The organism is Streptomyces sp. NPDC050704, assembly GCF_040654355.1.
GTDB lineage: Bacteria > Actinomycetota > Actinomycetes > Streptomycetales > Streptomycetaceae > Streptomyces.
The window spans coordinates 56,797-105,028 of the sequence record NZ_JBFAHW010000030.1; the positions used below are offsets into that span (position 1 = coordinate 56,797).

Below are 48,232 nucleotides of genomic sequence, written 5' to 3' on the forward strand. Positions count from 1 at the left end.
TTGAGCTGGTCGCGGCGGGCGTACTCGGTGAGTTCGCCGATGCTGTTGAGGATCGCCACGTCCGGCGGGGCGTCCGCCTCCAGTTGTGAGACGAGTGTCTCGCGCAGCGAGCGGGTGCCTTCGTACGTGTACGTCCTGCCGGTTCCGTCGTCGAGTTGTCCGAGGGCGGCTTCGAAGGCCTCACCCTCCTTGCCGGTCCACGGGCCCAGGACGACGAGGGGGTCCGGGGTGTCCGACGTACAGCCGGGGACGAGGGCGAGCAGACAGGCCACGAGCAGGGCGCGCAGGGCGTGGCCCGCACGACGGCTCACGCGACGGTTCATGTGGCGGCTCCCGGGCGGGCGACCACGAGGTACTCGCGGCGGTAGGCGTGCAGGGCGCCGCCGACGAGACCGGCGGCGACCAGTCCCGCGGGGAACACGAAGGGGGCGATCCCGTCCAGGAAGGCGAGCCGCCCGTCGGCCAGACCGTCGTCGATCCGGTCGTCCAGCACCTCGATGGCCAGCGGGTCCGGGCCGTCGAAGGGGCGCTCCTCGGCGACCGTCTCCGTCTGGGGCGAGGTCCTCCTGCCGAGCGTGTCCGCCACGGGGACGGTCCCCGCCTGCGCGTGCTGCGCCAGCAGCGCGTCGGCCGTCAGGAGCGGTACGGCGAGCAGCGGCAGGGCGGCGGCCGCCAGCGGGATGCTGAGCCGGATGCGGAAGCGGCGGCGCAGGAAGGACACCGTCCGCCAGAGCCCGGCGGCGAGCAGCACGAGGGCGAGCCCGGAGACGACGGCCGCGGCGAGCACACCCCCGCCCCAGGCGGCCCGGTCCGCCAGCCGTTCGCGCAACTGCCGCTCAAGACCCGACACCCGGTCCACGATCGAGGTCGCGCCCGAGCCGGTCGTGGGCCGGCACGGCGGATAACGGTTCCCGCTGTCCGCGGCGGCGACCGGGGTCGAGCAGAGCATGCTGCGCGCGTACGTCAGCTCGGCGTCCCGCAGGACCGGGTCGGTGGCGTCTCCCTGGGCCCGGCCGATCCAGCCCGTGTAGTCCACGACCAGCGCGGACACCACGCGCAGTTCCTGCTCCTCGGCCACGGTCAGGGCCCCGCTGCGGGTGACCTGGTTGAGGCTCTGCGTCGCCCGCGCCACGCGGGTGCGGTAGCGCTCGCTGAGCCCGCTGAGTTCCGATGCCCGACCCTGCTCCAGGTTCTCCTCGGCCTCGCCCTGCGCGATGAACAGCGAGGCCCTGGCGTTCGCGAGACCGACCAGCGCGGGCGCCAGCCGGTCCCGCACATACGCCGAGTCGCCCCGCACGTCCGCGTAGGCCCAGCCGAACGCCCCGAAGGCCACGACGGCGAGCAACGGCAGCGCGACGAGCCGGTCCCGCAGATACCCGCGGTTTCGACGGCCGGTCGTCGACGGCCACGCGTAGCGCCAGACGCGGCGGGCGAGTTCGACGGTGACGGTGCGGGCGGCCCGGGCCGCCCGGGCGGCACGCGGCAGACGCGCGGGTGGCCGGGCACCCGTACTCCCGTTGGCGCCCGTGCTCCCGTTAGCACCTGTACCCACACCGGTATCCACATCCCCGTCGGCGCCCGCGTCCGCACCGCGGGCCGCCCGCCGTGGCCACCCGGCTCGCGTCACTCGCGGGCCGTCCGGGACGTCCTGGCTGTCCGGTCGGGGTTGCCCGGCGACACGTCCTGCGATGCGTTCTTCGGGGCATGCTTCCCGGGCGACGGTGTACGGGCGATCGTCCGGAGCCAGTTCGTGACTCTCTTTCCGAGCCATGGGCTGTCCCTGTGGTGTCGGAAGGCGAGCGGGCGGACCTCGTAGGCGCGGTCCAGCAGGGTCTCGGCGACGGCCGCGTCCTCGGGGGCGGCGGAACGGGCGGCCTGGTGGGCGAGGGCGAGGTAGAGGCGGGAGAGGTCCTTGCGGAGGCCGATCTCGTCGGACGGGAGGCCGAGCCGTGCGTCGGCGCCCGCGGCCAGCGCGGCCAGGCCCGCCGCGTCCAGCGGGCCCCGCGCGAGCGCGCCCCGCACGGCCTCCCACACCTCCGCCGTCATACGGACCCGGGCCTGCTCGTCCGTCAGCCCGTGCGCGTGGAACAGCCGGGACAGCCGCTCCAGCACCTCGCGGAGCCGCTCGGTCACCTCGTCAGGGCGCTCGGCGGTGCGCACATGCTCGACTCCGACCCGAACGGCCGCCGTACGCGCGGCAGTCCGGTGCCGCGAGTGCTGCGGCACCGCGTCCAGCGCCCGCACGGCGTCGTCCCGGGCCCGCTCGCCGCCCAGCGCGAGGCGCGCCCGCACCGCGCCGAACGCCGCGCTGCCCAGTGACGGGTTGCGCAGCCGCACCGCCTCGTAGAACGTCAGCGCCTCGTGCCACCGGTCCAGGCGCTCGGCGCAGTAGCCGAGCGCCAGCTTCGGTGCGTACTCGCCCGGAAGCGCCGCGAACACCCGGTCGAAGTGCCCCCGGGCGGCGGCCACTTGGTCCCCGGCCACTTGGTCCCGGCCGAGCGCGAGCAGCCCGCGGTGCCAGTCGAGCCGCCAGTCGTACGGGCCGTGCTCGGGCCCGATCAGCGCCTCGGCGGACCGCAACTCACGCTCGGCGGCCTCGGTTCCGCGCCCAGCCATCCTCAACCGCAGTCGGCAGCGCAGCAGATGGACCTCTACCGAGTCCCGCCAGTCCCCGGTGTGCTGCAGCAGTGCCTCCGGGGCGGCGTCGGCCAGCCGGCTCAGCTGCCCGTGGTGCTCGTCGTGCGGATCGGGCCGCGGGACGGGCAGCCGCTGCGCGACCTCGCGGGACGTGGGCGGCGCGTACGCCGTGGGGGCGTCCGGCGCGGCCCACCGGGCGAGGGGCGGCGCGGACCCGAGCGCCCCGTCGAGCGCGTAGGACGACTGGAGGAAGCGCGGCGACGGTTCGAAGGTCTCCGTGCCGGTCCGCAACGACCTCAACTCCCGGAACACACCCCGCAGTTGCTCCTCCATCTCCCGCGCGGTGGCGAATCGCCCGGCCCGCTCGGCCCGGGTCGCGCGGTGCAGCACACGGGCGAGCGACACGAGGCCGACTCCGCGGGGCGGGGGCGCCGTCATCAGGCGGGTCTCCGGGGAGGTGGGAGCGGCCGGGTCGTCCGGTGTGCCGAGCCGGGCGAGCATGTCCAGGGAGCCCAACTCCGCCAGGTCCGCCGGCGATTCGCCTAGACCGCTCAGCCGCCGCAGTGTCTCGCCCAGGCTGAACAGGTCGTCCTGGCCGGTGGATTCGCCGTTCGGGCCCACCGTCGGGGCGCGGAAACCCTCCGTGGTGTGGCCGGGGAGGCCGGCCGTACGGACGCTTCCCACGTCGATGATCTTCGTCGTGGTGCCGTCGTGCATGACGTTGTCCGGTTTGAGGTCGCCGTAGACCTTGCCCGGCCGGTCGGCGTGCAGATACCCGAGCGCGGACAGGACGCGTATCCCGTAGGCGAGGACGAACTCGTGGAAGCGGCCGCCGCCGAACTCGGCCGGGTTCACCCGGGCCCGCGCCCGCACCTCCTCCAGGGTGAGCCCGTCCACGTACTGCAGGACGAGGAAGTCCCCGACCTCGGGATGGTGTCCGTAGTTGAAGACGCGGATGATGTCGTCGTGGCTGAGGTCGACCAGGGCCCGCCGCTCCTGGGCCAGTGCGCCCGCCCCGGCCGCCGCCTGTTCCGGGTGCAGGATCTTGATGGCGACCTCGCGGTTGTCGACCTTGGTGTCGCGGGCGAGGTGGACCTCGCCCATTCCTCCGTAACCGAGTTGCCGGATCAGCCGGTACTGCCCCGAGAGGAGCTGGCCCTGCGGCAGCGGGAGCCCGGCCGGGTCGCCGCCGTGCGGCACCGCGCTCTCCGGCAGCGTGATCGTGGGCAGCAGGGTCGGGTCGGGATTCTCCTCGGGGAGCTCGACGTACGCGACCCGCAGGATCGGCGGCGGCGCGACGACGAGCGGCCCGAACGACCCGTCCGAGTCCGGCGGTTCACCGGACGCACCCCTCCTGCCCGAAGCCCCCTCCATGCCTCCCGAGGATAGAGGCGGCGGCCGGAATTGACCCCGCGCAGGTGGGGAGGTGATGTGTGCGAGTGCGAGTGGCCCGGGGGCATTCACCTCGCCGGAGACGGGACGGGCGTCGGCCGTCACTCATGTCAGCCGTGGTCCCGAGGGTGAGACCCGGGCCCGCCGTTCCCGTTGCGGTGGGCCGAGGAGGCGATCAACTGGTCGATCAGCGCGATCAGTACGTCCCGGCACGACTCGCGGTCCCGGGCGTCGCAGAGGAGGACGGGGGTGTGTTCCGGCAGCGCCAGTGCGTCACGGATCGCCTCGGGGGCGTACGGATGCTTCCCGTGGAAGCCGTTGACCCCGACGACGAACGGGATGTCCCGCCGCTCGAAGAAGTCGATCGCGGCGAAGCTGGACTCGGGCCTGCGGACGTCGATGAGGACCACCGCGCCCAGGGCGCCGATGGCGAGGTCGTTCCACATGAACCAGAACCGCTGCTGCCCGGGCGTGCCGAAGAGGTACAGCACCAGTTCCTGGCTGAGCGTGATCCGGCCGAAGTCCAGGGCCACGGTGGTGGCGTGCTTCTCCGGGATGCCGTTGAGGTCGTCGACGCCCAGGCCGGCCGAGGTCAGCGACTCCTCGGTGCGCAGCGGAACGATCTCGCTGACCGCCCCGACCATGGTCGTCTTGCCGACGCCGAATCCTCCGGCGATCAGGATCTTGACCGTGTCCGGTGCTTCGGGTGCCGAAATCCCCTGGATGACGGGGTCAGAGCCGGCCAAGGCCGTCCCTCACTTTCTGCAGCAGGTCCATGTCGGAGGTTCGGGAGATCTGGCGTGGTGCGTGGGCGGTGATCCGGCCCGCCTCCAGCAGGTCGCACAGCATGATGCAGACCACGCTCACCGGCAGGTCGAGCTGGGCCGCCAGCTCCGCCACCACGACCGGCTTCGCGCACAGCCGCAGAATCCGCGCGTGCTCGGGCTGCGACCGGGCGATCAGGGCGGGCTGCGGATCCACCGCGGTGACCGACGTGATGAGGGTGAAGTCGGCGCGGCTGGGCCGGGTCCGGCCGCCGGTCAGCGTGAACGGTCTTACCAGCCGTCCCGCCGCGTCGCCTCCGTTCACCTCACTCGCCGTTGTCGGTGGCGATGACGCCGGCGCGCGGGGCCGCACTGAGGTGCTCGCCGATCTTCTTCACCAGCATGTTCATCTGGTACGCGACCACGCCGACGTCCGCCCCCTGGCTGGTGAGTACGGCGAGATGGGCGCCGGGTCCTGCCGTGCTGAGGATCAGATAGCTGTTGGCCATCTCGATGAGCGCCTGGCGCACGGGGCCGCCGCGGAAGTCCATGCTGACGCCCTTGCTGAGGCTCATCAGACCGGACGCGGTCGCCGCCAGCCGCTCCGCGTCGTCGCGCAGGAACCCCGTGGACCTGCTGACGACCAGTCCGTCCTCGGAGAGCACGACGGCGTGGTTCACCTCGGCGACCCGTTCCACCAGTCCGGTGAGCAGCTGGTCGAGCTGGCTGTGCGTGGCGGGGATGGGGCGTGTCATTTCTCTGTCCTTCATGAGCGTTCTGCGGGCGGAGTCGAGGTGATGGATGCGCCTTCCGGTGCGGCTTCTTCCCCTTGGTCGTACGTCGTATCCGTGTCGTTGTCACGCGCCTGGAGCGTTCCGCGCTGGAAGCCGGAGAGCGAGGAGGCCGCGCGTTCCGCGGTGAAGTCCGCCGAGGAGTCGTCCGCCTCGGCGGGCCCGGAGTCCTCCCGCAGCTCGGCCGCCAGGCTGGTCTGCGGCACCCGTCGCGGCAGCGGAGTCAGCCCTCCACCGCTCTCGGCCTCGGTCGAACGGGCGGCCGCCCGGCGCCCGGCGGCACCCGAGTCGGGATGCGGCATGCCGACGGCGGAGGAGGAGGAGGCGGACCGGGGCGTGGCGGTGGCCGGGGACGCGTCGGCCGTCCGGGCCCGGGCCACCGGCTGCGCCTCGTGCGAACGCTCGTGGGTCTGCCGGTCCGGGGCCGAGGCGCCGCCGGCCGGGCTCTTCGCCGCCGCGGCCCCGACCGGCTCCGGCCGGGCCGACGCGTGCGCCGGGTCCGTGATCTCCGTGTCCGGGGACGGGGGTTCAAGCGGCTCCCGCACCACGATGTCGTGCGGGATCAGCACGATCGCCGTGGTCCCGCCGTACGGCGAGGAGCGCAGCGTGACGGCGATGCCGTGCCGGGTGGCGAGCCGGGCGATCACGAACATGCCGAGCCGCAGGTCGTCGGCGAGCGCCACCACGTCGAACTGCGGGGGCACCGCCAACTGGGCGTTGAACGACGTGTAGTCGTCCTCGGACATGCCGAGGCCGCGGTCCTCGATCTCGACCGCGAGACCCTTGGCCACCATCGCGGCCCGCACCCCGACCGGGCTGGGCGCGGGGGAGTACGCGGTCGCGTTGTCGATGAGCTCGGCCAGCAGGTGGATGACGTCCGCCACCGCGGGCGGGGTCAGGAACACCTCCTCGTCGGTGTGCACCTCCACCCGCTGGTACTCGGCGACCTCACCGACGGCACTGCGCAGGATGTCGATCAGCGCGACCGGTTCGGTCCAGCTGCGCCGCGGCTGCTCGCCGCTGATGATGACGAGGTTCTCCTCGTAGCGGCGCAACTGGCTGGCGGTGGAGTCGAGTTCGTACAGGCCCTTGAGGATGTCCGGGTCCTGGTGCGCGCGTTCCAGCGCGTCCAGCTTGGTGAGCTGGAGGTTGACCAGGTTCTGGCTCTGCCGGGCGATGCCCAGGATCACCTTCTGGAAGCCGCGTCTGGTGTCGGCGAGCTCCACCGCGGTGTGCACCGCCGTGCGCTGCGCGGCGTTGAACGCCTGTGCCACCTGGCCGAGTTCGTCCCGACCGTAGTCCAGCGGGGGCGTGGCCGACTCCACGTCGATCTTCTCGCCGCGGTCCAGACGCGCGACCACGTCGGGCAGCCGCTCCTCCGCCAGGCTGAGGGTGGCGATCCGCAGCCCGCGCAGCCGCCGGGAGAGGGAGCGGGTGATGCGCCAGGACATGACGACGCAGACCAGCAGGGCGACGAGGCCCGCGGCGCTCAGCGAGGCCGCCTTGACCAACAGGTCCTGCGCCTTGTCGTCGCTGCGTTCGAGCAGGGCGGTGGTCTGCTGGCGGATCAGTGTCGTGTACTGGTCCGACAGGCTGTCCATCGCGGTGACCCACTGCTTGCGCGCGTCCGGCAGGTCGATCCTCCGGTCGCTGGCGCCGCCCTTCCCCCGGGCCGCGAGCACCTGGTCCTCGACGGTCTCCAGGGCCTTCCACTCCGGCCCTTGGAGGATCCGCTCGGTCTGTGTCTTCACCGTGCCGTTCAGCGAGGGGACGAGCTGGTCCTGGACGAACCAGCGCCGCGCGTTCACCAACTGCGTGAAACGGCCCCACGACTCCTCGTCGACCCGCCCGGACGGCCAGGCGAGTTCGAGCTGGGCGTCCTCCTGGGAGACCAGCTCGGCCGCGTGCTCCAGCGCGACGAGCGGACCGGCCTGCGAGGTGAGATCCCCGTCGTCGACCTGGGAGAGCTCCTGGAAGGCGTGGACCTGATCGTCGATGATCGACGTGTACTGGTCTAGCACCTGCACTGCGGTGATGTCGGTGGGGTTGTCCACCTGCCCCCGGTAGTACTCCAGGCTGCCCACCGCGGCGATCACCGAGTACATCCGGTCGCTGATCCGCTCGGGGGCCTTCGCCACCGCGCCGGACTGGCCGACCAGCTTCGCGACCTCCACGTCAGTACGCTGCCGCTGCTCGTCCAGGGCCGCCCGGGAACTTCCCGGCGAGGCCAGCAGCATGGCCGACAGCCCGCGCTCCCGCTGGAGCGCGAGCGTCGCGTCGGTGCCCATGGCCCCGGTCGACTTGCTCAGCCCGGTCTGGTCCCGCAGCCGCAGGCCCTCGGAGAACATCTGCGTCGTCGTCAGACCCCACATGGCGGCGAGGGTGACGCTGGGAACCAGCGCCAGAAGGATCAGCGAGAGACGTATGGAGCCTAGACGGCGCCGGGGACCTGTCCGTGGAGACATCGTCGTCCTAGGGCGTTCAGCGAGCGGAAGGGGGCTGCGGGGAGGCGGGGGAGGGAGGTAACAGGGACGGTCGGTGGAGGTGGGGGCGCGGGACGGGCGCGGTGGGTGGCCGCGTGTCCGGTCCAGCACAGGGGGTGGCCAGGATGCTATCCGTACAAGTGACCGTACGCACCGTGAGTACCCGAAACCTTGGCGACGCCGTTACATGACGATGGCGTGCGCGTGGGGTTCGGGCCGTCGGAATCAGGGTGCTCAACGGGTTCCGTTCGCCGCGAACTCCGCGACAGCGGCGGCGTTCGTCTTCGTCACGAACGCCGGACCGGTGAGTACCGGGGCCTCTCCGCCGCCGCTGACGTTGCCGTTGGTCTTGTAGAGCCAGAGCGAGTCCACGGCGAGATAACCCTGCAGATAGGGCTGTTGGTCGACCGCGAACTGCACGTCTCCGCCCTGTACGGCCTTGACCAGGTCCTTGTTGAGGTCGAAGGTGGCGACCTCGGCCCCGCTGCCCGCCTCCTGCACGGACTTCACCGCCGCGAGCGCGAGCTGCGCCCCGTTCGTGACGACCTCGTCGATGGTCGGGTCCTGCCGGACCCGGGCCGTGATGGACTCGGTCGCCGCGTCGAGGTCGGAGCCGTTCACGTAGAGCATCTCGGTGTCGCCGCCGAACGCCTTCTTCACTCCGGCGCAGCGCGCCTCCAGGGCGACGTTGCCCCGCTCGTGGATGACACACAGGGCGTTCTCGGCGCCGAGGGTGTCCAGTCTGTCGCCGACGGCCCGGCCCGCCACGCTGTCGTCCTGGCCGAAGTACTCCAGCAGGCCGGCCGACTTCCAGGCGTCGATACCGGAGTTGAGCCCGACGACCGGGATGCCCGCCGCCTCGGCCTCGGCGACCGCGCCCTTCACCGCGTCCGGCTTGGCCAGGGTCACCGCGATGCCGTCGACCCGGTCGGCGACCGCATCCCGCACCAGGTCGGCCTGGTCCGTGGCATCGGGGTCGTTCGCGTACGTCAGCTCGATGCCGTCCTTGGCGGCCGCCGCCTGCGCGCCCCTCTGAACCAGCTCCCAGAACGCGTCGCCCGGGGCGCTGTGCGTGATCAGGGCGACCTTGAGCCGGGCGGTGCCCGCCCGGCCCGCCGGGCCGGCGTCGCCGTCCGGCTCCGGTCCGCCGGAATCGGAGCAGCCTGCCGTCAGCAGACAGGCGGCCGCGGTCGCGGAGGCCAGCGCCGTGCCGCGTCTGGATCCGGTGGAGACGTGCCGTATGGGGGTGGTGTTCATGGGGGTGCGGGCACCTCGCTGTGCGGCCGGCAAGCGGATGGAGAGCGTCAAGGAGCCATGACCGTCGGCGCGTTGTGGGCCGACTGTCTGGCTTCCGCTGGCCGGAGCCAATCGTGTGTGACGCCTGGTAGTCAAGTGAGCGCCGGAATGGCCGTCCGGATGGCCGGAGTTGTCGTATTCGATCTTGAGATGTGGTCGTGGGCGGTCAATGACTCCTGGTCGTGGCCGTGTTGCCGCCGTCCGGATGCGGACGGCGGGGCGTGAAGGGGTCCCGAGCGTCCTGCGAGTCCCGCGAGGCTCGTGTCTCCCTCGGCTCCCGCAACTCCGTTCGGGCGCGGGACGCGGCACCGATCGCGACCGCGGAGCCGCCGAGTCCGGCCCGTACGACCCGGATCGGGTGGCCGCTGACGGGAGGTTCGGCGGCGAGCACGGCCAGGATCGGCGGTTCGAGGAGGTCCCACGCTTCGCTGACACCGCCGCCGATCACGAAGGTGGTGATGTCCAGCAGGCCCGCCGTGACCAGGATCGCGCGGGCCACCGCCGCACCCGCGGCCTCGTACACGGCGAGTGCGTCCGGGTCGCCGAGGCGCGCCGCCTCGGCGACGGCGAGCGCGGTACGGGCCGTACGCGCGGTGTGGCTCCCCCCGGTCCGGTCGCCGTACCGCGCGCCGATCGAGCGGCCGGAGGCCAGTGTCTCCAGATGGCCGCGCCCGCCGCAGGTGCACGGGAGGTCGCCGAAGCCCGGCACATGGCCGATCTCGCCCGCCGCGCCGTGCGGGCCGTCGTACAGCGCGCCGTCCAGCCACAGGGCGCCGCCGACGCCGGTGCCGAGCGTCATGCCGAGCACGTGCGGTTCGCCCGCGACGGCTCCCTCGGCCACCTCGCCGCGGAGGAACGCGTTGACGTCGTTGTCGAGGAAGACCGGTACGCCGAGCTCTCCCGCCATCGTCGCCGTCACCTCGAAACCGGCCCAGTCGGTGAAGGAGTCGCTCGCCACGAGGATGCGCCCGGCGCGCGTGTCGACCAGGCCCGCCGCGCCGACTCCGGCCGCGAGCAGCCGGGCGGGTCCGCGCGCCAGCAGCAGCTCCAGCGCGTCGAGCGCGGCGCGGACCATGGCCGCGCCGCCCGCCGCCGCCGGGGTGGGCACCTCCAGGCCGTCCACGACGGCGAGTTCGGGCGTGCAGAGCACGACCTGCGTGGTCGTGCCGCCGATGTCGACACCGGCGAACACCTCGGGGACGGGTGGGCGCGGCGGGGGTGCGGTCACGCCCGGCCCTCCGTTCCGGCGGGTACGTCGGGTACGGCGACGGTGGCGGCCACGGCGTCGAGCGCGGCCCGGCGTTCCGCGCGCCGCAGGCGCTGGAGGACCGGGTCCGGCACGGGTACGGCGGCGATGAGGCGGCGGGTGTAGTCCGTCCCGGGGTGCAGGAGGGTCGTCGCGGTGGCGCCCTCCTCCTCGATGCGCCCGGCCCGCATGACCACCACGCGTTCCGCGAACCGCTGGACGACCGCGAGGTCGTGGGAGACGAACAGGCAGGCGAAGCCGAGTTCGTCCTGGAGCTCGGCGATCACCTCCAGGACCGTCCGCTGCACGCTCACGTCGAGCGCGCTCGTCGGCTCGTCGGCGACCAGCAGCCGCGGTTCGAGCACCAGCGCCCGGGCGAGACTCACCCGCTGACGCTGCCCGCCGGACAGCTCGCGCGGCCCGCGGCCCGCCAACTCCCTTGACAGTCGGACGAGTTCGAGCACCTCCGCGACCCGCTCCCGGCGTTCGGCCGCCGGCATTCCCCGGCGGTGGACGCGCAGCGGTTCGGCGACGCACTCCGCCACGCTCATCCGCGCGTCCAGCGAGGCCACCGGGTCCTGCAGGACCACACCGACGCCGGCCAGCAGCGCACGGCGCGCCCGCCCCCGGGCCTTCCCGAGGTCGGTGCCGAACAGCGCGACCGAGCCGGCGGTGGGCGCCACGAGCCCGAGCGCGACCCGGGCCGCGGTCGACTTTCCGGAGCCCGACTCGCCGACCAGGCCCAGGGTTTCGCCGGGCCGGACGGTGAGTGAGACGTCCTGGAGGGCCCGTACGGCACGACGCCGACTGCCGAAGTGCACGGAGACGCCGCGCAGTTCGACGACCGGGGCATCGGTGGGCGCGCCGCGGGTGGTGCTGGCTGCCAGGGCGTTGCGGCGAGGCTCGGCGGCTACGCGCTCAGGGGCGGTTTCGGCTGAGGTCACCGTGTCGGTGTCGGTGTCGGTGACGCCGGGCGGCGGCTCGGTTTCGCTCCCGGGCCGGGCAGTCGTCAGCCGCGGTTTCGCGTCGTTCGCGGGTCCCGCGATGGTCGGCCGAAGTCTGTCCTCGCCACCGGATTCGGCGTCGGATTCGGTGCCGGCAGGCTCCGGCTCGGCCCCGCTTCCCGCCTCGGCGACCGCCAGCCGCGGTACCGCCGCCAGCAGCCGCCGGGTGTACTCGTGCGTGGGCCGGAGCAGGACTTCCTCCACCGTGCCGGTCTCCACGATCTCCCCCTCCAGCATCACCGCGACGCGGTCGGCGAAGTCCGCCACCACCCCCATGTTGTGCGTGACCAGCAGAACGCCCGTACCGGAATCGGCCGCGAGCCCCCGCAGCAGGTCGAGGATCTCGGCCTGCACGGTGACGTCGAGGGCGGTGGTCGGCTCGTCCGCGATGAGCAGGCTCGGGGCGTTCGCGATGGCCATGGCGATGACGACCCGCTGCCGCTGCCCGCCGGACAGCTGGAAGGGGTACGCGGACGCCCGCCTGTCCGGCTCCGGAATGCCGACCCGGCGCAGCAGTTCGACGGCTTCCCGCGCGGCGTCGCGGGCCGGGACCGGCCGGTGGTTCCGTACGACCTCCGCGATCTGCGCCCCGATCCGGGTGAGCGGATCGAGAGCCGTGGCGGGCTCCTGGAACACCATCGACACCGTGCGCCCCCGCAAACCCGCCAGCTCGGACTCGGCGGCGCCGACGACGTCCGTACCGTCGACCGAGGCGCGGCCCGACGCACGCGCGTTCCCCGGCAGCAGCCCCATCGCGGCAAGCGCCACCGTCGATTTGCCGGAGCCTGACTCGCCGACCAGCGCCAGCGTCTCACCGGGGGAGACGTGGAGCGACACCCCGCGCACGGCGGGCACGTCACCCGTCTCGGTCGCAAACGTGACGTCCAGGTCAGCGATCTCCAGGATGCTCGTGCTCCTGTTCGTGCTCATGCCCTTCCCCTCACGTCGAAGGCGTCCCGCAGCCCGTCCCCGATCGCGTTGAACGCGCACACGACGAGGATGATCGCGAGACCCGGCGGAACGATCAGCCACCAGCGCCCGGAGTACGCGGCCGTGAGCCCGGCCGACAGCATCCCGCCCCAGTCGGTCGACGGCGGCTGCACACCGAGGCCGAGATAGGACACGTACGCGATGAGCAGGATCGCGTCGGCGACCTGGAACGTTGCCGCGACCACGATGGTCGAGACCGAGTTCGGCAGGATGTGCCGGAAGACCGCCCGGCCGTGCGTACCGCCGATCGCCCGCAGTGTCAGCACGTAGTCGCGGCTCTTCAGACTGAGCGTCTCCGCCCGGACGAGACGCGACGGCACCAGCCACGACACCAGGCCCAGGATGACGATCAGTCCGAGCGCGTCCGGGGTCGTGATCGCCGAGACGACGAGCAGGATGAACAGCGCCGGGATGGCGATCCCGGCGTCCACGACGCGCATCATGACCGCGTCGAGCCAGCCGCCCGCGTACCCGGCGACCGCGCCCCACAGCGTCCCGATGACGGTCGCGAGGAGGCCGGCCGCGAGACCGACGAGCAGCGACACCTTCCCGCCGTACATCAGCCGCCCCAGCTCGTCGTGCCCCACCGCGTCGGTGCCGAGCCAGTGCGCCCCGCTCGGCGCGAGGTTCACCTGGGTGAGGTCCGTATGGGTCTGGTCGGTCGAGTACAGCAGCGGTCCCACGAAGCAGAAGAGCAGGAAGAGCACGACGACCGCGAGGCCGGTCACCGCCAGCCTGTTCCGCGCGAACCGCCGCACGGAGAGGCGGTAGCCGGAGACCAACTCCCCTGTCACCGCCTGGGTTTGGAGTACGGCAGTCATGTCCGGCCCGCCTTCACACGAGGGTCGATGATCCGCTGGACGATGTCGGCCAGCAGCGTGCCGACGACGGTCGCGACGGAGATGACGAGCACGCAGCCGAGCAGCAGCGGATAGTCCGAGGACTGCGCGGCGCTCCAGAACAGCAGCCCCATCCCTGGGTAGTTGAAGAGCTGCTCGACCACGAGCGCGCCGCCGAAGAGCACGGGCACGTAGTAGCCGAGCATCGCGACGACGGGCGTGAGGGAGTTGCGGTAGACGTGCCGCCAGAGGATCGACCGCAGCCGGGAGCCGCCGGCCCGCGCGGTCCGTACGTAGTCCTCCTGGAGGTTCTCCAGCGTCGCCGCGCGCATGTACCGGCTGAACACGGCGACCATGGACGCCGCTCCGGCGACCACCGGCAGGACCAGCGCGTCGGGCTGCGCGAACACGTCCCCGAGCGAGTCACCCTGCGGTGCCTGGGAGGGGAACCAGGGGAGTACCTGGGTGAACACGAGGACGAGCACAAGTCCCAGGAAGTACACGGGAGTCGAGTATGCGACGAAGCTCAGCGTCGTGATGACGTAGTCCACCGGCCTGTTGCGCCGGACCGCCTGCCACATGCCGAGCGGGATGGCGAGCAGCAGCCCGACGAACGCCGAGAGCAGGGTCAGGACGAGCGTCTTCGGCAGGCGCTGCTCGATGAGCTCGGAGACCGCCGCGTTGAGCGTGTAGGAGGTGCCGAGATCGCCGTGCAACAGCGTGTTCAGGTAGTAGACGTACTGCACGGGGAGCGGCCGGTCGAGGCCCTGATCGTGGTTGAACGCGGCGATCTGCTCGGCCGTCGCCTGCGGGCCGAGGATCCCGCGTGCGGGACCCCCGGGCAGCGCGTGCAGCAGGCAGAAGACCACGACCGTCACGATGAGGATCACGACGAGGGCCTGGAGGACCCGTCGGGTCAAGTAGAGGAGGGTATCCATGAGTTGGGTCTCAGCCGGTCCTCAGCCGGTCCTCACTTGGTCCACTTCCACTGCGCCGGGTGGAAGTTGGCGAGCGAGTCCTGCGAGAAGCCGCCGAGCCCGTTCTTGACGACCGAGATCTGGTAGTCGGGCGCCGGGAGCCAGATGACCGGCAGGTCCTTCGCCAAGGCCGCGCTGTAGTCCTTCACGGCCTGCGTGGACGTCGACGTCGTGGACGCGGTGATCAGCTTGTCGACGTCCGGGTTCGAGTAGTTGCCGAAGTTCGAACCGCCCTTGGTCTGGAACAGCGAGTCGCCGGTGGGGAAGGCGCTGAAGTACCAGCTGCCTGCCGTGCCGAAGAACGACAGCTGCCACTTGCAGATGGACTGCCCCGACGTGCACTGCGGGGTCTGCGACAGCACCGAGTTGACGGGGGCGGTCTTGATCGAGAACTTGATGCCGGTCTTCTCCAGCGAGGACTGGATCGCGCTCATCATGTTGTCGGTCACGGTCGAGCCGGACTGCGACAGCACCTGCATCTCGAACTTCGTTCCCTCGGCGACACCTTCGCCGCACTGCGAGTCACTCGTCCCCGGGTCCGCGCAGACCATGACCCCGCCCTTCTCCTGCCAACCGTGGCCGGTCAGGAGGGACTTGGCGTCCGCCGTCGAGAACGGATACGGATTGTCCTTCTGCGTCGGCGAGACGAAGTCGGAGGCCTGCGCCTGCGGGACCGGGCCGTAGCCGGGCACGGCCGTGCCGTTGAAGATGACCTTCGCCAGACTCGTCTGGTCGATCGACCGCTGGACCGCCTGGCGCGCGTACAGCTGCTTGAACACGGCGCCCATGGCAGGGTTGTTGAAGTTGTACGGCATGTACGTGATTGCCCAGCCGGACCACGGCTTCACCGTGTAGCCCCGGGCGGTGAAGCTTTCCTTCTGGTCGAGGTCGGTCGCCTCGATGTAGCCGTAGTCGACGCTCCCGGAGCGCAGCGCGTTCTTCTCGGCGTCCGCCGTCGTGAAGGGCAGCAGGTTCACGGTCGCGATGCCCGGCTTCTCACCGCCGTCGTACTTCTTGTTGGCGGCGAGCACGACCTTGCCGGACGTCGAGAACGACTTGACCGAGTACGGGCCGCTGATGGTCTTCCACAGCGCGTCCTTCTCGTAGCCGGAGATGTTCTTCGCGGCCGTGTTGAGGTACGTCCACACCTTCTTCGCGCCCGCGGGTGTCCGGTCGGCGTCGGACACCTTCGCCGACGCGTCGGTCTTGTCCCACACGTGCTGCGGCAGCGGGGTGATCTCGTTCAGCTCGTTGGCCAGCATCCACTCGGAGTTGTAGGCCTGGTCGAAGGTGATCGTGAAGTGGCGGTCGTCGACGGTCTTGAACGAGGCCCAGTTGTCCGGCGACTTGCCGGGGGTGTAGCCCGCCCACTCGGCCTTGTTCGCCTTGATGAGGTTGAACCAGAACTCGACGTCGCGCGAGGTGACCGGCTTGCCGTCACTCCAACTCCGCTTGCCCAGAGTGATGGTGACGCTCTTGCTGTCGGACGCGAAGTCGGCGGCGGTGGCGAGGGACGCCTTCTTGTTCCAGGCGATCTTGCCGGTGGAGCCGTCGTACGCTACGAGCCGATCCCAGAGGCTGTCGGCGATGGACCTGTTGTTGGTGTTGAGGCGCGCCGCGGTGCCGATCGGCAGGATCCAGTTCGGGGTGAAGTTCGCGGGCAGCGCGTAGTTGACGGAGTCGGGCGACGCGGACGACGGGTCGTCGCCCGTCCCGGAGCAGCCCGCGAGCAGCAGTGTGCCCACCGAGACGACAGCACCGGCGACGAGCGTCGTACGAGCAGGGGACATGGCTCTCCTCAGGGTGAACAAGGACCACGGGCTCCCGATGGACAACGGCGCGTGGCGGAGTCAGTCAACGACTCGACTGTTCGAAGAAACAGGCTGGTCGCTGTAAAAAGTCTGTTTCTGCTGTTCTGGAAAAAGTCGGTACGGGGTCTGCGGACGTACGCTCAGTCCTCTCGACCCCCGACTTCGCCTCGGATTTCCCGTCTTTCCTCGACCCCGGGAGTTACTTCGTCCATGTCTGAAAAAAGTGCGGTGCACCGGAGGGGCGGCTCGGGCGTCTCCTCACTTGCCGAGCGCGTCCTCGAACTCCTCGCCTCCGGGCAGGCGAGCACGCGTACCGAACTCGCCGGTCTGCTCGGCGCCGCACCCTCGACGATCTCGCTCACGGTCAGCCAGCTCGTCGCGCACGGACTGGTCGCCGAGCAGGGCACGCGGTCCTCCACCGGCGGGCGCCCGCGCAAGGTCCTGCGGCTCGGCGGGAGCGAGGGGTTCGCCGTCGCGGCCGACCTCGGCGGGCGGCACGCGCGCGTCGGTGTGGTGCTGCCCGGCGGAAGTGTCACCGAGGTCTCGACCGTGCCGTTCGCGACGGCGGAGGGCCCCGAGGTGGCGCTTCCCGCACTCGCGGAGACCCTGGAGGCCCTCGCCGAGCGGCGCGGCCGGGAACTGCTGCGCGGTGTCGGCCTGTGTCTGCCGGGCCCGGTGGACGTCGACTCGGGTGTAGTGACCCTCCCGGCACGCATGCCCGGCTGGAACAGGTTCCCCGTCCGGGCGTGGCTGGAGGACCACTTCGGTATTCCCGCGGCCATCGAGAACGACGCCAACTGCATGGCCGTGGGCGAGCACAGCGTCCAGCCCGCCGAGCGTCGCCAGTCGATCATGGTGAAGATGGGCTCCGGTATCGGCGCCGGTGTCATCGCCGACGGCAGGCTCTACCGGGGCGGGACCGGCGCCGCAGGCGAGATCACCCACGTACGGGTCGAGGCCGGCGACGTCCCCTGCTCCTGCGGCAACACCGGCTGCCTGGAGACGGTGGCCTCGGGCGCCGCACTCGTACGGATCCTGCGCGAGCGGGGTCTCGATGTCGGGTCCATCGAGGACGTCGTCCGCCTCGCCTCGGACGCCGACCCGGAGGCGACGCGAGCCGTCCGCCAGGCCGGCCGGTACCTCGGCATGGTCCTGTCCGCGAACGTCAACTTCTTCAATCCCGACGCCGTCTATCTCGGCGGTCTCCTGTCGACACTCGAACCGTTCGTCGCCGCCGTACGCAGTCAGCTGTACGAGGGCTGCCATCCGCTGGTCACCAAGCACCTGGTGATCGAGCGGGCGAGCCTGGGCGCCGACGCGGGGCTCGTCGGCGCCGGGCAGTTGGCGTTGCAGAGGGCGCTGGCGCACGCGCTTCAGGCGGTCACGGCCCAGTAGTTCCCAAGCCCTCAAGAAGAGTCCTCCCAGGAAGACAGGAAGAGCCGAGGAGTCATGGCAGAACCCCGTACCCGCCCCGCCGCCCGACCCCGTAGCCCCCTCTCCCGCCCGGTCATCGCCATCGCCGGGCTCGGCATCGAGTCGTCGACGTTCTCCCCGGCGCGGACCGAGGCCGCCGCCTTCCACCCCCAGCGGGGAGCGGACGTCCTGACGCGCTATCCGTTCCTCGCTCCCGGAGCGCCGCTGCGAGCCGCCGCCGAGTGGCGCGGCGCGCTGGTAGGCAAGGCGCTGCCCGGCGGCACGGTGACGGCGGCCGCGTACGAGGAACTCGCCGCCGAACTCCTCGCGCGCCTCGCGGAGTCGGGGCCCCTCGACGGCCTCTGGTTCGACATCCACGGTGCCATGACGGTGGAGGGCATCGACGACGCCGAGGCGGTCCTGCTGGCCCGCGTCCGCGAGACGGTCGGCCCGGACGTGATCGTGTCCACCTCCATGGACCTGCACGGCAACGTCTCGCGCGAACTCGCCCACCTGAGCGACCTGATCACGTGTTACCGCATGGCCCCGCACGAGGACGCCATGGAGACGAAGGAGCGGGCGGCCCGCAACCTCGTGGACCTCCTGACGACCGGCGCACCCCGCCCGGTCAAGGCCTGGATCCCCGTGCCCGTACTCCTGGCCGGCGAGCAGACCTCGACCCGCATCGAACCCGCGAAGAGCGTCTACGCGGCGGTCGAGGAGGTGGAGGCGGCGGAGGGCGTCACGGACGCGGCGATCTGGGTCGGGTACGCGTGGGCGGACGAACCGCGCAACCGGGCCGTAGTCATGGTCACAGGCCCCGACCGGGCCGCGGTGGCGGCGGGCGCCGAACGCCTGGCGCAGGGCTTCTGGGAGGCGCGGCACGCCTTCGAGTTCGTCGCGCCGACGGACACGTTGGACGGCTGCCTGGACGAGGCACTGGCCTCGGCGCCGGAAAACCGCCCGTACTTCATCAGCGACACAGGCGACAACCCGACGGCGGGCGGCGCGGGTGATGTGACGTGGAGCCTCGAACGGGTGCTGGCCCAACCGGAGTTCAAAGACCCCTCCGGCCCGACGGTCATCTACGCCTCACTCCCGGGCCCGGCCGCGGTGGAGACGGCGGTGCGGGCGGGCGTCGGCGCGACCGTCACGGTCACGGCGGGGGCCGAGATCGACGACCGGCACGCCGGCCCGCTCACCATGACCGGTGTGGTCCACGCGATCCGCCACGGCGACCCGCACGCGGAGGTGGGGGCGGTGCTGCGGGTGGGCGGCGTGTACGTCGTCCTCACCGCACTGCGCAAGCCGTACCACCACGAACACGACTTCACCGACCTGGAGTTGTCACCCCGGACGGCCGACATCGTCATCGTCAAGATCGGCTACCTGGAACCCGAACTCTTCGACATGGCAGCCGACTGGAAGATGGCCCTCACACCGGGCGGAGTCGACCAGAACCTCCTCCGCCTGGGCCACCACCGAATCCACCGCCCGATGTTCCCGTTCGACGAGGAGATGACCGACCCGGACCTCAGCGCCCGGATCATCCCCCCGCCAAACGACCCACTGGCCGCAGACAACGAGTAACCCGCGCCCCCACTACCAGGGGCGCGGGTCTGTATCGATGTGCGGCTCCGCCGCGTGGGCGCGACAAGCCCCCACCGGGCCGCAGAGAAATCACCCTGCAGCAAGCGGAGAGCTACGGCTTACGGGCAACGGCCCCGTACATCGCAATGTCCTCGTCCCGGATCGACTCGGTCTCCGAACCGTCCGGATGCCACTTGTGCACCTGGACGATCCCGGGCTCAACCAGTTCGAGACCCTCGAAGAACTCGTCGGCCTCACTGAACGTACGCAACCGCATGGGCATGTTGCGCGCCGCGTACTCGCGGGCAACCCGCCCCACCTCCTCGGGCGCGAACTCGGCGGTGCCGATGGTCATCGCCAGGTAGCTGCCCGAGGGGAGGGGCTCCAGGAGGCGGCGGACGATGCCGACCGCGTCGTCCTCGTCAAGGACGAAGTGGACGATCGCGATCACCGTGAGGGCGACCGGCTTGCCGAGGTCGAGGGTCTCGCGGATCTCCGGCGCGTCCAGGATGGTCGCCGGATCGGTCATGTCCGCCTCGACGTACGAGGTCCTGCCCTCGGGCGTGCTGGACAGCAGGCCCTGGGACAGGGTGAGGACGATCGGGTCGTTGTCGACGTAGACGACCCGTGACTCGGGGGCCACCGACTGGGCGATCTCGTGCAGGTTGGGGGAGGTGGGGATGCCCGTACCGATGTCCAGGAACTGGCGTATCCCCGCTTCCTTCGCCAGGTAGGCCACCGCACGGTTCATCCAGTCGCGGTTGGCCTTCATGTGGATCGGCATCGCGGGCCACTCCCGCGACATGGCGTCGCCCGCTTCTTTGTCGGCGGGGTAGAAGTCCTTACCACCGAGGATGTAGTCGTAGATGCGCGCCGAGTGCGCGTTCTCGGTGTCGATCCGGTCGGCCGGCCATCCGTTGTCGGTCAAGGCCGCCCCTCCCATCAAGTCGTGTGTTCAGAGTGATGCTCAGAGTGAACGCTCAGGAAAGCCAAGGGTGTTGAGGCAAACAGGTGTGATCAGGAAAGCAGAGTCGATCACAGAGCAGGGGCTTCTCAGAAGGTTTCTCAGCAGGCCTCTCAGAAAAGGAAGTCGGCATCGCCCGCCTTCACGCCCGACAGGAAGGCCGTCATCTCGTGAGGGGTGAAGACCAGTGCGGGACCGTCGGGGTCGGTGGACTGGCGCAGCGCGACCCGGCCGTCGCCGAGCTTCTTCGCCTCGACGCAGGCGCCGCCCGCGTCGTCGCTCCACGGCTTGCGCCAGCCGTGCCTGCCGAGTTCGCGGGAAGGTATGCCGTTGCGTATGGGGTTGCGTATGGGGTGGTGCACGTCAGAGCTCCTTGCGAATCGCACCGAGGAGAGCCTCGGTCTTTCTGGCGGGCGCCGACTGGGCGCCCAGCCGGTCCAGGGCCTCGCGATAGACCACGACGTCGTCGCGCTTGTCGAGATAGACAGCGCCCACCAGACCGCTGAGGTAGACGATGTCCGGCAACTCGGGGGCCCGGAACCGGAAGAGATGGAACGCGCCGGCCCGCATGGCCGGATGCGGACCGTTACGGAACGGCATGATCTGCAGCGTCACATGGGGGAGTTCGTTGACCGCGATGAGGTGGTCGATCTGGGCCCGCATCACCTCGGGACCCCCGACCGGCCACCGCAGCACCGTCTCGTCCATCACGATCCACACCCGCGGCGGTGAGGGGCGGGTCAGCAGCTCCTGCCGCCGCATCCGGAGCGCGACCCTGCGCTCCGTCGCCTCGGCCGAGCCGTGCGGATTGCCGGCGCTCAGCAGGGCGCTCGCGTAGGCCTCGGTCTGCAGCAGCCCGTGCACGAACTCCGCCTCGTACGCGCGGATCTGGAGCGCCGCCTGCTCCAGACTCAGATACGCGGCGAACCAGTCCGGCAGCACGTCACGGTAGGTGTGCCACCAGCCGCGCTTGTTGGCCTCGCGGACCGACTTGAGGAAGGTGTCGATCTCCTGCTGGTCCGTCACCCCGTAGACCTGGAGCAGCTTCTCGGCGTCCGCGAGCCTGAGCCGGGCCACCTTGGCGGCTTCCATCCGGCGGATCGTGGAGTGACTGACCCCGATCGCCACGCCGGCCTGCTCGTACGACAGTCCGGCCCGGGTCCGCAGTTCCTCCAGCTGCCTGCCGAGGATCATGCGCAGGACGGAGGGCGCGCCGCCCCAGTCGGTCTCCGCGGTCACGCCTACCCCCTCACGGTGGGTTTCCTCACGGTGGGTGTTCGAAGTCGCAGTCTGTCACGATCACCGTTCGACCGGGGCAGCATGCACCCGGCACTCTGCAATTTTCAACTTGTTGGTTGCGGGGTGTTGTTGGCAGGTGTCACAGTGGGGCGTACCGTCCCGGCCCGGTGAAGGAAGAGACGATGCGGCCAAGTTGGGGGAGACAGGGCCGCAACTCGTCTCGTCGTGCCGCGAGTTGTACGTAGCTCGTCGTACGTTTCTCGCGGTGGCACCGGACCGTGCGGTACCGGCATCGGCCTGACTCCCGGTGCGAAGGCAGACGAAAGGCGAACGGCGATGGCTCCGCCCTCCCTCCCCCAGGCACTGGGCCGACTGCCCGCGGACGAACACCCCCACAGGGCAGGCGTGTTCGGCCTGCCGCCCACCGCCGCGTCGGTGGGCGTGGCCCGCCGGAACGTGCGCGAGCTGCTCGGCGAGTGGGGCACGAGCCCCGAAACATGCGACAACGCCGTCCTGGTGGCCTCCGAACTCGTCACCAACGCGCTGACGCACACGGCGAGCGAGTGGATCGTCTGCAGGCTGCGCACCGCCGGAGAACGGCTCCACATCGAGGTCGAGGACCAGAACCGCGGCCTGACGCTCCCGGCACAGTGCAGTCCGGACCCCGACGACCAGGGCGGCCGCGGGCTCCTGCTGGTCGGCGCGCTCAGCAGCGACTGGGGAGTCAGGGACACCGCGGACGGGTCCGGGCGCGTCGTCTGGGCCGTACTGCCGTCGAAGCCGGCGCCGACGCCGGAGACCCGGGAAATCGTCTCCACCGGGCCCGCGCGCACCACGCACCTCACCCGGCCCAACCCCCACTCGGCCGAAGGGTCCCTGCCCCATGGAACGACAGCACGTCCTTGACCTGCGACCGCCCGCCTCCGCCACGCCCCCGCCCGAGCACCCGGTCCGTCTCGTCCTGCCCGCGAGACTGCGCACCGGTCTTGGGTGCGACGCCGTGGGCACGCCCCGGGACCACGGCGAGCGGATCATGGACTGCCTGCCCCGCGTCGGCTGTGTCTTCGCCGACGACGAGCGCTGGTGGTGGATCGTGCCCGCCGGTTCCCAGATAGGTGTCAGCTGGCCGTCCGGCACCCGCTACGCCGTCGGCGCCCGGCTGGCCGACCCGTCCTGGACGCGAGCCCTCCGAGGTCCCCGCGCCGGCCGCCCCCGCCTGATCCACAGCCCCGACGGCGACTCGCCCTACACCCCGCCGATCCCCCTGTACTTCCTCGCCTGCCGCCTCGCGGGCAGTGTCCCGCGGTGGTCGCTCGGCGCGACGGGCTGAACCGGACAGGGCGGGCCGAGCTCAGGACTCGGGCGGGGTGGCCCGTACGAGCCCGGACTGGTAGGCGATCACGACCAGTTGGGCGCGGTCGCGGGCGTTGAGCTTCGTCATGGCGCGGTGGACGTGGGTACGCACGGTCAGCGGGCTGACGAAGAGGTCCGCGGCGATCTCGTCGTTGGACCTGCCCTCGGCGGCCAGCGCCATCACCTGCCGTTCACGGGCCGTGAGGGTGGCGAGGTGTTCGGCGGGTGCCAGCAGGTCGGCCGGCTTCGGGGTGGCGAGGAAGCGGGTGATGAGGGACCGGGTGGCCAGCGGGGAGAGGAGGGTCTCACCGGCCGCCACGGTGCGGATGCCGTCGAGGAGCGCGTCGGCGGTGACGTCCTTGCCGAGGAAGCCGCTCGCTCCGGCGCGCAGGGCCTGGGCGACGTACTCGTCCGTCTCGAAGGTGGTGAGGATGAGGATGCGGGTACCGGACAGGTCCGGTTCGGCGCAGATGGCGGTGGTGGCGGTCAGGCCGTCGGTGCCGGGCATGCGGATGTCCATGAGGACGACGTCGGGGCGGTGGGTGCGGGTGAGCTCGGCCGCCTCCTTGCCGTCGGCGGCCTCGTCGACCACCTCCATGTCGTCGCAGGAGTCGATCAGGATCCGGAAGGTCGCCCGCAGGAGAGCTTGATCGTCGGCGAGCAGGACGCGGATGGTCATCTGTTTCGGTTCGCTTCCGGAGTCTCGTGTCGGGTGTCTGGTGCCTGGTGCCTGGTGCCTAGACGTGGATCGGCAGTTGGGTGGTGACGGTGAAACCGCCGTCGGGGCCGTGCCCCGCCCGGACCCTGCCGCCGACGGACTGGGCGCGTTCGCGCATGCCGATGAGGCCGAAACCGCCGCTCGGGGAGGGTACGAGGGGCGCGTCGCCGGATCCGTCGTCGGAGACCGTGATGGTGAGCCGGTCGGGGGTGTACGCGAGCCGCACCTGCGCCGCCCGCGCGGCGGCATGCTTGGTGACGTTGGTGAGGGCTTCCTGCACGATCCGGAACGCCGTCAGATCCACGCCCGCCGACAACGGCTGCTCCTCGCCCTCGGTGGTGACGGTGACCGCGAGCCCGGCGGAGGCGAACGCGGCGGTCAGTTCGGAGAGCCGCCCGAGCCCGGGTGCCGGCTCCAGGGGCGCCTCGGGATCGTCCGGCTGACGCAACAGGCCGACGGTGGCCTTGAGTTCGCGCAGCGCCGAGGAGGTGGTGCCGACCAGGTCCGTGAGGATCCGCTCGGTCTGCTCGGGCCGGGTGGTCACGAGGTGCGCGGCGGTACCGGCCAGCGCGTTGGCCAGGGCCATGTGGTGGGCGACGACGTCGTGCAGCTCGCGGGCGATACGCATGCGCTCCTCGGCGACCCGGTGCCGCGCCTCCTCCTCGCGGGTGCGCTCGGCGAACTCGGCCCGCGCCTGGACGGCCGTCAGATAGGCGCCGCGCAGCCGGACAGCCGTGCCCCAGGCGATCGGCATCAGCACCCAGGCGGCGGGGCCGATCGTCTTGAGGGCCAGCGGATGGTCGTACGGGTCGGAGAGCAGCGCCGTGGTCACCAGCATGGCGGTGACGGCGATGGAGTAGACGCGTGCGGTCCTGCGGTCGGTGTGGACGGCCAGCCAGTACAGGGCGGCCATGGACGGGGCCAGCAGCAGGGGGGTGAGCAGGTAGCCGAGCCCACCGGCGGCGTTGGTGCAGACCGCGGTCAGCACGACGACGGTTCGGGGGTGGCTGCCGTGCCACCACAGGGCGATGCACGCGACGGCGGCCAGGAGCACGCCGGGCCACAGGGGGTTCCGGCTGCCGGAGGGTTCCAGATCGCTGACGTAGCTTCCGAGGACGGCGGCGGCGAAGACCTGCACGATCACCGCCGCGTCCACGACGCGGGGATGGTCCTTCGTGTACCGCTGCCATCTGGTGAGCATGTGGTCTCCGGTCAGAGTGATCTGGGCCCATGATGGATGAGGCCATGGGCGAACGCCCAGTGAGGGCCGCCCGTGTCCACTCGGGCGACCCTCCTGAACGTGGGGCCGTCAGACGCGAGCCGTTTCCCGCTCGCGCCCTTCGTCCACGGTCGGGGCGGCGACGGCGGGCCGGCCGAGTGCTTCGCCCTCCACGTCGACGCGGGGCAGGATCTTGTCCAGCCAGCCCGGCATCCACCAGGCGGCCTTGCCGAGGAGGGCGAGGACGGCGGGGACGAAGGCCATCCGGACCACGAAGGCGTCGAACAGGACGGCGATGGCCAGTCCGAAGCCGATCATCTTGATCATGGATTCGCCGGCGCCGATGAAGCCGGAGAAGACGGCCATCATGATCAGTGCGGCGGCGACCACGACCCGGGCGCTGTAGCGGAAGCCGGTGACCACGGCCTGGTGGGGGCTGTCGCCGTGGACGTGGGCCTCGCGCATCCGGGCGACCAGGAACACCTCGTAGTCCATGGCCAGTCCGAAGACGATGCCGACCAGGAAGATCGGCATCATGCTCATGATCGGGCCGGTGGTCTCCACGCCGAGGAGTCCGGCGCCCCAGCCCCACTGGAAGACCGCGACGACCGATCCGAGCGCGGCCAGCACGGAGAGCAGGAAGCCGACGGCGGCCTTGACCGGGACCAGGACGGAGCGGAAGACGACCATGAGGAGCAGGATGGCCAGGCCGACCACGACGACGAGGTAGGGGATCAGCGCGTCCTGGGTCTTCTGGGCGACGTCGATGTTCATCGCGGTGGAGCCGGTGACCTCGAACTCGGCGCCGGTCGCGGTTTCGGTGCCGGGCCGCTCGGCGCGGATGTGCTTGACCAGGTCCTTGGTCTGTTCGCTGGTCGGCGCGGTGGAGGGGGTCGCGGAGAAGACCGCGGTGTCGCCGCCCGTGTTGAACCGGGCCGGGGAGACGGACACGATCCCGTCGGTGGCGCCGATCTTCTCCTCGATCGACTTGACCGCGGCCTTGGGTTCGGCGGCTTCCTTGGCGTCGACGACGATGGTCAGGGGTCCGTTGAAGCCGGGGCCGAAGCCGTCGGCGAGGGCGTCGTAGGCGCGGCGTTCGGTGGTGGAGGTGGGCTTGGCCTCGGCACCGGGCATGCCCAGTTGCAGGTCCATGACGGGCAGGGCGAGTGCGCCCAGGCCGGCGACGGAGGCGAGCAGGACCGGGACGGGGCGGCGCAGCACGAAGCGGGCCCAGCGGGTGCCGCCGTTGGTGCCGACGGCCTCCTGGACGCGGCTGCTCCTGCGGGTCTTGCGGGACAGCACGGCGTTGGGCCAGAAGCCCAGGACGGCCGGGACCAGGGTGAGGGCGATGAGGACGCAGACGACGACGGCGCCGGCCGCGGCCAGGCCCATCTTGGTGAGCATCGGGATGCCGACGACGGACAGTCCGGCCAGCGCGATGACGACGGTGAGGCCGGCGAAGACGACGGCCGAGCCGGCGGTGCCGGTGGCCAGCGCGGCCGCTTCCTGGGCGGGGTGGCCCTTGGCGCGTTCCTCGCGGTAGCGGGAGACGATGAACAGGGCGTAGTCGATGCCGCAGGCCAGACCGAGCATGGTGGCCAGGGTGCCGGTGGTGGCGGACAGGCCCAGCGCGCTGGCCAGGGCCATGATGGCGGCCATGCTGACGCCGACACCGAGGATCGCGGTGAGCAGCGGAAGCCCGGCGGCGGCCAGCGAGCCGAAGGTCATGATCAGGACGAGGGCGGCGATGGCGATGCCGATCGCCTCGGCGGAGCCGCCCGCGGCGGGCTGGGTCTGCAGTGCGGTCCCGCCGACCTCGACGGTCAGGCCCGCGTCCCGGGCCTGGGCCATGGCGTCTTCGAGGGCGTTCTTGCCGGCGTCGGTGAGGTCGTCGGCGGTCACCTTGTAGGTGACGGTGGCGTAGGCGGTGGTGGCGTCCTTGCTGATGGCCCCGGCCTGGAAGGGGCTCACGGCACTGGCGACCTGTGAGCCGTGGCCGACCTGGTCGACGAGGTGGTCGATGGTGGCCCGGTGGCCGGCTGTGGTGATCTTCTGCCCGTCGGGGGCGACGAAGACGATCCGGGCGTTCGCCCCGTCGGCGGCGGACCCGGGGAACCGCTGTTCCATCAGGTCGAAGGCCCGTTGGGACTCGATCCCCGGCATGGAGTTCGAGTCGTCGGAGGCGGCGGGAGCCGTGGCGGCGCCGAAGCCGACGGCTCCCAGCACCGCCACCCACAGGAAGGTGACGAGCCAGCGCCGCCGGAAGGTCAGACGGCCCAGTCGATAGAGAAAAGTAGCCACGGGAACGGAGGTCTCCACATCTGGTCTGGGGTACCTCCCAAGACTCCCGGGCACGGGCCGCCGAGTCGTCGTGCACCTGCCGACAATCCGGACTACTGAGAATGCAGTACACCGGAGCCCGGCCCGTCCTCCAGGGGCACGACGAAGGGACGCCACGGTCAGCATCGAGGCGTACGGGAAACCTCCCACTCCTCCGCGTCGCGCCTCGGTTCAGGGGCGGGGCCACGCCCGCTCGTCGAGGCGCTCGATGTCGGTGTTGAAACGCTTGAGGTACTCGGCGAACCTGGCGACGTCCTCGGGGTCCCAGTCCGCCATCACCGTCTCCAGGGCTTGGACGCTCTCCGTGCGATGCGTGTCGAGCCGGCGCTCGCCCTCGGCGGTGATGCGGAACTTACGGGCGATGCCGCCGTCGGGATCCGGAATGCGCTCGACCAGTCCGCCGCGCAGCATGGCGGCGGTCTGCCGGTTGAGGGTGGAGGCGTCCAGGCCGAAGGCATCGCTGAGCTGGCCGATGGACATCGGGCCTTCGATGCGGATGCGGCTGAGCAGGATGTAGGCGCTGCGCTCCAGGCGGCCGCCCGTCCGGGCCCTGGGCGAGTTCAGGTAGAGGTGCCGCCCGAGCAGCATCGCCTCGAACTCGATCAGGTGCGTGGGCTTGTCCATGCCGCCGGTCCTTCCCCAGATCTGACTCCTGCCCTGAGCCCGAGCCGAGGCCGGAGCAGGAGACATGACATCAAATATGTACCACGCACATACTGTGCGCGATGCATGGGGTGTGCACGGCACACAAAATATGACGTGAATTTACTTGACTTAGGCAAGTGGCTGGTAGCGTGATTCGCATGTCGACACCGTCATCCGCGGCCGCCCCCGTCCCCCCTCCTGAAGGTGTGTCCGGTGCCGTCTCGAAGGACGTGGTCGAAATCGAACGGGCCCTCAACCGCATCGTGTACCTGACCGGCCGGGTCCGGCAGCACGAGCGCCTCATGGCCCTGGCCGGCGTGTCACTGGACCGTGCCGCGGTGGCGCTGCTGCGGCAGATCGCCGACTCGGATCCCCTGCGCCCCGGCGAACTGGCGGCCCGCCTCGGCGTGGAGGCCTCGCACGTCACCCGGCAGGTGCAGCAACTGGAGAAGGCCGGTCACGTGACCCGCGTCCCGGACCCGGACGACCGCCGCGCCCAGCGCATCCGGCTCACCGCCACCGGCCAGGACGCCATCGACCGCATCCGCGTGGCGAGTTGCCAGGGCATGGAGGTGGCCCTGGCGGACTGGTCGCCGGGAGAACTGCGTCAACTGGCCACGCTCTTCCACCGCATGGTCGACGACTTCCTCGACAAGGCCGAGGCGGACATCGAGGGCACGGACGCCTCGCACTCTGTCTGACGGCTGACGGCACGCGTACATCGACGGACGCGGGCGCGAAGTGACCTGTTCGTGAACGAGGTGCATGCGATGCACCGGATGGGCGAGGTGAACCGAGTGCATGGACCGGACGGGGCCGATGGACCGTACGGGAGCGGCGGCTGGGAATCGGCGCCCGCCCGTGGGAACGGGCAGCACGTCCTGGTCGTCGTCGAGGACCCCGCGATCGTGGAACTGCTCTCGACCACGCTGGAGTTGGCGGACTACCGGGTGACCGCGACGCGTACCGGCGTCGAGGGAATGACCCGGCTCGCCGAGCGCCGCTTCGACCTGGTCGTCCTCGACAGCGCACTGCCGGACATCGAGGACCTGGGCCAGGGCCGTCGTTTCCGCCCGGCCGACCGCCCCCCGGTGCTCTTCCTGACCGCGTACGAGAAGCTGGGCCGGCTCGTCCCCGAACTGGGCCTGGGGGAGGCGGACTACGTCACCATGCCGTTCCGCATCTCCGAAGTCCTCGCCAGGGCACACGTGTTACTGCGCGGCCGCAGTCCGGTGCGCCAAGGGCCGTGCTACGGCGATCTCGTACTCAACGACGCCACCTGCCAGGCCTGGCGCGGCCGGCGGGCGCTCGACCTCACCCCCGCGGAGTACCGGCTGCTGCGCCATCTGCTGGTCAACGCCGAACGGGTGCTGTCGAAGGAGCAGATCTGCCGGCATGTCTGGGGAGACGCCCGGGCCGGCAACGCGATCGAGAAACTCGTCTCCCGCCTCCGCCACAAGGTGGACCAGGAACATCCCCCGCTGATCCATACCCGCCGGGGCTTCGGCTACCGGCTCGGCCATTGACCCGAACCTCGCGCCCCAAGTCTGTGATCCGCGTCACGTCAGCTTTATGTCAGGTAACTGGCCGGAAGCTGTCAGTCCGCTCCTATTGCATGTCATCACAGAGGTCTCCAACCCTTCTCAGCCCTTCCTCCCTCGTTCCTCCCCCTCGTTCCTCCCCCTCGTTCCTCCCCCTCCTTTCTCCTGCTCCGCTCCGGCGGAGTCCCCCCACCGAGGAGTCACATGACCGAGACACTGGACGACACCGCGTCCGGCGCGGCGCAGGCGATGCCCGAGTTCCCGATGCCGAGGGCGGCGGGCTGCCCGTTCGCCCCGCCGCCGGGTGTGGAGGCGCTGCGTGCGGAGAACCCGCTCCGCAGGGTCCGTATCTGGGACGGCAGTGAGCCCTGGCTCGTCACCGGTCACGCCCTGCAGCGGGCTCTCCTCGCCGATCCCCGCGTCAGCGCCAACGACAAGAACCCTGGCAACTTCCCGTTCGTGACCGAGTACCGGCAGCAGATCGCGGAGTTCACCCCGGAACTCATCGTCAACACGGACGCCCCCGAGCACACCCGGCTGCGCCGGACGGTCAACGGACCGTTCATCATCAAGCGGATCGAGGCCATGCGGGCCCCGATCCAGAAGATCGTCGACGGTCTGATCGACGACATGCTGGCCGGACCCAATCCGGCCGACCTCCTGACGGCGCTGGCGCTGCCCGTGCCCTCGCTGGTGATCAGCGAGCTCCTGGGAGTGCCGTACGACGACCACGAGTTCTTCCAGAAGAACAGCAGCCTCGCGCTCGACCGTGCCGCGCCGCCGGAGGAGTCACGCGCGGCGAGCACCGCGCTGCACGGCTATCTGGACAGGCTGGTCGGTGAGAAGCTCGGCAACCCCGGCGAGGGAGTGCTGTCCGAGTTGGCGGGGCGGGTCGAGTCGGGCGACATGACCCGGAGCGAGGCCGTGCACATGGGCGTCGCGATGCTCATCGCCGGCCACGAGACCACCGCGACGATGATCAGCCTCGGCACCCTCGTCCTGCTGGAGAACCCCGGGCAACTCGCCCTGGTACGCGACTCCGAGGACCCGAAGACCGTCGCGGGTGCGGTGGAGGAACTGCTGCGCTACCTGAGCATCGTCCAGGTCGGCCTACGCCGGGTCGCCACCGAGGACATCGAGATCGGCGGCGAGGTCATCCGCGCCGGAGACGGCCTGGTCATCGACCTGCACGCCGCCAACTGGGACCCGGAGACGTTCCCCGGCGCCGAGCAGGTGGACGTCACCCGGCCCGCGCGCCAGCACAACGCATTCGGCTACGGCCCCCACCAGTGCCTGGGCCAGTCCCTCGCCCGCCTGGAACTCCAGGTCGTCTACGGCACCCTCTACCGGCGCGTCCCCACCCTGCGCCTGGCGACCACGGTCGACCGGCTGGAGTTCGACCACAGCGGCACCACGTACGGCGTCAAGTCCCTGCCCGTCGCTTGGTGACCGGCCTCCCCACAGGCGAACGTACCGAAAGAGCAAGGAAAAAGATCATGCGTGTGGAACTGGACGAACCGAAATGTGTCGCGTCGGGACAGTGCGTCATGGCCTCTCCGGAGGTGTTCGACCAGCGGGACGACGACGGTGTGGCGATCCTGCTGGCCGAGCGGCCCGGCGACGAACTCCTCGACGGGGTGCGCGAGGCCGTGGCGGTCTGCCCGGCGGCGGCGATCCGACTGGTGGACCAGTGAGGCGGATTCTCGTCGTGGGTGCCTCGGCGGCCGGACTCGCGGCCGTCGAGACACTGCGCCGGGAAGGGTACGACGGCACGCTGACCCTGGTGGGTGAGGAGCCGCACGCTCCGTACGACCGCCCGCCGCTGTCCAAGCAGGTCCTGTCCGCGGACTGGGATCCCGACCGGCTGGCCCTGCGCTCGCCGGCCGATCTTGACGTGCTCGACCTGGATCTGCGGCTGGGCTCCGCCGCGACCGGGCTCGATCCCGACGGGCGTGAAGTGCTGCTGGCCGACGGCACACGGGTGGCGTACGACGGTCTGGTCGTGGCGACCGGGGTCCGTCCGCGCCGGCTGCCCGGCGAGGGCGCCGCGCATGTGCTGCGCACCCTGGACGACGCGCTGGCGCTGCGGGACCGGCTGGGGGAGGGGCGGCGGCTGGTCGTGGTCGGGGCCGGGTTCCTCGGGGCGGAGGCCGCCGCGGTGGCCCGGGGCCTCGGCGCCGAGGTCACGCTGCTCGAACCGGCGCCGGTGCCGCTCGCCCACGCGGTCGGCGAGGAGGTCGGGCGGGTGCTGTCGGCGGCCCACCTGGAGAACGGCGTGGACCTGCGCACCGGGGTCGCGGTGGCCGAGGTGACCGGGGCCGGGGTGCGGCTCGCGGACGGTGAACTGGTCGAGGCCGACGAGGTGTTGGTGGCCATCGGTTCCGTGCCGAACACCGAGTGGCTGGCGGGCAGCGGCCTGACGGTGGGCGACGGGCTGGTGTGCGACGAGTACAGCGCCGCCGCGCCGGGTGTGTACGGGGCGGGGGACGTCGCCCGCTGGCACAACCCCTTGTTCGGTACGTCGATGCGGATCGAGCACCGGACGAACGCCGCCGAGCAGGGCATGGCCGTCGCCCGAAACCTGCTCGCCGCCCCGCAGGCCCGCAGGCCGTTCGCGCCGGTGCCGTACTTCTGGTCCGACCAGTACGACATGAAGGTGCAGGCGTTCGGGTATCTGCGCGGGCACGACGAAGTCGCCGTCGTCGAGGGCGAGTTGGCCGCGCGCCGGTTCGTGGTCGCCTACCGCATCGGCGAACGGCTGACCGGAGTGCTCGCCGTCGGTATGCCGCCGAAGGTGATCCGCGGCTGGCGGCAGGCCATCGCGGTCCGCTCGACGTGGCGCGACGCGGTGGAGACCACGACGGCGGTCACCGGAGTGTTGTAGCGGCACGAGCCGCCGGAGCCTGGCGCGCCCCACAGCGGCAGGGCCGCCGCACGACCGTGTCGACGTGGTGGCCGTCGGCGGCGGGCTCGGTCCGCCACGCCGGTTCGCCGGTCTCGCCGTGGGCCCGGACGGCTCGCTCCTCGTCTCGGCGAACGGTGAGGGGAGCGGGCCGCGGCTGTCCCCGCCCTCACCCTCACTGGTTCGCCGACACGACCGCGGTCACATGGCGTCGCGGACCTTGGCGGTGTCCACGAACTGCTCGAAGCGGACGATCAGGCCGCCGCGCACCTTGAAGTGGTGCGCCACGCGGACGTCGATCGGCTTGCCCGTGCCCTTGTTGGTGGCCGTGTAGCGGGCGAGGACGACGACGTTCTCGCCGTCCACGACGTACGTGTCGTCGTGGGCGGCCCAGCCGTCCCAGTCCGCGCCGAGCTTCTCCATCACGCCGGAGGTGACCCCGGTGGGGGTGCGGTAGGTCCCCGCGAGGGGGAAGCCCGCCATCTCGGTCCACTCCACGTCCGGAGCGAGAGTGGCGCGCAGGGCTTCGAGGTCACCGGCGGCCGACGCCAGGTACTGACGGCGTACGACGTCGGCGGGTGCGGTGGAAGTGGCGAAGGTGGTGGCCTGCCCGGTGGTCCGGTCGGTCATCGCGATCAGCCCCAGGTCATTTCGCCCTTGGCGACCTTGGCACCGATCTGGGCGGCGATGAGCATGCCGTTCTCGGGGTAGCGCTTGACCAGCGCCTCGGTCAGCGCGGCGCCGTCGGCGGCCTTGGCGAGCTCCTCCTCGAAGGCGACGAGGTACTCACGGGTGGCGGTGATGGCGCTCGCGTCGGCCGGAGTGCCGGGGAGGCGGTGGCCGGGGACGACCATTCGCGGGTTCAGCGCGGCCATCTCGTCGAGCAGGTCGATCCAGGCGGCGCGCTGCTCGGCCTTGGCGGTGTCGGCGACCCAGACGTGCTCCTTCTGGAAGAGCAGCACGCCACCGAGGAGAGCGTGGGACTCGGCCTGCCACAGGTAGTGGCGGTCGGGCAGCGCGTCGGTCCCGCCCCTGAGCTCGAACTTCTGGCCTTCGAGCGTGATGTCGCCGGTCAGGGGGGTGAGGTCGACCAGCCGGGTGGGCAGGTTCGGGCCGAGGGCCGCCCAGGCCTTGAGCTTGCCCTCGTAGGACTGCTTGATGTGCTCGATGACGATCGGGGTGGCGACGAACACGGCGTCGGGGAAGGCGTCGGCGATGACCTCGGCGCCGAAGTAGAAGTCGGGGTCGGCGTGGCTGACGAAGACGGTGGTCAGTGTCTTCCCGGAGTCCAGCACCTCGGCGGCCAGCCGGTGACCGTCGGCCCGCGTGAACGCGGCGTCGACCAGCAGCGCCTCGCGCTCACCGGTGACCAGGGTCGCGGTCTTGTTCTTGCTGCCTGCGGGGAAGTCCAGGTCGAGGACGGTGAATTCCAGCGCGCTCATGCGGAAAGCTCCTTGCCGTGGAAACGAACGTGGGGTGTGCCGTTCGCCTGCTGAAACAGTAGCTGACGTGTCAGATATTTCGCACCGCGGGTGTGGCGTAGGTCTCAGTGGCAGGATCAGCATCGCCCGGCGGGGGACGGGGCGCAGCCGCAGAGCGGCCGGGTGGGCGGGCCGCGGCCGGGGCGTGGGCGCCGGCTCATCGTCGTGCGCCTTCCGGTCACGGCATGATCTAGGCGAGTGGACACGGGGAGACGACCGAGTGGACCCGGGACGACAGAGGGGCGGCGCAGCCGTGGGTGAGCAGGCGGGGATCGCGACGGCGAAGGAGGCGGCGGACCACGAACTGATCGTGTCGTTCGGGCGGCTGCTGGGGGTGGCCAACCGGCTGGAGTACATCCTCGGGCGGGCGATCGAGGAGGAGTGCGGGATCAGCCACCTGATGTTCGAGGTGCTGCTGATCCTGGGCCGGACGGACGGCGCGGGGCTGTCGATGAGGGCCATCGGGCAGGAACAGGTGCTGACGACGGGCGGCGTGACGCGGCTGGTCGACCGGATGGCGGCGGCCGGTCTTGTCGAGCGGACCGACGATCCCAGCGACCGGCGCGGCCGGCTGGTCCGGCTCACGCCGCTGGGCGAGGAGACGGTGGTCCGTGCGTCCCAGGTGCACCTGGAGAACATCCGGCGCTACTTCCTCGACCCCTTGCCGGCCTCGCACCGGGACCGCTTCACGGACGACCTGCGGGTACTCGGGCATGCGGCCCGGGACGCGCTGCCGCGCCTGCGGTAGCCCCCGGCGAGCCCCTGGTGAGTCCTGGTGGTCGAGGGCCGAAGGGGCCCGTCCCTCGCGCGGCCCTGTGCGGTCCCGCGCGCCGGAATTCGCCGGGCCGTGTCGGTGCTGTGGGTGATACTGCACCAACCGCTATCGAGGGGAAGCGCCATGCCGGATTCCGGGGCGTCCGTCAAGACCGGCTCGCCTGGTACATCCGGCTCGCCCGGCACATCCGGCACGCCACCGTGGCGGCTCCTGCTCGCCTACGTACGCCCGCACCGCTGGGCGCTGTTCGCCGGTGCCGTTCTCTCGCTGGTGACCGGGGCCGCCGGGCTCGCGCTGCCGCTGGTGGCGCGGTCGCTGATCGACGACCTGGGGCACGACCGGTCGATAACCGGTGCGCTGGTGGCCATGTCGGCGCTGGTGGTCGTCAACGCCGGGCTCGGGGCGCTGGGTTCGTATGTGCTGCGGTACACCGCCGAGTCCGTCGTGCTCGGTGCCCGGCGTGCGCTGGCCTCGCATCTGCTGCGGCTGCGGATCACCGCCGTCGACCGGAGCGAGCCCGGCGATCTGATGGCCCGGATCACCTCGGACACCACGCTGTTGCGGGAGGTCACCACCGATTCGCTGGTCGGCCTCGGCACGGGCGGGCTCACGCTGGTGGCGACGCTCGTGATGATGGGCTTCGTCGATCCGGTGCTGCTGGGTGTCACCCTGGCGGTGGTCCTGGTCGCGGGCGCGGTGATCGGCGTGATCGTGCCGCGGATCAACCGGGCCAGCAGGCAGGCGCAGGACGCCGTCGGGGCGATGGGCGCCTCGCTGGAGCGGACCCTCGGGGCGCTGCGGACCATCAAGGCCTCGGGCGCCGAGCACCGCGAGGAGCGGGCGGTGCACGCGGCGGCCGAGGAGTCGTGGCGGCAGAGCGTGCGGGCCGCCAAGTGGTCGGCGCTGGCCGGCAACACGGCCGGTCTTTCGATGCAGGTCGCGTTCATCACCGTGCTCGCCGTGGGCGGGGCGCGGGTCGCGACCGGGGCCGTCGACATCGGCACCCTGGTCGCCTTCCTGCTGTACGTCTTCTACCTGATGGCGCCGATCCAGCAGGTCGTCGGAGCCGTCGCCCAGTACCAGAGCGGGTCGGCCGCCCTGGCCCGCATCGAGGAGGCCCGGCAGCTGCCCGCCGAACCGGCGGCCGAGCCCGCGCCACTGCCCCTGCCCGGCGCCGAACCCGCCGCGATCGCCTTCGAGAACGTCCGGTTCCGGTACGCCGACGACCTGCCGTACATCCACCACGGCGTGACGTTCGCCGTCCCGCCGCGCGGCATGACCGCCTTCGTCGGGCCGTCGGGCGCAGGCAAGACCACCGTGTTCTCGCTCATCGAGCGGTTCTACGACCCCGGCACGGGCACCATCACGCTGGACGGCCGCGACCTCACCGACTGGGACGTGTCCCAGCTCCGGTCCGCCATCGGCTACGTCGAGCAGGACGCGCCAGTCCTCTCCGGCAGCCTCCGCGACAACCTCCTGCTCGGCAATCCCGAGGCCGACGAGGGCGATCTGCTCAACGCGCTGAAGACCACCCGGCTCGACTCGCTCGTCGACCGGCTGCCGAAGGGTCTCGACACGTTGGTCGGACACCGCGGCACCAAGCTCTCCGGCGGTGAGCGGCAGCGCGTCGCCATCGCCCGCGCCCTGCTCCGACGGCCCCGGCTGCTGCTGCTCGACGAGGCCACCAGCCAGCTCGACGCGGTCAACGAGGCCGCGCTGCGCGACACCGTGGCCGATGTCTCCCGTACGACCACGGTCCTGGTCGTCGCCCACCGGCTGTCCACGGTCACCATGGCCGACCGGATCGTCGTGATGGACGCCGGGCGGGTACGCGCGGTGGGCACCCACCGTGAACTCGTGGGCGCCGACCCGCTGTACGCGGAACTCGCCGCCACGCAGTTCCTCGCGGCCACCGACGACGGCGAGGGCTGACGCCCCCCGCGACGACGGCTGACGCCCCGCCGGGAAACCCCGGCCGTCACGCGGTCACGGGCCGTTACGCGGTCACGGTCTTCGACTTCTCGACCGCCGCCGCGAGTTGCTCGATGCGCGGCGCGTACCCGGCATGGCTGAACCGCTCCTCGTTGGCCCACGGGATCGTCTGATCCGCCCGTACGGCGGGCAGGCGGGCCCAGGTCGGCTTGGTCTTCGTCAGCTCGGCGGGCTGGAGGTTGCCCGCCCGGTTGTCGACGAGGATCAGATCGGCCTCGTACATGTCGGCGTTCTCCCAGCTGAGTTCGTGCCAGAAGCCGCCCTCGCCGGTTTTCGTGGGAATGACGAACTCGACGCCGAGCGACTTGTAGTAGCGCAGATCCGTGAAGGCGTCCGGGGCGGCGACGTACAGAATGTCGGCCGCCCCGGAGATCGCCATGACCTTCAGGGCGCCGCGCGACCTGGCGGCCCGGCGCAGGCTCTCCGAGGCCGTCTCAAAACCCTTCTTGGCGGCGGTGACCTTGTCGGCCTTCACATCGGCGCCGAGGGAGGCGGCGAGTTCGGTGAAGCGGGCGATCACCTGTGTGAGCGAGCTCTCCGCGGTGCGGATGCCGACGCTGGGAGCGAGTGACCCGATCTTCTCGGCCGACTCCTCGGGGACGTACCAGAGCGCGGGCGGGACGGTCATCTGGGCGATCAGGAGGTCGGGCCGCAGCGCGGCGTACCGCTCGACGTTGAACTGGGGATAGGTGTTGCCGAGGATGGTCACCTTGTCCACGTCGACACCGCCGGCCCGGGGGTCGGGCTCGCCGTCGGCCAGCTTCGTGGGGCCGAAGACGCCCGTGCACTCGACGCCGAGGTCGTGGAGGGCCGCGGCCGCGCCGATGTAGGCGACCAGCCGCTTCGGGGTGCTGTCCGCCCGGACCGTCGTACCGCGGTCGTCCTTGAAACTCCAGGCCCGGCCGGTCGCCGAGCCCTCGGCGTCCCCGCCGTCGCCCCCGTCACCCTCACCGTCGCCGCACGCCGTGAGCAGTCCGCCGAGGCCGAGGGTGCCGGCCGCGGTGAGGACGCCGCGGCGGGAGAGTGACGAAGCGGCGGCCGGGCGCGGCGAGTTCATGGGCACTTCCTTCGGCGAGGGGCCAATGGCGACTTAGGGTACCCTAACCTCTCGCTCGGGTGTGCCCCTTCCCGGCGAGACGGGATCGAACGTCAAGAAAGGGTGCTTTCCCGCCGACAGGCCAGTCCCCATAGGGGTTCCGGGGCTTGGATCGAGGGTTTTCCCCGTATCCGCGGGATAAAGGCTCCCCCTATTGTTCGAGCCACAGTTGACCCACAGGTAACCCCTGAAAGGTCGCTCGCGCTTGGCCGGCCGCCGCGCCTGCTCGATTGCACCCCCGCCGCTTCGACGACGAAGCGAATCGAACGCGCCCCTCTGACCAAGGGGTGACCGCAGCTGCTCCGCACCGCCCTTCCGCGCTGCCCGGAGCCGGCCACGAAAGGCACACTCTTGCGCACTCAAAGACCTGCGAGACGGAAGCTCATATCCGTCGCCGCGATCTCCGCGACGCTGCTGGCCGGGACCGCCACGTCCCTCGCGCTGGCCGGCCCGGCAACCGCCGTTCCCACCGAGAAGGCCGCGAAGACCGCCGCCGCGGCCGTCGCCGCCCCGGCCGAGCGCCTGATCGTCGGCTACAAGTCGGGCGCCACCGAGGCCAAGTCGAACAAGGCCGCCTCCGCGGACGCCGAGGCCAAGGGCAAGGAAGCGGGCGAGAACCTCGACTTCCAGCGCCGCCTCGGCACCGGTGCCGCGCTCGTCGACCTGGGGGAGAAGCTCAGCAAGGCCGAGGTCGCCGACGTCGTCGCCGAGTACCAGGCCGACCCGCAGGTCGCATACGTCGTGGCGGACCGCCTCAACAAGCCGCAGGCGGACCCGAACGACACCGAGTACAGCAAGCAGTGGGACCTGTTCGAGACCACCGCGGGCATGCGCGTGCCGGGTGCCTGGGACACCGCGACCGGCACCGGCGTGACCGTCGCCGTCATCGACACCGGTTACGTCACGCACTCCGACCTGGCCGCCAACGTCGTGGCCGGCTACGACTTCATCTCCGACACCGCGGTCTCGGTCGACGGCAACGGGCGCGACAGCAACCCGGCCGACCCGGGCGACTGGTCCGCCGCGAACGAGTGCCAGGCCGGCGACCCGGCCAGCACCTCCTCCTGGCACGGCACCCACGTCGCGGGCACCATCGCCGCCGTCACCAACAACAGCAAGGGCGTCGCGGGCATCGCGTACAACGCGAAGATCTCCCCGCTGCGCGTGCTCGGCAAGTGCGGCGGCTACGACTCCGACATCATCGACGCCATCACCTGGGCGTCCGGCGGTACGGTCTCCGGCGTCCCGGCCAACGCCAACGTCGCCAAGGTCATCAACATGAGCCTGGGCGGTGGCGGTGCCTGCACCTCCGCCACCCAGACCGCGATCAACAACGCCGTCAGCCGTGGCACCACGGTCGTCGTCGCGGCGGGCAACAGCAACGCCAACGCGGCCAACTACTCGCCGGCGAGCTGCGGCAACGTCATCTCCGTCGCCGCGCTGAGCCGCACCGGCGCCAAGGCCTCATACTCCAACTTCGGTTCGGTCGTGGACATCGCGGCCCCGGGCGGCCAGACCAGCACCGGCACCGCCAACGGCATCCTGTCCACGCTCAACTCCGGTGCGCAGGGCCCGTCCTCGGAGTCCTACGCGTACTATCAGGGCACCAGCATGGCCGCCCCGCACATCGCGGGCCTCGCCGCGCTCGCCAAGTCGGCGAACTCCTCGCTGACCCCGGCCCAGATCGAGTCGGCGATCAAGACCAACTCCCGTGCCCTGCCCGGCGCCTGCTCGGGCGGCTGTGGTGCCGGTCTCGCCGACGCCACCAAGACGGTGCAGGCCGTGAGCGGCTCCGGCGGCTCCACCGGTACGACGTTCGCCAGCACCACCAAGGTCGCGATCCCCGACGCGGGCTCGGCCGTCGAGTCCTCGATCGCCGTCACCGGCCGTACGGGCAGCGCCCCCTCGGCCCTCCCGGTGGCCGTGGACATCACCCACAGCTACCGCGGCGACCTGGTGATCGACCTCATCGCCCCGGACGGCACGGCGTACCGCCTGAAGGCCTCCAGCACCTCGGACTCGGCCGACAACGTCAGCGCCACCTACACCGTGAACGCCTCCAGCGAGACCGCCAACGGCACGTGGAAGCTGCGCGTCCAGGACGTGGCGTCCTCGGACACCGGCAGCCTCAACGGCTGGAAGCTGACCTTCTGATCATCCGTCAGTGACGGTTGACCGGACGGCCGACCGAAAAGCCACCCCCCACAGGGTGGGCCGCAAGGCCCCACAGGGGCGGTCGACGCGAGCGGGCGTCGGCCGCCCCACCTTTCATTCCGTAGCAGGATGGTGGAAGCGGCGCGTCCGGGACAGGATGCCGGGATGAAGGGTGATCTGTTTTCCAGCGAGTACATGGTGCAGCCGGCCACCGCGGTGGGCATGAGCGTGCACAACGCCAAGTCGGTCAAGTACACGGTCAACGGCGAGATGCTCGCCCGGCAGGGCGCGATGATCGCCTATCGCGGCAACCTGCAGTTCGAGCGCAAGGGCCAGGGAGTCGGCGGCATGCTCAAGCGGGCCGTCACCGGCGAGGGGCTGCCCCTCATGGCGGTGCGCGGGCAGGGGGAGGCCTGGTTCGCGCACGAGGCGCAGAACTGCTTCATCGTCGACATCGACCCCGGCGACGTCTTCACCGTCAACGGCCGGAACGTCCTGTGCTTCGACGCCTCGCTGAAGTACGAGATCAAGACGGTGAAGGGCGCGGGCATCACCGGCGGCGGCCTGTTCAACAGCGTCTTCACCGGGCAGGGCTCGCTCGGCCTCGTCTGCGAGGGCAACCCGCTGGTCATCCCGGTCTCGCCGCAGCAGCCGGTGTACGTCGACACGGACGCGATCGTCGGCTGGACGGCCAACCTCCAGACCTCGCTGCACCGTTCGCAGTCCATCGGCTCGATGATCCGCGGCGGCTCGGGCGAGGCGGTCCAGCTGATGCTCCAGGGTGAGGGCTATGTGGTCGTACGGCCGAGCGAGGTGACACCGCAGAAGGCCCAACAGCACTGATACGAGCCCCTGTCGGGGCCGTCTCGTTGAGCTGCGGGCCTTCGTGCGGGGACGGCTATCCTCCGCTCGTCCGGCGGCGGCGCCACAGAACGGCGGCGGTGCCGGCGGTCAGCAGCGCGGCGGTGCCGGCCGCGGCGGGGAGCAGCACGTCGGTACCGGTCGAGGCGAGTGAACCGTCACCGGTGGTGGTCAGTGAGCCGCCGCCGGTCGTCGACTGCGCGCCGCCGCCGGTGCCGCCCACGCTGCCTCCGCCGGCGCTCGGGCCGTCCACGGGAACGATGGTGCCGGTCCCGGTCGGGTCGGTGCCCGGCCCGGTGTCGCCGGGATCCGGGTCGGGTGTCCCGCCGGAGGGAGTGGGCGAGGCCGACAGCGAGGGCGACGGTGACGCCGAGTCGGACGGTGACGACGACGGTGGCGTGGAAGGCGAGGACGAGGGCGGCACCGGTGCCCGGAACGTGGTGAGCGAGGCGTCGGCCGGGCTCGCGACGAACACCGAATCGCCGCCCGGTGTCACCGCGATGGACGAGCTGCCCAACTGGCCGCTGTAACCCGGCAGTTCGGCGCCCTTGCCGGTGTCCTTCAGCGTCGCCGTGTCGTACACCGAGAGCTGCCCGACCCCGTCGCCCTCCTCCGGCGGATTGCCGAAGTCCTGCCACACCGCGAACGCCTGGCCGGAGCGCGGGTCGACGGCGACATCGCCGATGGAGTCGCCGGGCTTCGCCTCGAACGTCGCGGCGAGCTTGCCGGAGGAGATGTCGTACACCTCCAGCGCGGTACCCCGCCCCGCCCACAGCACCCCGCGCCCGGTGTCCCACTCCAGAAAGGACACCGCGGCCCCCGCGCCGAGCGGGATCTCCTTGCCGTCCAGCGCGAACCCGGCCGAATCGACCCTGCGCAGCAGGCTGTTGGCGTTGTCCGCGACCCAGATCTGCCCGGCGGCCGTGTCGACGGCGAGCGGTCCGCCGGCCGCCGGCAGCGTGAGGGAGCGCTCCACGGTCACCGCCGTCTCGCCGACGGCGACCTCCTCAAGTTTCGTCCCCCGGACGACCACCACCGTGCCGTCCTTCGCACCGGCCTTGGCCTGCGTGATCGACGTGCCGGTGAGCCAGCCCCCGCGGCCCGCCGGGTCACCGTCCTTCGCGGCCGCGATGCCGCGCAGCCCGACGAGATAGCGCACGCCGTCGCCCGGCAGCGGTCCGGCGAACCGCTTGGCCGGGAGCTGCGCGGGCTGCCCCGTGCTGCCGGGGGAGTTCCGCACCCGGTTCAGCACCTGCCCCGACTCCGGGTCGACGACGTAGAGCCCCGCCAGGCTCTCGCCCGTGGTACCGGCGACGGTGTCGGCCCCGACGTACAGCTTGCCCGACTCGGGGTGCAGCAGCAGGTCCATCGGTTTGCCGACGGACGTGCTGCGGGCCGACTGCTCGTATCCGTCGGGCTCGGGCGGGTCCGCGGCACCGGCGGCACCGGCGGAGGCGCTGACGACGACGACCGTCAGGACCACCCCGGTGATCCCGGCGAGAGCGCCCGCCGCCCGGGGGCGGAGCAGAGCGCTCCGCCCCCGGGCCCCGAAGGACGCGGTCACGAGAAGGAGACCGGGAGGTAGACGTCGTACGAGCGGTTGCCGCTCGCCATGTGGTCGGCGCGCGTGATGATGGCGCAGTCCACGTCCGTGCCGCAGACCTGGCCGGCGGCGATGTTCGGGTTGACGTGCACGCTGACGCTGAACGAGCCGCCGGTGCCGTAGCGAGAGCTGTTCGCGACCGTGCCGCCGCCGAGGTTCGACACCCAGTGCGAGGCGCCCGTCGTGCCCGACTGGTCCGCGCCGCCCAGGCAGGGGGTCGGCCGGGTGGTGTACGTCGAGGGGTCGCCGGGGACGACGCCTTCGGGGATCACGCACAGGCTGACGTAGACGCCCTGGGCGGTGTTGTAGCCGCTGCCGGAGACGGTGATGTTCTGTCCGGCGGACGACAGGCCGTCGGGAGCCGTCAGGGACAGGTTGTACGTCGTCCCGCTCACCGTCACCGACCGGGTGGCGGTGGCGGCCGAGGCGGAGGTGGCGAGCCCGACTGTCAGCGCGGCGGCGGTGGCGCCGACGGCTGCGATACGGGTGGCACGGGCGAACAGGGCGGGTCTCATGGGCAGTTGACCTTTCGAAGGCGTTCGCTACTTAGGTAAGGCAAACCTAAGTTGCAGGTCAATGGATCGTCAACCCTTGCCTCGGGAGGTTTCCCGGGACCCAGGGGAGCCGGGAGGTCGGAACGCTCGCGTCACACCCGCACCGCGAATGTGCTTTCGCATTCACCGAAGAGGTGCGGGAACGGCGCATAAGTGTGTGGTGATCACGTCAAGATCCGGGCATCATGCGCGCATGCTGACGCGCCGGGTCTCCACTCGTACGGGAAAGTCGATCGCCGCCGTCATCGCGCTGGCGATGGCCGTGGTGGCCTGCGGTGGTGACTCCGACGACTCCGGCTCCGGCGGCGAGGGAGGCAACGGGCTGGAGAGATCGAGCATCACGGTCGCCGCGCTCCCGCTGGCGGACGACGCGCCGCTCTATCTCGCGCAGAGCCGGGGCCTGTTCGAGAAGGAGGGTCTCGACGTGCGGATCCAGCCCGTCCAGCAGAGCATCCAGGCGCTGCCCGCGCTGGCGAAGGGACAGGTCGACGTCATCGCGAGCGCGAATTACGTCACCTTCCTCCAGGCCCACGAGAAGGGCACCCTCGATGTCCGCGTCCTCGCCGAGGGAGCCAGGGTCGCGCCGCACATGATGGACGTGCTCGTGCCCGAGGACTCGGACATCAGGAGCGTCGCCGACCTCAAGGGCAAGAAGGTCGCCGTCAACATCCTCAACAACATCCAGTCACTCACCCTGAACGCGATCCTCGACGAGCGGGGTGCCGGGCGGCCCGAGTACCGGCAGATCGCCTTCCCGCAGATGGGCCCCGCGCTGGAGAAGGGTCAGGTCGACGCCGTGCACGCGGCCGAGCCCTTCAACAGCGCGATCCAGGGCGAGTTGAACGCTCGCGTGCTCGTGGACGGCGGCTCAGCGCCCGTGGAGTCCATCCCGATCAGCGGGTACGTCACCACCGGCCGGTACGCCGCCGAGAACCCGAAGACCGCGGCCGCCTTCCAGCGGGTCATCGCCGCGGCCGCGAAACTCGCCACGCGTGATCAGCAGGCCGTCCGCGCGGAACTGCCCAAGTACGCGAAGGTCACCGACGATCAGGCCGAGTCGATCCGCCTGCCGGCCTACCCCGCGACGACGGACGTGGACCAACTGAGCCGGCTGACCCGGCTCATGAAGGAACAGGGCTTGTTGAAGAAGGCGATCGACCCGGGGACGCTGCTGGTCGAGTGAGGCGGTTCGTGGGGTTCGCGGGCGGTCGCCCGTGGGCAGCGGCTCGTTCGACGTGACTTGTGTGACGCGATTTGTGCGGCGTGACGTGTGTGAGGTGGCGTGGGTGAGACGGCGGCAGGAGCTGCTGCTGGGCGGGCTCGGCGTGCTGCTCGCCTTCGGGCTGTGCGAGGCGGTCAGCCGGGCCGGACTCGTACGCCGCAGTTACCTCCCGCCCGCCTCCGAAGTCCTGGCCCGCGCGGTCGAGTTGGCGGGCGACTCCGTCTTCCTGGACGGCGTCGGCGCCACGATGCGCGCCTGGGCGCTGGGCCTCGGCCTCGCCTGCGCGATCGCCGTTCCCCTGGGCCTGCTGCTCGGCAGCGTGCCCGTGGTCGACGAGGCGGTCCGCGCCATCGTCGAGTTCCTGCGGCCGCTGCCGTCCGTCGCGCTGATCCCGCTGGTGTCCCTGCTGCTCGGCTCCGGAACGGAGACGAAGGTCGCGCTCATCACGTACGCCTCCGTCTGGCCGATCCTCTTCAACACCGTCTACGGCCTCGGCGAAACCGACCCTCTGGCCAAGGACACCCTGCGCGCCTTCGGCTTCGGCCGCCTCGCCGTCCTCCTCCGCGTCGAACTCCCCGGCACCGCCCCCTTCATCGCCGCCGGCATCCGCGTCTCCGCCGCCATCGCCCTCATCCTCGCCGTCGCCACCGAGATCCTGGCCGGCTTCGGCGAGGGCCTGGGCATCTTCATCGCCCAGTCGGGCCTGGCGACGGACGGCACGCGGGACGTACTGGCGGGGGTGGTGTGGGCCGGTGCGCTGGGGCTGGCGATCAACAGCGCCCTGGTGTGGGGCGAGCGCAGGCTGTTTCCGTGGACACCGGAACACCGGGAGCGGCTCAGCCTTTCAACCCGCCCAGACACCACTCAGCCCGTCCGGCGTTTGAGGACGAGGCCGTCCAGGCCGATAGGGGGGTCTGGGGGCGCAGCCCCCAGGGATGGGACGGGTAGGGGCGGCGGGGGCGAAAACCATACGGCCGACGGCGGAGCCGAACGGTGACCCGGGCCACCGCGGCTCGGGCCACCGCGGCCCGAGGCGCCCTGCTCCGCTGGACCGTACTGGCCGCGGCCGTAGCCGCCTGGCAACTGGCCGCCCACACCCGTGACAGCATCTACTTCCCCCCACCCCACGAAATCGCCCGCCACACCTACGACCTGTGGTTCTCCGGCCCGGTCACCCACGTCTTCCTCACCACCGCGGCCATCGACAACATCCTCCCCAGCCTCGCCCGCATGGCCACCGGCTTCATGATCGCCGCGGCGGCCGGCATCGCCCTGGGTATCGCGCTGGGCCGCTCCCGCCGCGCCTACGCCCTCTGCAACCCGGTCCTGCAGTTCGCCCGAGCCGTCCCGCCGCCGGCCCTGGTCCCGGTCTTCGTCGTGGTCTTCGACTTCGGCACGCCCATGCAACTCGCGTCGATCGTCTTCAGCGCCGTCTGGCCCGTACTGATCAACACCGCGGAAGGCGCCCGGAACACCGACCCCCTACGCCTGGAAGTCGCCGCCGTCCTACGCCTGACCACGGCCGAACGACTGTGGCTCCTGCTCCTGCCCTCCGCCCTGCCCCGCATCTTCGCGGGACTGCGCCTGAGCCTTTCGCTCTCGCTCATCCTCATGGTCTTCTCGGAACTGCTGCCCGGCACGGCCAACGGCATCGGCTTCACACTCACCGACGCCCAGTCGCGCTCCGACCTGCTCACGGTATGGGCCGCACTGGTACTCCTGGGCGCCCTCGGATACGTACTCAACACCGGCCTGCTGGCGGTCGAGAAGCGACTGCTCGGCAGAGGGAGGCCCGCATGACGGAAACAGGATCGGGAACGACAGGTCAGGAGGGGCGGCTTCGTGCGACGCGTGCGACGGGACCGGCCCGGACGACAGGGACGGTCCTGGAAGCCGTCGTCCGGTTCTGCCGCGAGACCGGCATGACGACCGTCTTCGGCAACCCCGGCTCCACGGAGCTACGGATGTTCCGCGACTGGCCCGACGACTTCACGTATGTGTTGGGCCTACAGGAATCCGTCGCCGTCGGTATGGCCGCAGGACACGCGTTGGGCACAGGCCGCGCGGCTCTCGTCAGCCTTCACTCGGCGGGCGGCGTCGGCCACGCACTGGGTGCCGTCTTCAACGCGTACCGCGACCGCGTGCCCCTCGTCGTGATGGCCGGCCAGCAGTCACGCTCCCTGACCCAGCTGAGGCCGTTCCTCGGCGCCGACGATCCGGTCCAGTTCCCGCGCCCGTACGTGAAGTCCAGCCGCCAGCCGGACCGCGCCGCCGATGTGCCCGCCGTACTCGCCGAGGCCCACCGCATCGCCATGTCGCCTCCCCGCGGCCCCGTCTTCGTCTCCGTCCCCGAGGACGACTGGGACCAGCCGGCCGCCCCCGTCGAACCGCGCACGGTGCACAGCGCGTTCACCGCCGACACGAGCGCGCTCTCCGCCCTGGCGGCGCGCCTCGACGCCTGCGAGCGGCCCGCGCTGGTCGTGGGGCCGGGAGTCGACGACGAGTACGCGTCCGCCGAGGTCCGCGCCCTCGCCGAACGCACCCGCGCCGCCGTCTGGATGAGCCCGATGTCCGGGCGCTCCGGCTTCCCCGAGTCGCATCCGCTCTTCCAGGGCTTCCTGCCGCCCGCCGCCGACCGGCTGGTGTCCTGCCTGGAGCCGTACGACGTGGTGGTGGCCCTGGGGGCGCCCCTGTTCACGTACCACTTCCACACGGAGGGCCCGCCGCTGCCCGCCGACACCGAGCTCTTCCATCTGGACTGCGACCCCGGGCAGGCGGCATGGCTGCCGACGGGCACGAGCATCGTCACGACCCTCAAGCCCGCCGTCGGACAACTCGCCGCGCTGGTGGGGGAGTCGGACCGCAAACCGCCCCCGCCGCGACCGACGCCCGTTCCCGGGCGTGCGGTTACGGGTACGGGCCTGATCACGCCGGAGCTGGTTCTCGACCTGGTCCAGGAACGGCTGCCGCGTGAACGCGTCCTGGTGGAGGAGGCGCCCAGCCATCGCGACGCGCTCCACGCGCGCGTGCGGATCGATCAGCCGGGCGGGTTCCTCACCACCGGCAGCGGGGCGCTCGGCTGGGGGCTGCCGCTCGCCGTCGGGCGCGCGCTGGCCGACCGGCGTCGGGTGGTGTGCGTGGTCGGCGACGGCTCGGCGCTCTACTCCGTGCAGGCCCTGTGGACCGCCGCGCGGCACCGGGCGCCCGTCACGTACGTCCTCCTCGACAACGGCGGATACGCCGCCGTACGCGCCCTCGGCCGCCGAATCGACATCGCGCCCGTGCCAGGGACGGACATCGGGGGTATCGACTTCGTCCAGGTCGCTGCGGGCTTCGGCTGCCCCGGGGCGTACGTCGAGCGGCCCGCCGACCTGCCCGTCGCCCTGGACCGGGCCCTGTCCGGCCACGGAGACGACGACGGGCCCTTCCTGCTCCATGTCCGCGTCACCGGCGGTGGCGACGGTGTGCCCGACCCCCGGGACAGGTGAACGACCCGCATGCTCCGTCTCGACGCCCTCGGTCAGTGGTACGGGGATCACCCGGTCCTGCGCGACATCAGCCTCACCGTCCCCGACGGCCAACTCCTGTGCGTCGTCGGGCCGTCCGGGTGCGGCAAGTCGACGTTGTTGCGGACCATCGCCGGGCTGCTGCCCACGCGGGACGGGGCCGTCACCATCGACGGGGAGCCTGTCACGGGGGTGCCCGACCGTCTCGCCGTCGTCTTCCAGGACTACGGGCGCTCCCTGTTTCCCTGGCTGTCCGTCCGGGAGAACGTCGCGCTGCCCCTGCGGAGGCGGGGCATGGGGCGGGCCGAGCGGCGGGACGAGGCCGAGCGGATGCTGGAACGGGTCGGTCTTGGCGGCGCCGGGCGCCGGCATCCCTGGCAGCTCTCCGGCGGTATGCAGCAACGGGTCGCCATCGCCCGTGCGTTGGTCTGCCGCCCCTCGCTGCTGCTGATGGACGAACCCTTCGGTTCCCTGGACGCGCAGACCCGGGAGGACCTTGAGGATCTGCTGCTCGGGGTGCACCGGGCGGAGGGGACGACGATCGTGTTCGTCACCCACGACATCGACGAAAGCGTGTACGTGGGGGACCGGGTGGTCGTCCTCTCGGCCGGTCCCGGTTCGAGGGTCGTACTCGACCTGCCGGTCGCGCTGCCGGAAAAGCGGGACCAGATCGGAACGCGGGGACTGCCGGAGTTCGTGGCGCTGCGGGCGGAGGTGGGACGGGCGGTACGGGGTTGAGTCTTTCGCCCCCGCCGCCCCTACCCATACCCGTCCCCTGGGGGCTGCGCCCCCAGACCCCCGCAATCGGCCTGAACGGCCTCGTCCTCAAACGCC

General features: G+C 71.2%; 43 protein-coding genes (1 of these 43 cut by a window edge). 18 read left to right on the top strand and 25 right to left on the bottom strand.

What is annotated here, in order from left to right; all coding sequences use genetic code 11:
- From AB0I18_RS19495 to AB0I18_RS19555, 13 genes are all read right to left on the bottom strand, one after another.
- Positions 1-323, bottom strand: partial view of an alpha-glucoside ABC transporter substrate-binding protein gene (locus AB0I18_RS19495; RefSeq protein ID WP_363106755.1) — the 5' portion only. It extends 988 nt beyond the left edge of the window; 323 of the gene's 1,311 nt are visible here — the first part of the coding sequence; the start codon lies at positions 321-323; its stop codon lies off the left edge, out of view.
- On the bottom strand, positions 320-1,552 hold the full coding sequence (locus AB0I18_RS19500; protein WP_363106756.1) for a hypothetical protein: 1,233 nt from the start codon (positions 1,550-1,552) through the stop codon (positions 320-322). Before AB0I18_RS19500 ends, AB0I18_RS19495 begins: the two co-directional genes overlap by 4 nt.
- A 71-nt stretch (positions 1,553-1,623) precedes the next feature.
- Positions 1,624-4,011 carry a tetratricopeptide repeat protein gene (locus AB0I18_RS19505; protein ID WP_363106757.1) on the bottom strand — a complete coding sequence of 796 codons (2,388 nt, stop codon included), beginning with the start codon at positions 4,009-4,011 and terminating at the stop codon, positions 1,624-1,626.
- A gap of 128 nt (positions 4,012-4,139) precedes the next feature.
- Positions 4,140-4,775 carry an ATP/GTP-binding protein gene (locus tag AB0I18_RS19510; RefSeq protein WP_363106758.1) on the bottom strand — a complete coding sequence of 212 codons (636 nt, stop codon included), beginning with the start codon at positions 4,773-4,775 and terminating at the stop codon, positions 4,140-4,142.
- Entirely contained in the window at positions 4,762-5,118 is a 357-nt protein-coding gene (locus AB0I18_RS19515) for a DUF742 domain-containing protein (RefSeq protein WP_363106759.1), read from the bottom strand. The genes AB0I18_RS19510 and AB0I18_RS19515 overlap by 14 nt, the downstream gene beginning before the upstream one ends.
- 1 nt (position 5,119) lies before the next feature.
- Positions 5,120-5,548 (bottom strand): roadblock/LC7 domain-containing protein, encoded by a 429-nt coding sequence (locus AB0I18_RS19520; RefSeq protein ID WP_363106760.1) that lies wholly within the window; start codon positions 5,546-5,548, stop codon positions 5,120-5,122.
- A gap of 11 nt (positions 5,549-5,559) precedes the next feature.
- Positions 5,560-8,049 carry a nitrate- and nitrite sensing domain-containing protein gene (locus tag AB0I18_RS19525; protein ID WP_363106761.1) on the bottom strand — a complete coding sequence of 830 codons (2,490 nt, stop codon included), beginning with the start codon at positions 8,047-8,049 and terminating at the stop codon, positions 5,560-5,562.
- A gap of 252 nt (positions 8,050-8,301) precedes the next feature.
- On the bottom strand, positions 8,302-9,324 hold the full coding sequence (locus tag AB0I18_RS19530) for a substrate-binding domain-containing protein (RefSeq protein ID WP_363106762.1): 1,023 nt from the start codon (positions 9,322-9,324) through the stop codon (positions 8,302-8,304).
- A gap of 205 nt (positions 9,325-9,529) precedes the next feature.
- Positions 9,530-10,555 carry an ROK family protein gene (locus AB0I18_RS19535; protein WP_363106798.1) on the bottom strand — a complete coding sequence of 342 codons (1,026 nt, stop codon included), beginning with the start codon at positions 10,553-10,555 and terminating at the stop codon, positions 9,530-9,532.
- Between the two features lie 32 nt (positions 10,556-10,587).
- On the bottom strand, positions 10,588-12,543 hold the full coding sequence (locus AB0I18_RS19540) for an ABC transporter ATP-binding protein (RefSeq protein ID WP_363106763.1): 1,956 nt from the start codon (positions 12,541-12,543) through the stop codon (positions 10,588-10,590).
- Positions 12,540-13,424: an ABC transporter permease gene (locus AB0I18_RS19545; protein WP_363106764.1), complete on the bottom strand. Its 885-nt coding sequence runs from the start codon at positions 13,422-13,424 to the stop codon at positions 12,540-12,542. The genes AB0I18_RS19540 and AB0I18_RS19545 overlap by 4 nt, the downstream gene beginning before the upstream one ends.
- On the bottom strand, positions 13,421-14,380 hold the full coding sequence (locus tag AB0I18_RS19550) for an ABC transporter permease (protein WP_363106765.1): 960 nt from the start codon (positions 14,378-14,380) through the stop codon (positions 13,421-13,423). Before AB0I18_RS19550 ends, AB0I18_RS19545 begins: the two co-directional genes overlap by 4 nt.
- Before the next feature lie 32 nt (positions 14,381-14,412).
- Positions 14,413-16,209 carry a peptide ABC transporter substrate-binding protein gene (locus AB0I18_RS19555; RefSeq protein WP_363106766.1) on the bottom strand — a complete coding sequence of 599 codons (1,797 nt, stop codon included), beginning with the start codon at positions 16,207-16,209 and terminating at the stop codon, positions 14,413-14,415.
- Between the two features lie 231 nt (positions 16,210-16,440).
- Here AB0I18_RS19555 and AB0I18_RS19560 point away from each other — a divergent pair, with 231 nt between their 5' ends.
- Positions 16,441-17,625 (top strand): ROK family protein, encoded by a 1,185-nt coding sequence (locus AB0I18_RS19560; RefSeq protein WP_363106767.1) that lies wholly within the window; start codon positions 16,441-16,443, stop codon positions 17,623-17,625.
- Between the two features lie 54 nt (positions 17,626-17,679).
- Entirely contained in the window at positions 17,680-19,233 is a 1,554-nt protein-coding gene (locus AB0I18_RS19565) for a M81 family metallopeptidase (protein WP_363106768.1), read from the top strand.
- Positions 19,234-19,345: 112 nt separating this feature from the next.
- Here the strand turns inward: AB0I18_RS19565 and AB0I18_RS19570 are convergent, their stop codons facing one another.
- The 3 genes from AB0I18_RS19570 to AB0I18_RS19580 all read right to left on the bottom strand — a co-directional run bounded on the left by AB0I18_RS19570 (position 19,346) and on the right by AB0I18_RS19580 (position 21,436).
- Positions 19,346-20,161, bottom strand: coding sequence for an SAM-dependent methyltransferase (locus AB0I18_RS19570; RefSeq protein WP_363106769.1), 816 nt, complete (start codon positions 20,159-20,161; stop codon positions 19,346-19,348).
- A gap of 149 nt (positions 20,162-20,310) precedes the next feature.
- Positions 20,311-20,559 (bottom strand): DUF397 domain-containing protein, encoded by a 249-nt coding sequence (locus tag AB0I18_RS19575; RefSeq protein WP_363106770.1) that lies wholly within the window; start codon positions 20,557-20,559, stop codon positions 20,311-20,313.
- Position 20,560: 1 nt separating this feature from the next.
- A complete protein-coding gene (locus tag AB0I18_RS19580) occupies positions 20,561-21,436 on the bottom strand; it encodes a helix-turn-helix transcriptional regulator (protein ID WP_363106771.1) in 876 nt (291 codons plus the stop codon).
- 336 nt (positions 21,437-21,772) lie between these two features.
- Between AB0I18_RS19580 and AB0I18_RS19585 the strand changes: the two genes are divergently transcribed.
- Together AB0I18_RS19585 and AB0I18_RS19590 are read left to right on the top strand one after the other, a co-directional pair.
- A complete protein-coding gene (locus tag AB0I18_RS19585) occupies positions 21,773-22,342 on the top strand; it encodes an ATP-binding protein (protein ID WP_363106772.1) in 570 nt (189 codons plus the stop codon).
- Positions 22,320-22,766: a hypothetical protein gene (locus AB0I18_RS19590; RefSeq protein ID WP_363106773.1), complete on the top strand. Its 447-nt coding sequence runs from the start codon at positions 22,320-22,322 to the stop codon at positions 22,764-22,766. Before AB0I18_RS19585 ends, AB0I18_RS19590 begins: the two co-directional genes overlap by 23 nt.
- A 21-nt stretch (positions 22,767-22,787) precedes the next feature.
- Here AB0I18_RS19590 and AB0I18_RS19595 read toward each other — a convergent pair whose 3' ends face one another.
- The 4 genes from AB0I18_RS19595 to AB0I18_RS19610 form a co-directional block, all read right to left on the bottom strand.
- Positions 22,788-23,468, bottom strand: coding sequence for a response regulator transcription factor (locus AB0I18_RS19595; protein ID WP_363106774.1), 681 nt, complete (start codon positions 23,466-23,468; stop codon positions 22,788-22,790).
- Between the two features lie 58 nt (positions 23,469-23,526).
- Positions 23,527-24,708: a sensor histidine kinase gene (locus AB0I18_RS19600; protein WP_363106775.1), complete on the bottom strand. Its 1,182-nt coding sequence runs from the start codon at positions 24,706-24,708 to the stop codon at positions 23,527-23,529.
- A gap of 108 nt (positions 24,709-24,816) precedes the next feature.
- Positions 24,817-27,027 carry an MMPL family transporter gene (locus tag AB0I18_RS19605; protein WP_363106776.1) on the bottom strand — a complete coding sequence of 737 codons (2,211 nt, stop codon included), beginning with the start codon at positions 27,025-27,027 and terminating at the stop codon, positions 24,817-24,819.
- 210 nt (positions 27,028-27,237) lie between these two features.
- Entirely contained in the window at positions 27,238-27,690 is a 453-nt protein-coding gene (locus AB0I18_RS19610) for a MarR family transcriptional regulator (protein WP_363106777.1), read from the bottom strand.
- Positions 27,691-27,869: 179 nt separating this feature from the next.
- Between AB0I18_RS19610 and AB0I18_RS19615 the strand changes: the two genes are divergently transcribed.
- The 5 genes from AB0I18_RS19615 (at position 27,870) to AB0I18_RS19635 (ending at position 32,136) form a co-directional block, all read left to right on the top strand.
- Positions 27,870-28,412, top strand: a complete 543-nt coding sequence (locus tag AB0I18_RS19615) for a MarR family winged helix-turn-helix transcriptional regulator (protein WP_363106778.1) — start codon at positions 27,870-27,872, stop codon at positions 28,410-28,412.
- A gap of 51 nt (positions 28,413-28,463) precedes the next feature.
- Positions 28,464-29,237 carry a response regulator transcription factor gene (locus AB0I18_RS19620; RefSeq protein WP_363106779.1) on the top strand — a complete coding sequence of 258 codons (774 nt, stop codon included), beginning with the start codon at positions 28,464-28,466 and terminating at the stop codon, positions 29,235-29,237.
- Between the two features lie 219 nt (positions 29,238-29,456).
- Positions 29,457-30,701: a cytochrome P450 gene (locus AB0I18_RS19625; protein ID WP_363106780.1), complete on the top strand. Its 1,245-nt coding sequence runs from the start codon at positions 29,457-29,459 to the stop codon at positions 30,699-30,701.
- Between the two features lie 47 nt (positions 30,702-30,748).
- Positions 30,749-30,946, top strand: a complete 198-nt coding sequence (locus tag AB0I18_RS19630) for a ferredoxin (RefSeq protein WP_363106781.1) — start codon at positions 30,749-30,751, stop codon at positions 30,944-30,946.
- Positions 30,943-32,136, top strand: coding sequence for an FAD-dependent oxidoreductase (locus AB0I18_RS19635; RefSeq protein ID WP_363106782.1), 1,194 nt, complete (start codon positions 30,943-30,945; stop codon positions 32,134-32,136). The genes AB0I18_RS19630 and AB0I18_RS19635 overlap by 4 nt, the downstream gene beginning before the upstream one ends.
- A 219-nt stretch (positions 32,137-32,355) precedes the next feature.
- On the opposite strand, the gene AB0I18_RS19640 is transcribed toward AB0I18_RS19635, so the two are convergent.
- Together AB0I18_RS19640 and AB0I18_RS19645 are read right to left on the bottom strand one after the other, a co-directional pair.
- Positions 32,356-32,784 (bottom strand): nuclear transport factor 2 family protein, encoded by a 429-nt coding sequence (locus AB0I18_RS19640; RefSeq protein WP_363106783.1) that lies wholly within the window; start codon positions 32,782-32,784, stop codon positions 32,356-32,358.
- Between the two features lie 5 nt (positions 32,785-32,789).
- Positions 32,790-33,596 (bottom strand): MBL fold metallo-hydrolase, encoded by an 807-nt coding sequence (locus tag AB0I18_RS19645; protein ID WP_363106784.1) that lies wholly within the window; start codon positions 33,594-33,596, stop codon positions 32,790-32,792.
- A gap of 292 nt (positions 33,597-33,888) precedes the next feature.
- Here AB0I18_RS19645 and AB0I18_RS19650 point away from each other — a divergent pair, with 292 nt between their 5' ends.
- Together AB0I18_RS19650 and AB0I18_RS19655 are read left to right on the top strand one after the other, a co-directional pair.
- Positions 33,889-34,383: a MarR family transcriptional regulator gene (locus AB0I18_RS19650; RefSeq protein WP_363106785.1), complete on the top strand. Its 495-nt coding sequence runs from the start codon at positions 33,889-33,891 to the stop codon at positions 34,381-34,383.
- A gap of 150 nt (positions 34,384-34,533) precedes the next feature.
- Positions 34,534-36,342 carry an ABC transporter ATP-binding protein gene (locus tag AB0I18_RS19655; RefSeq protein ID WP_363106786.1) on the top strand — a complete coding sequence of 603 codons (1,809 nt, stop codon included), beginning with the start codon at positions 34,534-34,536 and terminating at the stop codon, positions 36,340-36,342.
- A 64-nt stretch (positions 36,343-36,406) separates the two neighbouring features.
- Here AB0I18_RS19655 and AB0I18_RS19660 read toward each other — a convergent pair whose 3' ends face one another.
- Positions 36,407-37,459, bottom strand: a complete 1,053-nt coding sequence (locus tag AB0I18_RS19660; protein ID WP_363106787.1) for an ABC transporter substrate-binding protein — start codon at positions 37,457-37,459, stop codon at positions 36,407-36,409.
- Between the two features lie 390 nt (positions 37,460-37,849).
- On the opposite strand from AB0I18_RS19660, the gene AB0I18_RS19665 reads away from it, so the two are divergent.
- Positions 37,850-39,652 (top strand): S8 family serine peptidase, encoded by a 1,803-nt coding sequence (locus tag AB0I18_RS19665; protein ID WP_363106788.1) that lies wholly within the window; start codon positions 37,850-37,852, stop codon positions 39,650-39,652.
- Positions 39,653-39,817: 165 nt separating this feature from the next.
- Positions 39,818-40,495 carry an AIM24 family protein gene (locus AB0I18_RS19670; RefSeq protein WP_363106789.1) on the top strand — a complete coding sequence of 226 codons (678 nt, stop codon included), beginning with the start codon at positions 39,818-39,820 and terminating at the stop codon, positions 40,493-40,495.
- 55 nt (positions 40,496-40,550) lie between these two features.
- On the opposite strand, the gene AB0I18_RS19675 is transcribed toward AB0I18_RS19670, so the two are convergent.
- On the bottom strand, positions 40,551-42,077 hold the full coding sequence (locus AB0I18_RS19675) for a hypothetical protein (protein ID WP_363106790.1): 1,527 nt from the start codon (positions 42,075-42,077) through the stop codon (positions 40,551-40,553).
- Positions 42,074-42,631, bottom strand: coding sequence for a hypothetical protein (locus AB0I18_RS19680; RefSeq protein WP_363106791.1), 558 nt, complete (start codon positions 42,629-42,631; stop codon positions 42,074-42,076). The genes AB0I18_RS19675 and AB0I18_RS19680 overlap by 4 nt, the downstream gene beginning before the upstream one ends.
- Positions 42,632-42,863: 232 nt before the next feature.
- Here AB0I18_RS19680 and AB0I18_RS19685 point away from each other — a divergent pair, with 232 nt between their 5' ends.
- From AB0I18_RS19685 to AB0I18_RS19705, 5 genes are all read left to right on the top strand, one after another.
- Positions 42,864-43,853 carry an ABC transporter substrate-binding protein gene (locus AB0I18_RS19685; RefSeq protein WP_363106792.1) on the top strand — a complete coding sequence of 330 codons (990 nt, stop codon included), beginning with the start codon at positions 42,864-42,866 and terminating at the stop codon, positions 43,851-43,853.
- Between the two features lie 103 nt (positions 43,854-43,956).
- Entirely contained in the window at positions 43,957-44,889 is a 933-nt protein-coding gene (locus AB0I18_RS19690; RefSeq protein ID WP_363106793.1) for an ABC transporter permease, read from the top strand.
- Positions 44,886-45,692: an ABC transporter permease subunit gene (locus AB0I18_RS19695; RefSeq protein WP_363106794.1), complete on the top strand. Its 807-nt coding sequence runs from the start codon at positions 44,886-44,888 to the stop codon at positions 45,690-45,692. Before AB0I18_RS19690 ends, AB0I18_RS19695 begins: the two co-directional genes overlap by 4 nt.
- Positions 45,689-47,380: a benzoylformate decarboxylase gene (gene mdlC, locus AB0I18_RS19700; RefSeq protein ID WP_363106795.1), complete on the top strand. Its 1,692-nt coding sequence runs from the start codon at positions 45,689-45,691 to the stop codon at positions 47,378-47,380. Before AB0I18_RS19695 ends, mdlC begins: the two co-directional genes overlap by 4 nt.
- Before the next feature lie 9 nt (positions 47,381-47,389).
- A complete protein-coding gene (locus AB0I18_RS19705) occupies positions 47,390-48,136 on the top strand; it encodes an ABC transporter ATP-binding protein (RefSeq protein ID WP_363106796.1) in 747 nt (248 codons plus the stop codon).
- Positions 48,137-48,232 lie beyond the last annotated feature (96 nt).

Bases quoted from the DNA above. Each gene is read 5' to 3' on its own strand.
- AB0I18_RS19505 (WP_363106757.1), bottom strand. From the start codon at position 4,011: ATGGAGGGGGCTTCGGGCAGGAGGGGTGCGTCCGGTGAACCGCCGGAC.
- AB0I18_RS19520 (WP_363106760.1), bottom strand. From the start codon at position 5,548: ATGACACGCCCCATCCCCGCCACGCACAGCCAGCTCGACCAGCTGCTC.
- AB0I18_RS19525 (WP_363106761.1), bottom strand. From the start codon at position 8,049: ATGTCTCCACGGACAGGTCCCCGGCGCCGTCTAGGCTCCATACGTCTC.
- AB0I18_RS19530 (WP_363106762.1), bottom strand. From the start codon at position 9,324: ATGAACACCACCCCCATACGGCACGTCTCCACCGGATCCAGACGCGGC.
- AB0I18_RS19540 (WP_363106763.1), bottom strand. From the start codon at position 12,543: ATGAGCACGAACAGGAGCACGAGCATCCTGGAGATCGCTGACCTGGAC.
- AB0I18_RS19545 (WP_363106764.1), bottom strand. From the start codon at position 13,424: ATGACTGCCGTACTCCAAACCCAGGCGGTGACAGGGGAGTTGGTCTCC.
- AB0I18_RS19550 (WP_363106765.1), bottom strand. From the start codon at position 14,380: ATGGATACCCTCCTCTACTTGACCCGACGGGTCCTCCAGGCCCTCGTC.
- AB0I18_RS19555 (WP_363106766.1), bottom strand. From the start codon at position 16,209: ATGTCCCCTGCTCGTACGACGCTCGTCGCCGGTGCTGTCGTCTCGGTG.
- AB0I18_RS19560 (WP_363106767.1), top strand. From the start codon at position 16,441: ATGTCTGAAAAAAGTGCGGTGCACCGGAGGGGCGGCTCGGGCGTCTCC.
- AB0I18_RS19565 (WP_363106768.1), top strand. From the start codon at position 17,680: ATGGCAGAACCCCGTACCCGCCCCGCCGCCCGACCCCGTAGCCCCCTC.
- AB0I18_RS19585 (WP_363106772.1), top strand. From the start codon at position 21,773: ATGGCTCCGCCCTCCCTCCCCCAGGCACTGGGCCGACTGCCCGCGGAC.
- AB0I18_RS19590 (WP_363106773.1), top strand. From the start codon at position 22,320: ATGGAACGACAGCACGTCCTTGACCTGCGACCGCCCGCCTCCGCCACG.
- AB0I18_RS19595 (WP_363106774.1), bottom strand. From the start codon at position 23,468: ATGACCATCCGCGTCCTGCTCGCCGACGATCAAGCTCTCCTGCGGGCG.
- AB0I18_RS19600 (WP_363106775.1), bottom strand. From the start codon at position 24,708: ATGCTCACCAGATGGCAGCGGTACACGAAGGACCATCCCCGCGTCGTG.
- AB0I18_RS19610 (WP_363106777.1), bottom strand. From the start codon at position 27,690: ATGGACAAGCCCACGCACCTGATCGAGTTCGAGGCGATGCTGCTCGGG.
- AB0I18_RS19615 (WP_363106778.1), top strand. From the start codon at position 27,870: ATGTCGACACCGTCATCCGCGGCCGCCCCCGTCCCCCCTCCTGAAGGT.
- AB0I18_RS19625 (WP_363106780.1), top strand. From the start codon at position 29,457: ATGACCGAGACACTGGACGACACCGCGTCCGGCGCGGCGCAGGCGATG.
- AB0I18_RS19630 (WP_363106781.1), top strand. From the start codon at position 30,749: ATGCGTGTGGAACTGGACGAACCGAAATGTGTCGCGTCGGGACAGTGC.
- AB0I18_RS19640 (WP_363106783.1), bottom strand. From the start codon at position 32,784: ATGACCGACCGGACCACCGGGCAGGCCACCACCTTCGCCACTTCCACC.
- AB0I18_RS19645 (WP_363106784.1), bottom strand. From the start codon at position 33,596: ATGAGCGCGCTGGAATTCACCGTCCTCGACCTGGACTTCCCCGCAGGC.
- AB0I18_RS19655 (WP_363106786.1), top strand. From the start codon at position 34,534: ATGCCGGATTCCGGGGCGTCCGTCAAGACCGGCTCGCCTGGTACATCC.
- AB0I18_RS19660 (WP_363106787.1), bottom strand. From the start codon at position 37,459: ATGAACTCGCCGCGCCCGGCCGCCGCTTCGTCACTCTCCCGCCGCGGC.
- AB0I18_RS19670 (WP_363106789.1), top strand. From the start codon at position 39,818: ATGAAGGGTGATCTGTTTTCCAGCGAGTACATGGTGCAGCCGGCCACC.
- AB0I18_RS19680 (WP_363106791.1), bottom strand. From the start codon at position 42,631: ATGAGACCCGCCCTGTTCGCCCGTGCCACCCGTATCGCAGCCGTCGGC.
- AB0I18_RS19685 (WP_363106792.1), top strand. From the start codon at position 42,864: ATGCTGACGCGCCGGGTCTCCACTCGTACGGGAAAGTCGATCGCCGCC.
- mdlC (WP_363106795.1), top strand. From the start codon at position 45,689: ATGACGGAAACAGGATCGGGAACGACAGGTCAGGAGGGGCGGCTTCGT.
- AB0I18_RS19705 (WP_363106796.1), top strand. From the start codon at position 47,390: ATGCTCCGTCTCGACGCCCTCGGTCAGTGGTACGGGGATCACCCGGTC.